The following is a 55,688-nucleotide window of genomic DNA, read 5'->3' as shown; positions in this document are numbered from 1 at the left end:
GCAACCTCGACAACTACCGCGCCTACCCGCGCGTCGTCGGCGAGACCGGCGGCAAGGACTTCGTGCTGGCACACCCTTCCGCCGATCCACGCGCCCTCGTCACCGGACTGGTGCGCGGTGCTTTCGAGTACCAGGGCCAGAAGTGCTCCGCGGCCTCACGTGCGTACATCGCGCGTTCGCTGTGGGACGGCGGTGTACGCGAACAGCTGCTCGACGTCACGAAGTCGTTGTCCTACGGCGATGTCACGGACCTGTCGGTGTTCGGCGGCGCCGTGATCGACCACCGCGCGTTCGCCAAGCACAAGGAGGCGCTGCTGATGGCCTCCGCGTCCACTTCGGTCGAGGTGCTGGCCGGCGGCTCGTGCGACGACTCGGTGGGCTACTTCGTCGACCCCGCGGTGCTGCTGGGCACCGATCCGCACCACGACATCTTCACGACGGAGTACTTCGGCCCGATCCTCGCCGTGCACGTCTACGAGGACGCGGACTTCCCTAAGATGATGGAGATCATCGACACCTCCACTCCGTACGCGCTGACCGGCGCCATCTTCGCGCGTGACCGCGTGGCCGTCGACCAGGCACATCGCGCCCTGCGGTTCGCCGCGGGCAACTTCTACGTCAACGACAAGCCGACCGGTGCCGTCGTCGGGCAGCAGCCGTTCGGCGGGTCGCGCGGCTCCGGCACCAACGACAAGGCGGGCTCGATCTACAACCTGCAGCGCTGGACGAGCCCGCGCGCCATCAAGGAGACCCTGGTGCCGCCGACGGATCACCGCTATCCGCACATGGGTTAGTTCTGCGGTTTCCAGCCGGTGGCCTCGGTGAGCTTCGTGCTCACCACCCGCTGCGAGCGTCCGAACACCTCGAACGCCGCGGCGAACCTGCCGAAGAACTTCGGCAGGCGGGTGATTCCCATGTCCCGCTTGAGAACCGGCGTCCCGACGTTGTAGATCCCCGCGGGAGCGTCGAGTGCGGCGACGGCCGCGGCCGCAGCGTCACCGGGGTGCACGACCGACATCCAGCCGTCGCCGACGAGCACCGGCGGTGACATGGCGTCGCCGCCGATCAGCATCCCGAAGCGCAGGAACACACCGCCGGGGTGCGCGAGGACGTTGTGCTGCGCCTGCGCCGAGCTCGCGATGTGCCCGACGGGCTTGATCGGCGCGCTCTCGTCGAGCTCCCGGTCACCGCCGTCCGCGTAGACGAACGAGATGCCCTCCTGCACGATCCGCCCGACTCCGGCCGCCCTCGCGGCCTCGACCAGGGCGGCGGTGCCCTCGGTGCGGATGCGGTCGTTGTCCGCCCAGGCACTCGCCAGCACGGCCTTCGCGCTGAGCGGGATGCGGGTGGCGAGGTTGACGACGGCGTCGTAGCCCGTCAGCGCCACCGCCAGCTGATCCGCGTCGAACAGCGAGGTCGTGTGCCGGTCCAGCACCCCGACCTCGTGTCCTGCCGCCCGCAGCCGCGGCACCGCTTCCCGTCCCAGAACGCCCGTCGCACCGATCACGAATACCTTCATGACCAGTGGACGAGACAGCGCGTCAGGATGTGACGAGCCGCCGGAAGGCCTGCTGCGCCTTGCCCAGTGCGATCTGCGAGACCTGCGACGAGTTGGCCTTCGGCAGGTCGACGATGACCGAGTAGGACTCGGTCGCGTTGACGGCGACGGTGTAGATGGACTGCATGACGCCGGGCTGGACGACGAACGAGATCGCCGTCGAGTGACCCTGGATGAGCATCTTGCCCGACGCGTTCGCCGGCTCCTCGAAGGCGCCCAGAAACGTCACCACCACGAACATGTCCGAGTCGGTGCCGGTGTTGCCCTCCTGGTAGACGCAGGACCGCGGAATGGCGGGATCCGGTGCCGGTGTGCCCGCCAGTGGGGTGTCGAAGTCCGCCGCGACCAGCAACTGGCACGGGTCGGCAGGCAGCTTGCGCGCCGTGTCGATGCGCGGCGACGTGGTGACGACCGTCGTCTCGGTGGTGGTCGTGGTGGTCGTGGTCTTGCTCGGCGGTGCCGCCACGGGGACCGCACCGCAGCCCGCCACCAGGAGCAGCAATGGCAACAAACGCTTCATCTCGGCAGCCTTCCCATGGCCTTCGCCGCCAGCCCCTGCGTGACCTGTCCGACCACGTTGAGATCGTGGCTGCGCTGCAGGACCTTCAGCCCGACGAGCTGCCCGTCCCGCACCTCGACGACGGCGTCGCACGTCACCTCGCCCGAGGCGTCCACGCACTTGCTGGTCAGCGGACGGTCGTCGCTCTCGCCGGGCTGGCCGCCGTCGATCACGGCGCCGTGGCCGCCGTCGGACAACAGCTTCTGCGACTCGTCCGCGAACTTCGCGCTCAGCAGCGTCAGCCGCACGGTCAGCGAGTCGAACGGATAGTCGCACGACCGGTCGGTCCTGGTGGGGGAGCCGTTCATCTGGCCGGCGTCGCCGGACTGCAGCAGCGAGCAGGGGTCGGTGTCCTCGAACTCGTGGGCGGGCGGCTGCGCGGTCGAGCAGGCCGTCAGGGCGAGGAGCAGCACCGGAAGCAGTCGGATCATGAGAACAACCTTTGCACCACCGCGACGGACCGGGTGCGGGCGACCGACCCCACGTCGTAGTTGCCCGGGATCTTCTCGGCCGTCATCACCAGCACGCGGTCCGCCGCGAGCTCGGTCACGGTGACACCGATGCTGTTCGACGGCTCGCTGGCGAAGTCGGTCTCCACGCCCCACCACGCCCTGCGGCCTTCGACCGTGAGGTCCGAGCCTTCGTTCACGCGGATCTTCGCCTGCTCCAGCGACTCGTTCTCGACGCTCATCCACACTGTCTGGCCCTCGATCGACCACCGGCAGCTGAGCGGCTCGTTGAGCGGTTCCGGTGCCTTCGTGAACGGCTTCGCGAAGTCCGGCTCGGCGAGCAACGTGCAGGCGTCGACCGTGGCCAGGTCGCGTAGTTTCGGTGTGGGTGCGGGAGTAGGTGGAGGCGCGGGCGTCGAGCACGCGGTCAGCACGGCCAGCAGCGCCACAGCCCCCAGGCGTGTGTTCATGCGGGAAGTGTGACTCATGACGTCACCGGCAGGCGGTCGAGCGCGAACTTGATCAAAGTGACGCGCTGGAACAGCAGCCATCCCTCGTCCGCGCCGGGCATCCGCGTCTTGACGGTCAACGACCGCGCGTAGCCCACGGCAGCCCACACGCCGCAGTCCAGTTCGGCTGCGTCCGTGTCGCAGCCGAACCACATCGTGTGCCCGTCGATCTCGCCCTGGTGGCCGCTCGGGTGGGCCTTCTTCACCTCGTCGTACTCGATCTCCTCCAGGCCGACGAGGACGGTCAGGTCGCCGGAGGGGAAGGTGAAGGTGTACCGGCAGAAGCCCGGGTTCGCCGGGTCGGGCGCGGGCACGGCCGTGGTCGCTTTCATGAGCGGGCTGCTGCCGTCCACCGGTATCGCCCTGCACGTGTCGAACGCGGCCAGGTTCCGCGGCTTGTCGATGCGCGGTGACGTGGTCGGTACCGGCTTCGGCGGTGGTCCGGGGATCTCGGCCGTGCACGCGGTGAGGGCAGCGCACAGCACGGCGACCCCCAGAAGTCTCCTCATGGGGAGAGTGTGAACGACCGGCGCAACCTCAATCCGTGTAGTCGTCCATTCCGGCCCGGGACGCGAGCAGCCGCCGCAGCGACGTGAGGCGGCCCGGCGCGTCCGGCACGAGTTCGTCGAGCATGCAGCCGGGATCCTCGGGCGCGCCCAGGTGACCGCAGCCGGGCGGGCACTCCTCGGCGGCCTCGGCGAAGTCCGGGAAGGCCTTCACGATGTCGTCCGGCGTGATGTGCGCGAGGCCGAACGAGCGGATGCCCGGCGTGTCCACGACCCAGCCGCCCTCCGGCAGGCGCAGTGCCACGGCCTGGGTGGAGGTGTGGCGGCCCTTGCCGACGCCGGACACCACGCCCACCGCGCGGTTCGCGTCCGGCACGAGCTTGTTGACCAAAGTGGACTTGCCGACGCCGGAGTGGCCGATCAGGCACGACACCGTGTCCGTGAGCCTCGCGCGCAACGCGGCCGGTTCCTCGTCTGAGCGCGTCACGATCACCGGCACGTCGAGTTCGGTGTAGAGCGCCAGCAGCGAGTCAGGGGAGGCGAGGTCCGACTTCGTCAGGCACAGCACCGGTTCCAGGCCGCCGGCGTACGAGGCGACCAGGCACCGGTCGATGAAACCCGTGCGGGGCGGGGGATCCGCCAGCGCGACGACCATGATGAGCTGGGAGGCGTTCGCGACGACTACGCGTTCGAACGGGTCCGTGTCGTCCGCGGTCCTGCGCAGCACCGAGGTCCGTTCCTCGACGCGCACGATGCGGGCCAGCGTGTCCGGCTGGCCCGACGTGTCACCGACGATGCCGACCTGGTCGCCGACCACCACGGGCGTGCGGCCCAGTTCGCGCGCACGCATCGCCGTGACGATCGCGCCCGACTCCATCGTGCACGTCCAGCGGCCGCGGTCCACTCCGATCACCATCGCGGTCTCGGCGTCGGCGTGTTCCGGCCGCTTCTTGCTGCGCGGCCGCGTCCCCTTGCCGGGGCGCACGCGCACGTCGGACTCGTCGAGCTTGCGCCAGTCCTGCTTGCTCACTTCTACGCGCCCCCGGTGAGCATGGCGTTCCACATCCCTGGGAAGTCGGGAATCGTCTTGGTCGTGCTGCCGATGTCGTCGACCGACATGCCCGGCACCACCAGGCCGATGATCGCACCCGCGGTGGCCATCCGGTGGTCGGCGTAGGCCTTCCACACACCACCGTGCAACGGCCGCGGGTCGATGATCAGGCCGTCCTCGGTCTCGGTCGCGTCGCCGCCCACCGCGTTGATCTCGTTGACGAGTGCCGCGATCCGGTCGGTCTCGTGGCCGCGGATGTGCGCCACGCCCCGGATGATCGTGCGTCCCTCGGCCAGCGCGGCCAGTGCGGCGACGGTCGGCGTCAGCTCGCTCTCGTCGCGCAGGTCGATGTCCACCCCGGTCAGCTTCGCCGGTCCGCGCACGGTCAGGCCCTGGTCCGACACCTCGACCGCACAGCCCATGCGCTCCAGGATGCCGCGCACCGCGTCACCGGGCTGGGTCGTGACGGAAGGCCAGTGCGGGATCGTCACCTCGCCGCCGGTCACCGCGGCCGCCGCCAGGAACACCGTCGCGTTCGACAGGTCCGGCTCCACGTGCCACGTCCGCGCGCTGATCACGCCGGGCTCGACGTGCCACACGTTCGCAACGCCGGTGTCGACCTGAACGCCGACCGAACGCAGCGTCTGGACCGTCATCTCGATGTGCGGCAACGAAGGCACGGGCTTGCCGTCGTGCCGGATCGTCACGCCCTTGTCGAAGCGGGCACCGGACAGCAGCAGCCCGGACACGAACTGCGACGAACCCGACGCGTCGATCGTCACCTCGCCGCCGGGCACCGACCCCGTGCCGTGCAACGTGAACGGCAGCGCGTCGCCCTCGATCTCCACGCCCAGCGACCGCAGCGCACCCAGCACGGTGCTCATCGGTCGCGTGCGGGCGTGCGGGTCGCCGTCGAACCGGATGCCGCCCTCGGCCAGCGCGGCGGCGGGCGGCAGGAAGCGCATGACCGTGCCCGCGAGACCGCAGTCGACGTCGGCGGGCCCGCGCAGCAGGCCGGGCATGACGTCCCAGCCGCCGTCCTCGCGATCGGTGATCCCGACGCCGAGGGACGACAGCGCGGCGGCCATCAGCACCGTGTCGCGGCTGCGCAACGGCGCGTGGACCGTGGACGGCCCGTCGGCCAGCGCCGCGAGCACCAGAACGCGGTTCGTGATCGACTTCGAGCCGGGCACCGGCACCGTCGAGTGGACTGGGCCGGACGCGCTGGGGGCTGACCAGTGCTGAGTCATGCACAGATGATCCCGCATCTGTCCTGGGACAGTTCGCACTGGTGTGCGGGACGTGGGATTATCGCAACTTCGGAGGTGATCGGTTTTGTGTGGTAGGTACGCCTCCACCAAGGACCCGGCGCTGCTGGCGGCCGAGTTCGACGCGGTGGACGGGACCGGCGACGAGGCACCGGGGGCCGACTACAACATCGCTCCCACCAAGCACGTCATGGCCGTGGTCGAGCGCAAGCCCGAGGACGAGGAGCTGGAACGCAGCGTCCGCGTCATGCGCTGGGGCCTCGTCCCGCACTGGGCCAAGGACCTCTCCGGCGCGGCCAAGATGATCAACGCGCGAGCCGAGACCGTGCTGAGCAAGCCCGCGTTCAAGCAGTCGGCGATCAAGCGGCGCTGCATCATCCCCGCCGCCGGTTGGTACGAATGGCAGCCGACCGAGGGGCGCAAGCAGCCGTACTTCATGACGCTCGGGGACGACACGTCCCTGGCGATGGCGGGCCTGTGGTCCGTGTGGTGGAAGGACGACGTTCCGACCGTCACGTGCGCTGTGCTCACCACGGAATCCCTCGGCGCGTTGACCGAAGTGCACAACCGCATGCCGTTGCTGCTGCCCCAGGACCGATGGTCGGCGTGGCTCGACCCGACGTCGCTGGACCCGTCCGAACTGCTGACCCCGGACCTGTCGATCGTCGAGGCACTGGAGTTGCGCCCGGTCTCGACCGATGTGAACAGCGTGAAGAACAACAACGCCTCCCTGATCGAACGCGCAGAGCTGTCGTGACCACGCTGTTGGTGGACACGCCGCACGGCCCCGCGAGGGCCTCACTGCACTGTGCCCACGAACCGCGTGCGGCTCTGCTCCTGGGCCACGGCGCCGGTGGCGGCGTGGAGGCTCCGGATCTGGTCGCCGCGTGCCGCGCCGCGAACTCCGTCGGCGTGCACGTGGCGTTGATCGAACAGCCCTACCGCGTCGCGGGCCGTCGTGCCCCGGCGCCGGCGGGCCAGCTCGACACGGCCTGGATGGCCGTGGTCGAGGACCTGGGCGAACGCTGGTTCGACGGCCTGCCCCTGGTGTTCGGGGGCCGGTCGTCGGGCGCGCGCGTGGCCTGCCGCACGTCGGTCGAGGGCCAGGCCGTGGCGGTGCTGTGCCTGGCGTTCCCGGTGCACCCGCCCGGCAAGCCGGAGAAGTCCCGGATGGCCGAGCTCGACGGCGTCGAGGTCGCCACGCTGGTCGTGCAGGGCGAGAACGATCCGTTCGGCCAGCCCGAGGTCGCCCATCACCGCGAAGTCGTGTTGCTCAAGGGCGACCACTCGTTGAAGGCGTCCGTCGCGGACGTGGGCCGCTACGTCGGTGAGTGGATGGACCGGGTGCTGCGCCCGCTGGACTAGCGTTCGGCGTATGACGGTCATCGATGAGCAGGGCAGGCCAGAACCACCGATGGGTGGTAACGAGCTCGACACCCTCAAGGGCTTCCTCGAGTTCCACCGCGCCACTCTCATGTGGAAGATCGAGGGCCTCACGGCGGAGCAGCTCAACGCGACCACCGCGAAGTCCACGATGACCCTGGGCGGGATGGTCAAACATCTTGCCTACGTGGGGGAGCAGTGGTTCCGCGTTGTCCTGCACGACCGTGAGCCGCTGGAACCGTGGGCGAGCGTCGACTGGAAGGCCGACAACGACTGGGACTGGCGCTCGGCTGCCAACGACACCCCGGAGCAGTTGCGCGAGTTGTGGCGGCGCGCTGTCGACGGCGCCAGGAAGGACCTCGTCGAGGCGCTCAGGCGCGGCGACCTGAGCCAACCGGCGAAGCGGGCACCGTGGCGTGACGGGCGCGTCCCCAGCCTGCGGTGGATCCTCACCCACATGATCGAGGAGTACTCACGGCACAACGGCCACGCCGATCTCATCAGGGAAGCGATCGACGGCCAGACTGGCGAGTAGGGCGAGCTCTTCCGAATGGAGGAATGGGTCGGCCGAAAGTACGAAATCCGCTCTTCGTGACAACCGGGTGTATCTCCGAATCGTCGATCAGTGTGTAAGGCGAATGCCTATCGAGATGAATTCGGGAGAACACGTGAGCCGTTTCCGCACGATCGCGACCGCAGCCGCATTGGCCGGCACTGCCGCAGTGGGTGTCGTGGCGGCCTCTGCCGCTCAGGCCTCCGACCCGACAGCGGCGGCCCCATGGTGCACCGCCGACGATCTGGCGATCCGCGTCGACGACATGCGCTCTCCGTCGGTCAAGGACAAGGCGCACGTGATCCGTTTCGTCGCCGCGGAGGGTGTCTCCTGCCGGATCGGTGGCACCGTGAGCAACCTGCGCTTCCTCGACTGGAAGGGCAACGACATCCACGCCGCCCTGACCGGAGGCCAACCTCCGTACAGCGAGACGCTGGTCGGCGGGGACAGCTATGCCGCCAAGTACGTGGCATCGAACAGCGAGGGCCCCCAGCAGTTCCCCGCCTTCGTTCGCTTCAACCTGCCCGGCCAGGGCAAGCTGGGCGCTTTGGTCACCGTCGCGTGGCCGGCGTCCGGTATCGGTGCTGAATACGTCCGGAGCGGCGGCATCACGGCGCCGGTCGGTTAAGCACTGATTCTGGCGACCACTGCATTGGTGAGTCGCACTAGGTCGGTAGGCGTGATCTCGACTTCGAGACCACGCCTACCGGCGCTGCAGAAAACAGTTTCGAATTGCAATGCCGACTCGTCCAGTGCGACCGGAAGGCGCTTTTTCTGGCCGAGAGGGGAAATGCCTCCCGCGACGTAACCCGTCGCGCGCTCGGCGTCGGCCACGAGTGCCATCTTCGCCCTCTTGCCCTTCAACGCGGCCGCCAGACCCTTGAGGTCGAGTTGCCCGGTCACCGGCACGATGCCGACGGCGAGCTTGCCGTCCACCTCGGCCACGAGCGTCTTGAACACCCGGCCGGGGACCAGGCCGAGCGCTTCCGCGGCCTCCAGTCCGTACGACTCGTGCCTGGGGTCGTGCTCGTACGAGTGCAAGGTGTGCGCCACCCGCTGCTTGTCCAGCAGCGCTGTGGCGGGGGTCCCACGTCCGGCCATGCGGAATTACTACCAGCCCCTCCGTTGTTACTCAGAACGTGGCAACGAACATGCTTGAGCGGTCACGCGTAAAGTCAGTCCCGACCCAGAACCTGTGGGAAGGGAGCGCGGTGCCCGCCACCGGCACGACAGAGACGACGGCGGAGCGCGCTGCACGTTTCGAGCGCGACGCGATGCCCATGCTCGACCAGCTGTACTCGGCTGCCCTGCGCATGACGCGCAATCCGGCAGATGCCGAGGACCTGGTGCAGGAGACGTTCCTCAAGGCCTACTCGGCGTTCGCGTCCTTCTCGGAGGGCACGAACCTCAAGGCATGGCTCTACCGGATCCTGACGAACACCTACATCAACGGCTACCGCAAGAAGCAACGCCAGCCGATCCAGCAGCCGACCGAGGAGATCACGGACTGGCAGCTGGCTCGTGCGGAGAGCCACACCTCGTCCGGGCTGCGCAGCGCCGAGGTCGAGGCACTCGACAACCTGCCCGACAGCGACGTCAAGGAAGCATTGCAGCGGTTGCCGGAGGAGTTCCGGATCGCGGTCTACCTCGCCGATGTCGAAGGCTTCGCGTACAAGGAGATCGCAGACATCATGGGCACCCCGATCGGCACGGTGATGTCCCGGTTGCACCGGGGCCGTCGCCAGCTCCGCGACATGCTGGCGGACGTCGCCCGCGACCGCGGTTTCCTCCGTAGCGGCACCGGCAGCAACGGAGACGCGTCATGAACTGCGGCGAACCCCACGACACCGACTGCTCAGAGGTGCTGTCCGAGGTCTGGCTGTTCCTGGACCAGGAATGCGACCAGGGCCGGCGCGCGGCACTGCAGACGCACCTCGACGAGTGCCATCCGTGCCTGGAGCAGTTCGGGCTGGAGGAGCACCTCAAGGCGCTGCTCGCCCGCAAGTGTGGCGGAGACTACGCACCCGCCGACCTGAAGGCGCGCATCCGGGCGACGATCGTGGAGATTCGCACCGAGGACTGAGATCCTCACCTGAACGACAAAAAGGCCTGGTCACCGTCTCGGTGTCCAGGCCTTTTCGCAGCACTCAGGCGTTGGGGCGCTTGCCTCGGTTGGCGCCGCCCTTTTTGCGGTCGCGGCGCTTGCGAGCACGCTTCGACATGGGAGTCTCCTAGGATCAGAACTGCTTCAACCAGCGTCGGCTGGGCCGACCTGCCGTGCACCTATTCGCGATGGTCGGACCAGCCGACCAATCGAACACAGCTTCCGTAGTTTCTCATGGAGGAGTTCTGTCTACGCTCACGGACCTGCTGGCCGAGCACACCAAGCTCTCCGGCGCTGCCGTCGACCACCTCCAGCTGGTGGTCGCGGAGTGGCAACTCCTCTCTGACCTGTCGTTCGCGGACTTCGTCATGTGGGTCCCGCTCGAAGACGACAAGTTCCTCTGCGTGGCCCAGGCCCGTCCCACCACGGCGCCCACCGCTCACCCGGAGGACGTCGTCGGCAGCGAGGTCGAGTCCGAGGAACATCCGCAGCTGCGCAGGGCCATGGACGAGTCGCGGATCTGCCGCGAGGAGGACCCGCGCTGGCACCTGGGCGTGCCGGTGCGGCGCGAGACCATCCCGGTGCGGCTGGGCACTCAGGTCATCGCGGTGCTGAGCCGCAGCACGAACCTGGCCGTCCCGCGCGTGCCGTCGCCGTTGGAGATCTCGTACCTCGGCAGCGCCGCGGACCTGTGTCAGATGATCGCGGACGGCACGTTCCCCGCGCCCGAACCCTCGCCGGACGTGCACACCAGTCCGCGCGTCGGCGACGGCCTGATCAGGCTCGACCCGTCCGGCGCGGTGGTGTTCGCGTCACCGAACGCGCTGTCGGCGTATCACCGCATGGGGCACGCTTCAGACCTTGTGGGCGTGCACCTCGCACCGCTCACACGCAGCCTGATCGGTGACCCGTTCGACGCCACCGAGGTCGCCCAGCGGATCAGGCAGGCACTGGACGGCCAGCCGTCGATGCGCATGGAGGCCGAGTCACGGCGCGGCGCCGCGGTGCTGTTCCGGTCTTTGCCTCTTAGGCCACGGGGTCAGGCCGCGGGCGCCATCGTGCTGTGCCGCGACGTGACCGAGGTGCGCCGCCGTGACCGTGCGTTGATGTCCAAGGACGCCACGATCCGCGAGATCCACCACCGGGTGAAGAACAACCTGCAGACCGTCGCGGCCCTGTTGAGGCTGCAAAGCCGCAGGCTGAGCAACCCGGAGGCGAAGGAGGCGCTCGCCGAGTCCGTTCGCCGTGTGACTTCCATCGCACTGGTTCACGAGACGTTGTCGATGTCCGTCGACGAGCGAGTCGATCTCGACGACGTGGTCGACAAGGTCATCCCGATGATGAGCGATGTCGCCGTCACGGAGACCCAGGTCAGCGTGCGGCGCGAGGGCGGGTTCGGCATCGTGCCGGCCGAGATCGCCACCCCGTTGGTGATGGTGCTGACCGAACTCGTGCAGAACGCCTTCGAGCACGCTTACGCCCCTGGCCAGCGCGGAGAGGTCGTCGTGCATTCCGAGCGCTCCGCGAAGTGGCTCGACGTGACGATCACCGACGACGGCAAGGGCCTTCCGCAGGGTTTCTCCCTGGAACGCACCGATCGGCTGGGTCTGCAGATCGTTCGGACCCTTGTCGATTCTGAATTGAGAGGCTCTTTGAGCTTGCGGCGGCGGCCCCGAGGCGGTACTGAGGCGGTCCTGCGCGTGCCGCTCAGAGGGCGGCGCTAAACTAACGCCGTGCACACGTGACGACCAGCCTCAGCGGTCTCACGTGGTCATGCGGGAGGGTGTGCAAACAAAAGAAGCCCGACACCTGGCACGGTGTCGGGCTTCTCCTATAAAGATCAAACGCAGTAGTTGCTGTTCGCGGCTAACTGCCTGGTCAGGCGTTGCTGCGGGCCCGCGTACGGGCGTTGCGGCGCTTGAGAGCGCGGCGCTCGTCTTCGCTCATCCCGCCCCAGACGCCGGCGTCCTGGCCGCTCTCGAGAGCCCACGCGAGGCAGTCGGAGACGACGGGGCAGCGGCGACAGACGGTCTTCGCCTCGGCGATCTGAAGCAGCGCGGGACCACTGTTCCCAACGGGGAAGAACAGCTCGGGGTCCTCGTCGCGGCAGATCGCGCGGTGGCGCCAGTCCATTGGAACTACTCCTCAGCGATAGGCGCGCACAAGGGCACGCCGGTTGTCAGCGGTCGTTTTTGGGGTGCTTGTGAATGCTTTCACGAACGGCTGGGATGTCAAGGGGTAAGCACTGACCCGGTGAGTGAACTCACCCAAAAGATCGACAGCGTTCACCTGGGGTTTCACGCTCTGCTGTCACTCGACTGCAGTACATCCCGGGAAGGTACCGAGACGGTCACGAAACGGTCACGGACTGTAAAGGTCCTTACAGGGCAACAGTCAACGCGTCCGGGACCGCTCTGAACTCCACCGCGGTGGTCGTTCCGAGGAAGTCTCCGTCCACCTGAAGGTTCGCGGGGTCCTCGCACTTCACCCTGACATAACCCACGTCATCACGCCGAACGAGATTTCCGCCCTTCGGATTCCCCGTCGAGAGGATCTGCGCGATGTAACGCCCCACGGTGGGCACCCGCATCGTCTTCAAAGCACTCAAACCAAGGCCGCCGTCGAACGACGTGCTGGGGTTGAGCTGGATAGCCCTGTCCCCGAAGTACGTCCAGGGATCGGTGTTCGACACGAACACCATGCCGACGTCGTCGAACGGCGCCTCGTCCGGCACCTCGACGATGAAGTGCTGCGGCTTGCGCACGATCTGCGCGTACGCCTTGAGCGCGACGCTCAGATAAAGGGCGGGACTCGCGTTGCGGCCCTTGGCGCGCTCGCGTTCCACACCGGCGACGACATCGGCGTCGAGACCCATGCCCGCGTTGAACGTGAACCAGCGGCCGCCTTCGATGACGTCCGCGAAGACCTGGCCGAGCCCGATGCGGCGCCTGGTGCCGTGCTCGATGGCCTGGAGAAGGACGTGCGTGGCCTCGACGGGGTCGCGCGGAATACCGAGCGCGCCCGCGAAGACGTTGGCCGAACCGCCGGGCACGACGCCCAGCATCGGCTTCTCGGGACGGGGGCCGCCGCGCAGGATGCCGTTGACGACCTCGTTTACCGTGCCGTCGCCGCCGTGGGCGATGACCAGGTCGAACCCGTCCGCCGCCGCCTGGTGGGCGGCGTCCGCCGCGTGGCCGCGATAGGAGGTCTCGATGACCTCCAGCTTCACGTCACTGGCGAGTGCGTGTGCCAGCACGTCACGGCCCGCGGGCGTCGTTGTAGTCGCCTGCGGGTTCACCACGAGAAGAGCGCGCACTACTTGAGAGTAAGACAGTGCGTGACCGTCCGCGGCTCGCATGTCCTCCCTCAGGGTGGCTACAGCCTCACGAAAGTGGCGTAAATCTCCCTTCCGTCAGCACCGCGTTCACCTCGCAGCCGAGTGCACCCCGGACGACCGCCGGCTCGCTGAAGGCCCCTTGATCTTCCCGCGTGGGACGTGCCGGGAGAGCCCTCCAACCGGGTGGCCTACGATCCGTGACCAGTACAGAACGTGATGAAAGGTCTCCCGTGACCACTCGGATCCAGGCGCCGCCGCGCGCGGTGCGCATCGCGTCCGCGCTCACCTTCGTGCAGGGTCTGGGCGGCATCGCGCTGGCCGTCGCTCTCGTCATCCGGGTGATCGGGGGCGCGACGCCCGCGGGCCCGATCCTCGGCGCCGCCGGCGTGCTCGTGCTCTGGTTCGGCGGGGCGCTCTTCGCGACGATCATGTTGTTCCGCGGTCACCACGGCGCCCGCACGCCCGTGATCGTCACGCAACTGCTGTTGCTCGGCTGCGCCTGGTACGCGTACGGGCCGTCTGAGCAGCAGCTGCTCGGCTCGCTGGGCGGCATCTACTGCGTCGTCGTGCTCGTGTTCCTGTTCACGAACGACGGGCGCAAGTGGGCGATGGGCCTCGACGAGGTATCGGAAGGCGACAAAGCCGACTAACGGAGGGTGGTCACGGTCACACGGCCGGGTGAAGCTGTGCGTGGTTGCTTAACCACTCCCTGCACTCACGAGGTGACCAACCATGCGTTTCACCATTGCGATCGCGGGCGCCGTCCTTGCAGCGCTCTCCCTCGCCCCTGCCACCGCCACGGCCGCTCCGGAGAACCCGGACATGTCGCCGATGATCATCGGCGGCGGTTACGCGTCCAACTTCCCGTACGCCGCCCGCCTGTTCTTCAACGGGCGGGAGAACTGCTCCGCCACGAAGATCGCACCTCAGTGGATCCTGACCGCTGAGCACTGCGTCGCCGGCAGCGGCACGTACACGTTCCGCGCGGGCAGCCTGGACCAGCAGTCCGGCGGCCAGCTCGTCACGGGTACGCGGATCATCAAGCACCCGTCGGCGGACCTGGCGCTGGTGCAGGTCGGCACGGCGATGTCGGCCCCGTTCTCGCCGCTGGCCTCCAGCAGCGACGGCGTGGTTACCGGCCAGACCGTGCAGCTCTACGGCTGGGGCGCCACCTGCACCAACCAGCCTGAGATCAACTGCCAGTCGCGCTACCTGAAGGTCGCGAACACGCGGGTCACGAACCCCAACGGTTCCGACTACCGCGGTGGTCGTGCGATCGCCGTCCAGCGCGTCGACGGCATCGCCGCCGGTGGTGACTCGGGCGGCCCGATGTTCGGGGCCGGTCGCCAGGTCGGCGTCGCGTCCACCTCGGACCGCGCGACGCGGTCCAACTACACCCGCATCGCCACCTACCGCTCCTGGATCACCCAGAACGCGGGCGTCTGACACACAGCTTGACCAGCGGTAACCCTGCGATGGCCCTCGGCTCCGGCCGGGGGCCATCACCCTGCGTGTTCACTAATGGTGGATGGACACGAACGGAGTAGCCAGCTACCGTGCCTCCAGCGTTCGCGCCGCTTGGGAGCAGGGTGAGGTGCGCAGTGCAGGACGGCCCGAAGCGGGTGACGACAAACGGCGATTCCGAACGCCCGAATCTGGCCCGCCTGTTCGACTACTACCTCGGCGGAGCGCACAACTTCGCGGTTGACCGCGCGCTGGCCGAGGAGAGCATCAAGAAGTTCCCCGTCGCCGAGATCGCGCGCACGATCAGGTCCTTCTCCCGCCGCGTGGTGCGTCTGTGCGTCGAGGAGTACGGCATCCGCCAGTTCCTCGACCTGGGCAGCGGCATCCCGACCGCCGGCAACGTCCACGAGGCCGCCCAGTCCCTCGACCCGTCGTGCAACGTGGTCTACGTCGACAACGACCCGGTGACCGTGGCCCACGCGCGCACGATGCTGCGCGACAACCTCAGCGCCGCCATCGTGCAGTCCGACATCTCCGACGTGGGCGCCGTGCTGCGCCACCCGGAGACACGTCGTCTCATCGACTTCACCCAGCCGACCGCCGTGCTGATGGTCGGCATCCTCCCGTACGTCGTCGACGAGCCCGCCGGTGTCGTCGCGCGCTACCGGGCCGCGTTGGCAGAGGGCAGCATCCTCGCTTTGACACACCTCACGAAGGACGTCGAGCCGGAACTGGTCGACCGGCTGGTCGACCTCTCCGACCACATGGACGCCAAGCTCGTGCCGCGGTCCAAACAGGACGTGGAGGAGTTCCTCTGCGGCCTGAAGCTGCTGGAACCCGGCTTGGTGCTCGCCGCCCACTGGCGGGCGGACGGCGAGCTTCCCGGTACTTCCGCCACGGCCGACGCGTCGACGTACGGCGCCGTGGGGATGGTCTAGCCGGTCTTCACTCGCAGCGCCTGACCGTTCGTGGTCGTGCTGTCCGTGACCGACGTTCCGCTGCTCTTGCGCCATTGCAGGTCGTTCGCGCCGGTGCTGCGCTCCACCTTCACGCCGTTCAGCGAGATGTTCTGCACGCTGTCTGTGGTGATGGCCGGGCGCCCGTCGTTCTTCTCGAACTCGACCGTGCTGTTGAGGAACTTCACGTCGGTCGCGTTGCGGATCCAGAACCCGAACGCCGGCCGCACGCCGAAGATCCGCGGCGGGTACTCGCCGGACACCTCGGGCGGGTTCTTCGCGGCGTCGGACTCCTTGTGGTTGCCCGGAACCGTCAGCTTCACGTTGTCGAACGTCAGCCCGGTGATCTTCGAGTCGGACCGGCCGGAGACGGTCGACGCGTACTCGGGGTCGCCGGGGATGTCGCGCGGCGCGGTCAGGTTGGTGCCGGTGATGTCGCGGTAGGTGATGTTGCGGATTTTGCCGGTGGGCGGGCTGTTCGGGCAGCGGCCGCGCTTGCCGATGTGGACGTAGATCGGTGAGGCGGTCCTGGTGAGCTGGATGTTCTCGTAGAGGACGTCCTCGATCACCGCGCCGTCCATCGACACCATGCCGAGGCCGGCCTTCGAGGCGCCGGTGACCTTGAGGTTGCGGAACTGGATGTTCCTGAAGCTGCCGCAGGTCTCGGAGCCGAACTGGATCGCGTTGTTCTCCGTCGACTGGATGGTGGAGTCGCGGACGACGTTGTTCTCGCTCAGGAACGTCTTTCCGGTGGCGTAGTCGCTCTTGAACGCCACCGCGTCGTCGCTGGCGATGACGGTGGAGTTCGACAGCTCGACGTTGGAGCTGTTGATGAAGTTGATGCCGTCGCGGTCGTCCGGGGTGTCGACGGTGACGCGGTCGAGCTTCATCCCGTTGCAGCCGTTGGTGATGATGGCGAAGTGACCGGCTTCCCTGAAGGTCACGTCGGTGATGGTGACGTTCTTGCAGAACTTGAGCGACAGCATCTTGTCGCCCTTGCCCGCGGGGATGTTCTCGCCGGTCTCCAGCTTGTTCGCGCCGTCGATCACGCCCTTGCCGGTGAAGCTGACGTTCTCGACGTTCTCGCCCCACAGCAGGGCGTTGCGGAAGTGGCTGTGCCCGAAGTCCTGGTACTTGCCGTAGGTGGGGTTGGGCTCCGGCGCGTCGATCCCGCTGCCGGACGCCACGATGCGCGCGCCCTGCTGGATGTTGATCGTGACGTTGCTCTTGAGGTGGATCGAGCGCGAGAGGTACGTGCCCGGCGGAATTTCGACGGTGCCGTTGCCGGCCGCGCTGGCCGCCGTGATGGCCTTGTCGATGGCGACCGAGTCGATCGCCTTGCCGTCGCCCTTCGCGCCGTAGTCCTTGACGTTGAAGCTCGCCGCCTTCGCCACGCCTACCGGTGCCACGACCACCGCCAGTGCGACGAACGCGCCGGTCAGTCGACGCTTCATCGTTGGTCCTTCCTCTTGTGTCGAGGGCGGCGGCTGCTCGGCGTCTGAGAAGTTCTGCAAACGTTTTCAGAAGAAATCGTAGTGAAGGCCGGCCCGCGAAGTCCAGGGTGACTTCGCGAACCGGCCTTCGTGGTCCTGCTCAGCCCTTGTAGGCGGCCTGCTGGCCCGCGAGCGCGGCCGGGCCGCGGTACTGCGCGTCACCGAACGCGAGGATCGCGTAACCGATGATGCTGAACAGCCACAGGCCGACGACACCGAAGAGGGTGTCCTTGCCGAAGGACTTCGCGACATCGATCGAGACGATCGCCAGGATGACGATGTTGACGATCGGGATCAGCAGCAGGATCAGCCACCAGCCGGGACGGCCCGCGACCTTCAACAGGACGTAGATGTTGTAGATCGGGATGATCGCGGCCCAGCCCGGCTGACCGGCCTTGGTGAAGGTCTTCCAGAAGACGACGACGCCGAAGACGGCGAGCGCCAGGTAGATGATCGTTCCGAAGACGCCGATGCCGGTCGAGACGGCGGGGTCGATCGTAGTCGGGTCAGTACCCACGGTCTTTCCTTCTTTCCACGCTTACTTTGTGCCGGGGGATCGGCGAGCGGGGACGCTGCCAGCACCGTGGACCCGTCCTCAGTGGAATCCCCTTTTCGTGAGCGTTTCGAGACCTTCCGTCAACCTTCAGAGTGACGAGCCGAGCTCGGCCAGGGCCTCGCCCGCGACACGCATCGTCGTCCACTCGTCCATCGGGACGGCGCCCAGCGACTTGTAGAAGCCGATGCTGGGCTCGTTCCAGTTGAGCACCCACCACTGCAAACGCGTGTACCCCTTGGCGACACACTCCTGGGCAAGCGCTTTCAGGAGCTGCTTGCCCAGGCCGCTGCCGCGCTGGTCCGGCGTGACGTAGAGGTCTTCGAGGTAGATGCCGTGGACGCCGTCCCACGTCGAGAAGTTGAGGAACCACAACGCGATCCCGACGACCCGGCCGTCCACTTCGGCCACATGGCCGAACAGCGCCGGGCTCTCGCCGAACAGCGCGGTGCGCAGCTGCTCCGCGGTGAGGTGGCACTGCTCGGGCGCCTTCTCGTACAGCGCCAGCTCGTGCACCAGCCCCACGACCGCGTCGACGTCACGCGGTTCCACCCGTCGGATCATCACACCTCCCAGGCAGGCACGTTGAGCCTGCGCACCTGCGGGTCGCCCCGCTCGTCGCCCAGCTGGCAGATGCCGGCCGGGTCCAGTCCGAAGTGGACGCCCTGGTCGGACGCGAGACCCAGCCACGCCGCGATCAGCACCCGGCTGAAGTGCCCGTGGCCCACCAGCACCACGTCGCCGCCGGGCAGGATCTTGCGCACCTCCCCGAGCACCTTGCGGGCCCGCTCCTGCACCTCCGCGTGCGTCTCGCCGCCCGGCATGGGGTGCGACCACACCGTCCAGCCGGGCACGCGCTCGCGAATCTGCGGCGTGGTGATGCCCTCGTAGTCGCCGTAGTCCCACTCGGCCAGGTCCTCGGTCATCGCGTTGACCTCCAGCCCGGCCAGCGCGGCCGTCCTGGTGGCGCGCTGCCGAGGGCTGGTCAGCACCAGCGCGGGTGCCTGGTCCGTGCCCCTCAGCCGGGCGAGCGTGGCGCCCGCGCGGCGTGCCTGCTGCTCGCCCTCAGGCGTCAGCTCGATGTCAGTGCGTCCCGTGTGCCTGCCGCTCTCGGACCACTCGGTCTGGCCGTGACGCAGCAGGTAGAGGTGGGTGCTCACCTGGTTGATCCTAAGGAGTGACGGGGACCACGTTTGGAGTAGTACACCGTCGAGGTACCCCGCCCGCCATGAGCGGCGAGCATCACGACCACGGCGCCCCCGACGAGGTCGACGCCCGGGAGATCCGCGAGGCCTTCGGGGTTCGCGTCGCGCGCATCCGGGCGGAACTGACCTCGACGTGGAACAAGCTGAGCCAGAACGAGCGCGACAACGACCCCAGAGACCGGTGATGGTCCGTCATCGGGGGCGGTCGAACGGCTGAACGTCCATGCGGTGCTGTTCTCAGCGGTCGGGCTTGATCAGCACCACGAAGTCCAGCGCTTCGCCCAGCGCCTCGGCGTCGATCAGGTGTGTGGTCACGCTCCACCGGCCGGGAGGCAGTGAGACGGCGAAACCTTCGTCCTCCGTGAGCGCGGGGTCCTCGCCTCACCGCACGATGAACTCCCATGCGTCATCCATGACATTTCGGCTCTCCCCGAAATGCGGGCGCGTTGACGGTGCCGACTGCTTTTCTGGGGTGTTCTGATCGCGGTTTCTGAGGGGGAATGACGTGGGATACGTGCTGGATTGGCAGGAACTGGAGCCGTCGGACGAGATCGGCCAAGGTCCTCAGGCGGCGAACACCGTCGCGGGCAGTGTGGTGAGCGTTGTCACCTGGCCCTGGACCACGATCGGCAACTTCTGTTCCGATGAGGGAAATCACCCGGCGTTGGGCTGAATGGCGTAATACTCCCGTCGGGTTGTCGTTTTGATTGGCAGATTCCGGGCGGAATCACGAGCCTTGTGCTGCACGGCGTGGATAGAACGGAGTGAATAGTCCTTTTTGAGGGGGACCCGCTCATGCGCCGTGCAGTCGCGCTTTTACTTCCTGTTCTGCTGGCCGCGGTACTACCGGCGCTGCCCGCGTCGGCCGCGCCGGAACCACCTTCCGCACCTGGCTGGACCGTCTCCGGTGACGAGATCCGGTGGACCACCGCCACGTCGATGCCGTTGCTCGACGCGGGTGTCGAGTTCTGGGAGGGCGACCGGTTCCTCGGGCGCGCCCAGGAGTCGGCGAACCTGCGGACCTACACGCTGAAGGCCGCTCTGAAGGACCCCGCCGCGCTTCAGGTGCGGTCGGCTGGGAAGCGGCTGGACGTGCCGGAGCCTCCGGCGGCTGGTCTGTCCGTGCCCGAACTGCCGGCGTTGCAGCCAGAGGCCGGCGTGGATCCGGGCACACCGGGGCCGTACGCCACCAGCACCGGTGAGTACGCGCTCGACTCGATCAAGCTGCCCGAGTACGCGGCGCCGATCGAGATGGAGGCCGTCGTCGTCGCGCCCAAGGGCGCGCCCGGCAAGCGGCCGCTCGTGCTCTTCCTCCACGGCAGGCACTACACCTGCTACAGCAAGTCGGATCCGAACCGGATCGCGATGAACTGGCCGTGCCCCAGCGGTTTGACCGCGGTGCCGAGCCACAAGGGCTACCTGAAGGCGCAGCAGTTGCTGGCGTCGCAGGGATATCTGACGGTGTCGATCTCCGCCAACGGGATCAACGCCCAGGACGCGATGACCGCCGACGCGGGCGCGCAGGGCCGTTCGTCGCTGGTGCGCCACCACCTGGCCAAGTGGGCGGACTGGGCCTCCGGCAAGGGTTCCGCGCCCGGCGCCGTGAAGTCCGCGCCGGCCGCGGACATGTCGAAGGTGCTGCTGGTGGGCCACTCCCGCGGTGGCGAGGGCGTCAACCGCGCCGCCACCGACAGCCTCACGCCGCCGCCCGGTGACACGGGATTCTCCGGTCCGGTGCGCTGGAACATCCGCGGCGACGTGCTGATCGGCCCCACGATCTTCGGCCACAACCCGGCGCCGGACGTGCCCTCGGTGACGTTCCTGCCCGGTTGCGACGGTGACGTGTCCGACCTGCAGGGCCAGATGTTCGTGGACCAGACGCGCGGCCTGAGCCGTGGCGACGCGATGCACAGCGCCCTGTACATGATCGGCGCGAACCACAACTACTTCAACAGCGAGTGGACGCCCGGCCAGGCAGAGGCACCGGCGTCCGACGACTTCTGGCCCGGCCAGCAGCCGGACCCGCTGTGCACGCCCGGCACCGCCACCCGGCTGACCGCGGACCAGCAGCAGACCATGGGCGCCACCTACATCGCGGCGTCCACGCGCCTGTTCCTCGGCCGCGACCAGTCCGTGCTGCCGCTGCTCGACGGTTCCGGCGTCCGCGCCCCGTCCGCAGACCCCGCCCGCGTTCTCTCGCACGCGATCGGCGCGGACCGCAGGTCGCTCGTCGTGCCGGACGGGTCCACCGGTGTGTCCGGCAGCGCTCGCGTCTGCCAGCAGACGTCCCGCGATGCCGCCGTCGGGTGCAGCACCGTGCGTTCACCGCACTTCGTCGGTTTCCGCGGTGCGGTGGCGCAGCCCGAACGTCTTTCGGTCGCGTTCAAGTGGTCGGCAGCGGGCCAGGCCGGCGTGGTCACGCCTTCCGCACCGGTGTCGTTGAACGGCTCCAGCGACCTGGCGTTGCGTCTGGCCGTTCCGCCGAACTCCACGGCGTCCCGGTTCGGCGTCTCGGTGACCGACCACAACGGACGGAAGCACTCGCTCGGCGCCGTATCGGTGACCGGACTGCCCGGCTCGGATCGCACGAGTTCGTTGTGGGCTCAGGAAGTCCGCGTGCCGCTGCCCTCGGGTGTCGGCAGGGTCGCTTCGCTGGAGCTGGTCCCCGAGTCCGCGTCCGGCGAGGCGTGGCTGATCGACGCCTACGGCTGGGACAAGGGCCTTGTTCCCGTGGTTCCCACGCGGCTGGCCCGGGTCGACGCCGCGGTCACGACCGTCGACGAGGGCGACTCCGGCGCGCAGACCCACAACATCGTCGTCACCGCGACCGGCAACGGCACCCGCGTGATCCGGGTCTTCTACACCGACCCGGCGACCAAGCAGCCCACGACCCAACTCGTGACGCTGAAGCCGGGCGAGAACCGCGCCGAGGTGCCGGTGACCTACACCGGCAACACCAGGTGGAGCGCCGACGTCCGCTACCCGGTGTCGGTTCTCGCGATCTCCAACGCGGTCGTCGGTTCCGCGATCGGCGGACTGCTGGTGCGCAACGACGACCCCGCGCCCGAGGTGACGGTCACCCCCGTCGCCGGCAGCGTCGTGGAGGGCGGCACCCTGAAGTGGAGGCTGACCCTGTCCGAGGCGGTCGACTCCCCGGTGACGCTCTTCGGGGTGCCGGTGGCACCCGCCTCCGGCACCGAACTGTCCACAACGGACGTCAACGCCGAGTGGCTGCTCCAGAACGCGGGCGAGGAAGCGCTGCCCTCGCGGCCGTTGTCGTCCACGCAGCTCGGGGTCTACGCCTTCGTCCAGACGGGCGCCACCACGTTCGAGTTCGAGGTGCCGACCGTGGCCGACACCGAGACCGAAGGGGAGGAGCAGGTCCGGCTGAAGTTCGAGGGGATCTCGCCCACCGGCACCGACTTCGAGGTGATCGGCAAGGTCACGGACGCGGCGTGAGAGTTCGTGAGTGGTCGTGGCCCACGACCACTCACGACATGCCGGTGAGCCGGCACAACGCCGCGAACCCGTCATCGCTTCCCGGCCAGTGCCGCCGGACCGCGGGCAGACCGGCACGTCGCACGACCCCGCGCAGCACCCAGGTGACGATGATCGCGTCGTCGGCGTACCCGAGAACGGGGATGAAGTCGGGGATCAGGTCGATGGGCAGCGCCAGGTAGGCGAGCAACAGGCCCAGTCTGATCCGCACGCCGCGCGGCAGGGTGCGGTCGACGGCCAGCCGGTGCACCAGGCGCACCACGTCGGGGAGCAGCCGGAGTGCTTCGCGAAGCAGCCCTCCGCGCGGCCTCGCCGTGATCAACACGACGACCAGCACGACCCACGTCAGCAGTAGCGCGCCGACGACGCCGATCAGAAGGTCCAACCACCAGGTGCCCGTCACGGCCGCATGCTTCCACGCGTGAGCACGTCGTCGGACGAAAAACGACGCTGACCTGCGAAAGCGATCTTCGCGGGTCAGCGTCGTCCTGCAAGGCAGTGGGCTCAGCCCTGCTTGGTCTCCCAGAAGATCTTGTCGATCTGCGCGATCAGGTCGAGAAGCGCCTGACCCGAGGCCGGGTCCATCGACGCCTTCGTGCCGCCCGCGCCCGCGGCCTTGGTGGCGCGGTTGAACAGGTCGTGCAGCTCGGGGTACTTCTCGAAGTGCGGCGGCTTGAAGTAGTCCGTCCACAGCACCCAGAGGTGGTGCTTGACGAGCTCGCTGCGCTGCTCCTTGATCAGGATGGCGCGCTCCCGGAACTCCGGGTCCTCGTTCGCCTGGTACTTCTCCTGGACCGCCTTGACCGACTCGGCCTCGATCCGGGCCTGGGCCGGGTCGTACACGCCGCAGGGGAGATCGCAGTGCGCGGTCGCCTCAACGCGTGGGCGGAGAATGCGCGACACGAGTCGCATCGTTCCTCCCAGAATGAAAAACAGTGGATGCTCCGACTGGGAGAACCTTACTCCGGCTGATCGAAGGGTGATCGTTGAGACCGCGTCTTTCCACCGTGCTCGTGCGGGGTCCGTCGATGGCGCCAGCCCTCAGGGATGAGGACATCGTGCTGGTCAGGTGGGGTGTGCGGCCCAAGCCCGGGCAGGTGGTGCTCGTCTCGTGGGCGAGCAGGCCAGGGCAGTTGTCGGTGAAGCGCGCCTCCCACGAAGTGGACGGCGGGTGGCACGTGGTGGGCGACAACCCGTTCGCGAGCACGGACTCCGAGCACCTCGGACCTGCGCAGGTGCTCGGAGTCGTCAAAGCTCGACTATGGCCGAGGCCCGCTTTCAGGCTTTGAGCGACGCGTACAGGGCCAGGCAGTCCTCGTAGCGCGGCAGCACGCCGGCTTCGTAGGCCTCGGCGAGGGTGGGGGCCGAGGTGTCCTTCTCCGACAACAGGAACTCGAGTTCGCGCGGCCACGGGAGGTCGAGAGCGGGGTCGAGCGGCGTCAGGCCGTGCTCGCCGGACGGGGTGTAGACGGTGGAGCAGAGGTAGTTCATCGTCGTGTCGTCCTCCAGCGCGATCATGGCGTGGCCGAGGCCCTCCGCCAGGTAGACCGCGTTGCACTTCTCGGCGTTCACCAGCACGGCGTCCCACTGGCCGAACGTGGGGGAGCCGACGCGGATGTCCACGATCACGTCGATGAACGAGCCGCGCGGGCAGAAGACGTACTTCGCCTGCGACGGCGGCACGTCCGCGTAGTGGATGCCGCGGATCGTCCCCGCGCGGGAGACGCTGTGGTTGGTCTGGGCGACCCGGAGGGGGTGGCCGACCGCCTCGGTGAAGGCGGCCTCCTGGTACGGCGAGACGAACACGCCTCGGTCGTCGGGAAATGTCCGAGGGGTGAACTCGAACGCGCCGTCAATTTTCAGCGAACTCGCCTGCATGCCGTCACTCTAAGGCGTCAATCTTTCTTGACCGATCGGGTGCTTCCTGCCTGCAGAAACTGACCGGTCGGTGCAGAAAACCGGACGGACGTCTTGCTACATGCCCTCTGACCTGCGGAAAAAGTGTGATCCCCGCCGCAGACAGCGACGCGCGACCCTGCCACACTTCCCGTCACCCGCAACACTCGGACACTTCTCCGACGCAACTCGTCGGAGGTCGTCGACCGAGTTTCCAGGCCCCGTGTACCCGGCGTGACAACGCTGGGCCGGTGCGCCGTTTGGTGATTGAGCCCAGTTGGGCCACTACGCCGCCCGCACCGCAGGAGGGACGCCGTGACAGCAGTGAACGAAGCCCGTACCGAGAACTCCGATCCGACGCAGTTGACGGACGAGGAGATCTTCACCGCGCACCTGGGCGGGAAGCTCGAGGTCGGCGCGACCGCCTCGCTCGCTGACCCGAAGGCGCTGTCGATCGCGTACACCCCTGGTGTCGCACGAGTGAGCAAGGCCATCGCGGAGGACGCGAGCCTCGCCGCGAAGTACACGTGGGCGCACCGCCTCGTCGTCGTCGTCAGCGACGGCACCGCGGTGCTCGGTCTCGGTGACATCGGCCCGAGCGCGTCCCTGCCCGTCATGGAGGGCAAGTCCGCGCTGTTCAAGACGTTCGGCGGCCTCGACTCCATTCCGCTCGTGCTCAACACGACGGACGTGGACGAGATCGTCGAGACGCTCGTCCGGCTGCGCCCGTCGTTCGGCGCGGTCAACCTGGAGGACGTCTCCGCGCCGCGCTGCTTCGAACTGGAGCAGAAGCTGATCGAGGCGCTCGACTGCCCGGTCATGCACGACGACCAGCACGGCACCGCCGTCGTGTCGCTCGCCGCGCTCAACGGCGCGAACACCGTGCTCAGCAAGAACATCGGCGACCAGCGGGTGGTCATCTCCGGTGCGGGCGCCGCGGGCATCGCGATCGCCAAGATCCTCATCGCGGCCGGCGCCGGTGACATCACGCTGCTGGACTCGCGCGGCATCGTCCGCACGGGCCGGGCCGGGCTCAACCCGGTCAAGGAGCAGATCGCGGCGGTCACGAACAAGAGCAACCTCGACGGCGGCATCGACGTGGCGCTGCGCGGCGCCGACGTCTTCATCGGCGTCTCGTCCTCCAAGGTGTCCGAGGACCTCATCGCGAGCATGGCGAACGACTCGATCGTCTTCGCGCTGTCGAACCCGGACCCCGAGGTGCACCCGGAGGTCGCCGCCAGGCACGCCGCGATCGTGGCGACCGGCCGCAGCGACTTCCCGAACCAGATCAACAACGTGCTCGCGTTCCCCGGCATTTTCCGCGGGGCTCTCGACTCGGGTGCGCGACGGATCACGGAAGGCATGAAACTCGCGGCCGCGGATGCCATTCTCGCCGTCGCGAAGGATGATTTGGGCCCAGACCGAATTGTTCCCTCGGCATTGGACCCGCGCGTCGGACCCGAGGTCGCAGCGGCTGTGGCCCTGGCTGCCAAGGCCGACGGAGTCGCCTGATCCGGCGCTTGTATTCGCCACTCATTTGCATCTTCACGGGTACCGGAACCACGACCGTGGCTTTTCGTTAACCCGTGCAGGGGTGGGCGATGACGCTCTGAAGCGCTACCGTCCCTCTCCTCGGGTGTTCACTCGAGGAGAGGGTTCGTGTTTGCCGCCGTTCGGGTGCCGTTGTCGTGCCCACCCGAATTGCCGCGGGCGGTGGATGCGGGAGAGGGTGGGCCGGTGCCCAAGTGGGTGGGACGCGCGACGGTGGTGAACGGCCGTGCACGGACGGCTGTCCCGACGTCCGGGAAACCTCCGATGACGCTGGACGGGCTGACCTTGCCCGACGCGCCGTCGTTGCTCGTGGACGCCAAGGGTGTCGTCATGCAGGCGAACCCCGCCGCCGTGGAGCTCGCGTCCGCGCAGGGAGCCGACGACCTCGTCGGGCACCCGCTCGGTGAGTTGCTTCTCGGCAACACCTCCGACCTGCGGTTGCTGCGCGCGGACGGCACCGAACTGCCGGTGCGCGTCGCGCGCCACGCCGTTCCGGGAACGGGCCTGCAGGCAGTCCTGCTGATCGACGTCTCCGACCTCGCCTCCGCCGCGGAGGAGTTGCGCGACGAACAGCGCCGGCTGCGCAAGGTGCAGCGGGTCGCGGAGCTCGGCTCCTGGGAGTTCGATCCCGGAACCGGCCTGACCGTCTGGTCGGACACGCACTACGAACTGCTCGGCCTCGAACGCGGCGCCGTCGTGCCTGGTGCGCAGGCCGTTCTGGACGTCGTGCACCCGGACGACTACCACATGGTCGAGACGTACTGGCACGGTCGCGAGATCACCGGCGACCCGATCGACATCGAGTACCGGATCGTCCGCCCGGACGGGCAGCTGCGGTGGATCCGCGGCGTCGCCGAGGCGAGGCTGGACGACGCCGGCAGCCTGGACAAGATCACCGGCTACATCCGCGACATGACCGAGTCCAAGCGCGCGGCCACCGAGCTCGCCCAGGAACGGGCGCGGCTGCTGGAAGCGCAGCGCATCGCCCGCATCGGCAGCTGGGCGTACGAGACGGGCACCCGCGCCGTGCACCGCAGCGAAGTGCTGATGGAGATGTTCGCCGAGCTCGGCATGACGCCGGACGAGGACCTGCTCAGCGGCGTGCACCCGGACGACCGCGAGGCCGTCAAGGCGTTGCGGCACCAGCTGCTGCACACCCAGGACAACGCGCCGGTCGAGGTGGAGGTCCGCAGCGAGGTCGGCGAACGCGTCTACATGTGCCGGGCCCGCGCCGAGATCGCGCCGTCCGGCCGCATCGAGCGCTACCACGGCACGATCCAGGACGTCACCGAAGCACGTGCCCTGGAACGTCAGATGCGCGAGGACCGCAGACGGCTGGCGGACGCGCAGCAGGCCGCCCGCCTCGGCATGTGGGAGTGGAACCCCGGCACCGGCGAGGTCGTGTGGTCGGACATGCTGCGCGAACTCTTCGGCCTGCCCGCGGAACTTCCCGGCAGCTACCAGGCCTACCTGGACCTCGTGCACCCCGAGGACCGCGCGTGGGTCGACGACCTGTGCCGCCAGCTGGTGGTGGACGAGGTCGCCTCGCAGTTCGAGCACCGCGTGGTGCGCCCGGACGGTTCACCGCGCATCTTCCGCTGCCACGGCATGATCGTCCACGACGCGCGCGGCAAGCAGCTCGCCGTCGGCACCGCCCAGGACGTCACCGAGCAGCGGGCCGCCGAGGCGCGCATGAAGCGTTCCTCGCAGCGCTTCACCGACCTCGTGTCCGTGACGCCGGTCGGCATCGGCCTGTTCGACGAGGGCGAGCGCCTGGTCGACGCCAACGACGCGTTGTGCGACCTGCTCGGCATGGAACTGGAACAGCTGCGCGGCATGACCGCCGAACAGCTCACCCACCCCGAGGACACCTCGCCCGGCCTGCAGTGGGCCGCCGAACGCACGCAGAAGATCCCGCAGCGCATCCTCGTCCGCCCGGACGGCGAGAAGGTCTACTGCGAACTCCACATCGCTCTGTCCGTGCAGGACGACGGCCGTCGCTTCTGGCTGATCGTGTTCCTGGACATCACCGAACGCCGCCGCGCCGCCGAGGCGTTGCGCCACCAGGCGACCCACGACGAGCTGACCGGCCTGCCGAACCGCGCGCTGGTCAAGGAGATCCTCGGCAAGCTGCTGGAGGGCCCCGGCCGTTCCAAGGTCGCCGTCTTCTTCTGCGACATCGACAACTTCAAGCGCGTCAACGACTCTCTCGGCCACGACGCCGGCGACGAACTGCTCGTGGCTCTGGCGCGACGGCTGGAAGGCGGCCTGCCCGACGGCTGCACCGCCGCCCGCCTGTCCGGTGACGAGTACGTGATCATCTGCGAGGACATCGACTCGGTCGGCGGCGTCGACGCCCTGGCCACCCGCGTCGCCTCGTTGCTGCGCACGGCCGTTCCGGTGCACGGCCAGCTCGTCCGCGTCTCGGCCTCGATCGGCGCCGCCGTCCCGAACGGCTCGCGCGCCAACGGTGCCGACCTGCTGCGGTTCGCCGACGCCGCGATGTTCGAGGCGAAGCGCGCCGGTGCCGGCCGCGTGTCCCTGGCTTCGGCCGCGTTGATCGCGTCCGCCGACCGCCAGGTGCACCTCGAAGGCCAGTTGCGTGACGCGTTGCAGCACGACGGCCTGGTGTTGCACTACCAGCCCGTCGTCGGCGTCGACGGCGCCGTCCTGACCGCCGAGGCCTTGGTGCGCTGGCCGCATCCCGACCGCGGAATGCTGCCGCCGGACGTGTTCCTGCCCGTCGCCGAACAGGGCGACCTGATGCGCGAGCTCGACCGCTGGGTCCTGCGCACCGCCCTGCGCGAGGCCGCGACCTGGCCCGCACCCGACGGCCGCCCGGTGTCGGTGGCCGTGAACCTCGCCGGCCTGGTGCCGGGCGATCCCGAGTTCGTCGACATCGTGTCGACCGCGATCATGGAGTCCGGCGTCCCGTGGGAACGCGTGGTGCTCGAACTGGTCGAGACGGCGTTCGTCGACCTGCCCTCCCGAGTCCGCCAGTCGATGGACGAACTGGTGAAGCGCGGCGTGCAGTTCGCCGTGGACGACTTCGGCACCGGCTACTCGTCGCTGGCCCGCCTGAAGGACCTGCCCGCGCAGATCATCAAGGTGGACCGGCGCTTCGTTTCCGGCGTGGGCAACGACTCCTCGGACTTCGCCGTCGCGCGCGCCGTCGTCGACATGGCCCGCGCGATGGGACGCAAGTGCGTGGCGGAGGGCGTGGAGACCGCCACCCAGTTCCACGTTCTGCGTGGCGTCGGGGTGGACGCCTACCAGGGCTGGTTGTTCTCGCGTCCGGTGCCGCCCAAGGAGTTCCGCGCGGTGCTAGCCCTCGGACCGCTCCACATACCCCGCGCTGGCTGAGATCTCCGGCAGCAGCGCCGCGATCCGGTGCTTCGGCAGGTCGATCAACCGCAGTTCGAGATCGTCGGACGCCGCCGAGGCGTTGTCGACGATCTCTGCGGCCTGCCGCTTGGTCAGCACGCCCTGCGACGCGGTGATCAACGCTTCGCGCCAGACGTTGCGCAGCTTGCCGTGCGCCTTCATCAGGACCTCGCGCACCGTGCGTTCGCCCAGCGACAACGTTCCGGTGAGAACCTGATCGGCGACGACGATCGTGGTCTTGCCATCTGGGTTGTTGCGCAGGAACTTCAACTTGAACCGGCTCCGCACCAGTTCCTGGAGTTCCTTCTGCCCGGCCTCTGAGGACACCGCCGGGTGGTTGTTCGGCACCAGGCAGGCCAGGCGGGCGGGCGAGGAGGCCAGCAACGTGCGCAGCAGCCACGGCCCGGGATCCGCGGACAGGTCGACGGCCAGCGACGCCGCGCCCTTCCCCACGGGCTCGGCCCACCCCGCGGAACGGGGCTTCGGCGGCGGCGAGGACTCCGGGCGCGGAGCCAGTTCCGACAGGGCGGCCAGCGCCTCGGACGACGGCCCTGACGACTCGACGGACTGCGCGCCGTGCGTGTAGATCCGCGTGCCACCGGACACCGCGCGCCGCCCGGTGGGCCGGCACACGTACAGATCGGCGGCGGACCCGATCGCCTGCGCGCCGTCGAAGCGGTGGAACGCGGGCAGGATGGCCTCGAACACCAGCCCGAGCTTCTGCAGTTCCTGCTGCACCTTCAAGCCCAGAGCGGGAGTCCGGTCGGAGAAGCCGTAGGCCAGCAGCAGGCGGCCGGACGCGATGTCCGCCAACGCCTCGATGCCGCGGCCGGCGAACAGGCCCATGCCCTCCGGCGTGTAGGGCGGGTCGCTGAAGACCAGGTCGAACGATTCGAGCGCGCCCGCGGGCAGGCCGAAACGCATGTCGCAGTGCAACGTCCGGATGTCGTGCCCGCGGGCCAGCGCCCGTGAGTCGATGAACTCCAGCAGGCGCTCGTCGAGGTCCACGACCGTGATCGACACGTTCGGATTGACGGCGGCGACGGCCAGCGACGTCAGGTCGTGGTCGCCCAGGCACAGCAGACGCTTGCCCGCCAGGTCGTAGTGGGAGTTCAGCCACACCGCGCGGTTCAGCGCGGTCTCGGCCGTCGCCTGCACGTGGTCCAACGAGGACAAGGGCGACGGCACGTCGGCGATGTCCACGAGGATCTGGCGCAGCACGTCGGTGTGGTCGCGGACGCCGGAAACGCCGAACTCCGAACGGTACGAGGCCACCAGTCCGGGGGCGATGCGGTAACGATCGTCTGAAGATTCCGCGTCGTCGCCCAGGGCCTTGAGCAGGTCCTGAACGGTGCGGCGGGGAACCGCGGGCAGGCGCACGAGTTCGGCCAGCGGGTGCCAGTCCTCGCTGAGCAGGGACAACACTTCGCGGAGCTTGCGGGCGTGCACGCCGCGCTCCGCCACCAACTGCCGAACCTGGTCGATCGTCACAAGACGTAAACCATACGGGCCGTCACATCGTGGAACGCTGTGCCGGGGTACGCCGAACGAGTTAAGGTCTTTGGGATCTACATCCAGGGCGGCCCAATCGGGGTGGTCGTCACGACCGGAGGGATCCGAAGGGTGATCGAGTTCCGGGCCGTAACCAAGCGGTTCGAGGACGGGACCATCGCTGTCGACGAGCTCGACCTCGCGGTCGAGGCGGGCACCATCACGGTGTTCGTCGGTCCTTCCGGCTGTGGCAAGACGACGTCGCTGCGCATGGTCAACCGCATGATCGACCCGACGTCGGGCACGATCCTGGTGGACGGCAAGGACGTCCTCACCGTGGATCCGCCCACGCTGCGGCGTGGCATCGGCTACGTCATCCAGCAGGCGGGGTTGTTCCCGCATCGGACCGTGCTCGACAACATCGCGACCGTCCCTCTTCTGTCCGGTTGGGACAAACGCAAGGCGCGCACGCGTGCGGCCGAGCTGCTGGAGATCGTCGGGCTCGACGCGAACTTCGGCAAGCGCTACCCGGCTCAGCTCTCCGGCGGCCAGCAGCAACGCGTGGGTGTCGCCCGCGCGCTCGCAGCGGACCCGCCGGTGCTGTTGATGGACGAGCCGTTCAGCGCCGTCGACCCGGTCGTGCGCGAGGACCTGCAGAACGAACTCCTTCGTCTGCAAGCGGAACTCGACAAGACGATCGTGTTCGTCACGCACGACATCGACGAGGCGCTGAAGCTCGGTGAGCGCGTCGCGGTGTTCCAGACGGGCGGGCACCTCGCGCAGTACGCGCGGCCGACCGAGCTGCTGGCCGCGCCCGCCAACGACTTCGTGGCCTCCTTCGTGGGACGTGACCGCGGCTACCGCACGCTCACGTTCCTGCACGCGGACGTGCCCGTGCATCCCGTCACCACGGCCAAGCTCGGCGAGCGCATCACGGTCACCGACTGGACGCTCGTCGTGGACGAGGCGAACCGGCCGAAGGGCTGGCTGTCCGGTGTGGACGGTGAGGTCGAGGTCGTGGAGAAGGACCTGATCTCCGGTGGTTCGCTGTACGACGGCTCGACGTTGCGCGGCGCGCTCGACGCGGCGCTCAGCTCGCCGTCCGCGCTCGGTGTGGTCGTCGACGACGCAGGCGCCGTCACCGGTGTGGTCAAGGCCGACGACGTCATCAAGGCTCTCGCGAAGGCCCGCGCGGCGGGTGAGGTCCCGAAGTGACCTGGATTTTCGAGAACTGGGAAAGGTTCTGGGAAGTCACCGAGGTGCACCTGCGGCTCTCCGTCGTGCCGGTGCTGATCGGTTTCGTGCTCGCCATCCCGCTCGGGTGGTGGGCGAGCCGGTCGAACACGGCGCGCGCGATCCTCTTCCCGTTCGCCAACATCCTGTTCACGATCCCGTCCATCGCGCTGATCGTGATCACGCCGGTGCTGCTCGGTGTGAAGATCCTCGACGAGATCAACGTCATCGTGCCGCTGGCGGTCTACACGCTCGCGCTGATGATCAGGTCGGTCGCGGACGCGCTGTCCGCGGTGCCGGGCAACGTCGTCGCCGCGGCGAACGCGATGGGGTTCCGGCCGTTGCGCCGTTTCCTCACCGTCGACTTCCCGCTGGCGTTGCCGGTGACGATCGCGGGCCTGCGGGTCGCGACCATGTCGAACATCAGCATGGTGAGCGTCGGCGCGCTCGTCGGACTCGGCGGCTACGGCCAGCTCTTCACCGAGGGATACCAGACCGACCACACCGAGAAGGTCCTCGCGGGTCTCATCGGGACGGTCGTGCTGGCGGTGCTCGCGGACGCCCTGCTGTTGCTGATCGGACGGCTGCTCACGCCGTGGGCACGGGCGGGGAGGTGAGCTGAATGGGTGGCTGGCTCTTCGATCCCGCGCACTGGTCCGGCACGACCGGGATTCCGGTGCGGTTGGCCGAACATCTCGGCTACACGCTGCTGACGTTGCTGATCGCCGCGGTCATCGCGATCCCGCTGGGCGCGTTCGTCGGTCACACCGGCAAGGGCGGCTTCGTGATCGTCGGACTCTCCAACGCTCTGCGGGCGTTGCCGACCACGGCGGTGCTGATCCTCGTCGTGCTGTGGGCGGGTCTCGGTGACTTCCCGGTGTACGTCGCGCTGGTGCTGCTCGCGATCCCGCCGATCATGGCGGGCACGTACGCGGGCGTCCGCGCGGTCGACCCGGTGACCGTCGACGCCGCACGGGGCGTCGGCATGCGCGAGTCGGGTGTGCTGCTCCAGGTGGAGATCCCGAACGCGCTTCCGTTGATCTACGGCGGTTTCCGCGGCGCCGCGCTGCAAGTGGTCGCGACCGCCACCATCGCCGCCTACACAGGCGCCGGTGGACTGGGCAGGCTCGTCTTCGACGGCCTCGCCCTGCAGGAGTTCGGACAGATGCTCGCCGGCGCGGTGCTCGTGGCACTGCTCGCCGTTCTCGTCGACCTGGGGTTCGCCGGCCTGCAACGGCTGACGGTCTCGCCAGGGCTGCGTCCAGTGGGAACCGGAGGAAAGAGATGAAGCGCATCGCGACAGCCGTCGCTGCGGTCATGCTTCTGTCTGCGTGCGGTGGCGATCCGCTGACCGGAGACGGGAAGACCGACCCGGCCCCGACGGACACCATCGTCGTGGGCTCCGCGAACTTCCCGGAGTCGCGACTGCTCTCGGAGATCTACGCGGAAGCGTTGTCCGCCAAGGGCATCAAGGTCTCGAAGAAGCCGAACATCGGTAACCGGGAGCTGTACTTCAAGGGCGTGCAGGACGGCTCGATCGACCTGATCCCCGAGTACACCGGCGTGCTTCTCAAGCACGTCAACAAGGAAGCGCCCGAAGTCGGCTCGGACGAGGTCTACGCGGCGCTGAAGAAGTCGCTGCCGGCGGGCCTCACCGTGCTCGACAAGTCCTCCGCCGAGGACAAGGACGCGGTCGTCGTCACCAAGCAGATCGCCGCCCAGTACAGCCTCAAGTCGCTCGACGACCTCGTGCCGTACTGCAAGGACCTGGTCTTCGGCGGCCCGCCGGAGTTCCAGAACCGCCCGGACGGTCTGCCGGGCCTCAAGGCCAAGTACGCGTGTGAGTTCAAGGAGTTCAAGGCCCTCGACGTCGGCGGCCCGCTGACCGTCGCCGGCCTGAAGGACAACACGGTGCAGGCGGCCGACCTGTTCACGACGGACGCGGCCATCAAGGCCAACGAGTTCGTGGTGCTGGAAGACCCGAAGAACGTCTTCGCCGCGCAGAACGTGTTGCCGCTCATCAACGAGAAGAAGGCGTCGCAGCAGGTCCGCGACACCCTCAACGCCATCTCGAAGAAGCTCGACACGAAGACGCTGCTGGAGCTGAACCAGAAGCTGTCGTCGCCGGACAAGCCGGAGCCGGAGAAGGTCGCCAAGGAGTGGCTCGCCTCGGCGGGCATCTGACCTGACGAACCAGCGGGGCGGGCACCTTCGGGTGTCCGCCCCGCTGTCGTTCCTGGAGCTTCAGTTCCCCTGCGCTCTAGGCGATCAGGCTGTGGCGCTCCGCCCAGGCCGCGATCGCCGCCGCGATCTCCTTGGGTCGGTCCTCCTGCGCGTGGTGCCCGGCCTCACCGCAGGCGACCACGTCCAGTGCGGCGATGTTCTCCTGACACCAGGCAGTCAGCGCCGGCCCGATGGCCAGCGTCGGAGAGTTCTCGAAGGTCAGCAACAGCTTCGGAACCGGTGACGCACCCAGCCACTCGCCGTAGGCCTCCATGCGGGTGATCAGGGCGGGAGGCTCGCCGTCGACCGGGAGTTGCCGCACCCACGCCAGCAGCGGGCGGCGGCTCTCCCGGTCGGGGTAGGGCGCCAGGTACACCGTCATGTCCTCGTCCGGGACCGGATTCAGCACCCCGCCGGTGAACGCCTGGCGCACGAGGGTGTCCTGGTCCAGCACCAGTTCCTCGCCCAGGCCGGGGGTGCGGAGCCTGCGCGTGCGTTCGCGGGCGGCCGGTTGCAGTTCGTCGCTGCGCAACGGCTTCAGCATCGGCTCGAAGAAGGCGATGCCCGCGACGCGGTCCGGGTGCCTGGCTGCCCAGTCGAACGCGAGCGTGCCGCCCCAGTCGTGGCCGACGAGGACCACGCGGTCCAGGCCGAGCGCGTCGAACCACGCGTCGAGGTAGCGGGCGTGGTCGGCGAACGAGTACTCGATGGGCGGCTTGCCGGATCTGCCCATGCCGATGAGGTCCGGGGCGAGCCCTCCCAACTCCGGTAAGACGTTCCGCCAGATGTGCGACGAGGCGGGATTGCCGTGCAGGAACACGAACGGCGCGTTGCTGGACCGCTCGTAGTGCATGGTCGAGTCGAGGACGGGAACGACGGGCATCTGAGGCTCCTCAGTCGAGTGGGACGTCGAGCAGTGCCGTCAGCTCGTGGGAGAGCGCCTCGGTGCGGTCGCCGGAGCGGCCGCCCAGAGGCTCCAGCAGGCGGTCCAGCAGGGTGCCGACGACGGCGATGGCGGGCACGACGACCTCGTGGCCGCGGTCGGTCAGCGTCAGCCGGACGGTCCGGGTGTCGACGGTGTCGCGGGTGCGCGCGATGAAGCCCGAAGCCTCCAACGCGCGCGCCAGCTTCGAGACGTACAGCGGTTCGAGGCCGGTGTGGTCGGCCAGTTCGCGTTGTGACGGCCGGTCCAGTGAGACCAACGACGACAGCACCACGTACTGGGCGTGCGTCAGGCCGTGCGACGTCAACGCGCGGTCAACGGCCGTCCGCCACTTCATCGCCAAACGCCACACGAGGTGTCCAGGTGTCGCTCCCGCACTGCTCATGGCAGATACGGTACATGGCTACTATGTACATGGCTATGAAGTTGCGGCGTGCCCGCCGATCCGCACGGTCAGCTCCTCCGCTGCCCTGCGGACCTCCTTGGCCAGATCAGGCCAGGTAGCACCGCACGGCGTGTCGCACAGATGCCGGAACGTCAGCGTGATGGCCGCGATCGGCCGCTCGCCGTGGTCGAACACCGGCGCGGCCACCGAGGCGAACCCGGCGGTCACGAACCCGTCCTCGACCGACCAGCCCTGGCGGCGTTCGAGCGTCAGCAACCGGCGCAGCGCCGGCAGGTTGTGCGGGCCCCGGCCGGTCCGGTCGACGAACGCGGCCACGGACGGCAGCAGTGCCCTGACCTGTGCTGGAGGCAGGTGGGCCAGCATCGCGCGGCCCGAGGCGGTCAGGTGGGCGGGCAGCCGGACGCCGACGTCGGACACGATCGACTGCGGCTGCCGGGGCTGCTCGCGCACCAGGTAGAGAGCCTCGGCACCGTGCAGGACGCCCAGATGCGCGACCTTCTCCATCCGGTCGGCGAGCTTGCGCAGCAACGGGCGGGCCAGGCGTTCCAGCGGGTCGTGGCGCAGGTACGCGGAGCCGAGTTCGAACGCCGCGACGCCCAGGCCGTAGCGCTTCTCCTCGGGGAAGTGCGTCGCGAAGCCGGCCTCGGTCAGCTCTGACAGCAGGTGATAGGTCGTTGACCTGGGCAGATTGAGCTCACGCGCCACCGATGCCGCGGAGACGGGCCCCGGTCTGCCCGCCAGCAGCCGGAGGACCGCCAACCCTCGCCGGAGCGCGGGAACGTCACTGCTGCTGCCCACGAAGTGATTTTCCCACGTGATGCAGCCCATACCGTTACGACATCAGGGCACACTCAACAGAACACGCCCGGGGAGCGTTGGAGGGGCGTGACGGTTTTGAAGGGGGTCGGGATTGACACCGAGTTTCGATGACTTCGTGGCAGAACAGGTGACCCCGTTGCTGCGCTATGCCACCGTGCTCACGTGCGACCCGCACCTGGCCCAGGACGTGGTCCAGGAAGTCCTGCTGCGTGCGCAGCAGAAATGGGATCGCATCGGTTCAGTCGACCTCCCCAACGCCTACGTCAAGCGCATGGTGACCAACGAGTACCTCTCGTGGCGCAGGCGCAGGGCCGCCAAGGACGTCGCTCTCTGCATGACGACGCTGGAGTCCGTCACCCCGCCCGTCGCGGACAAGACGCACCACTACGACGAGCGGGAAGCAATGTTGCAGCGGATCGCGAAGCTGCCCCGCAAACAGCGGGCCGCAGTGGTGCTCCGCTACTACGAGAACTACGAGGACTCGGAGATCGCACAGATGCTCGGTTGTGCCGAGGGAACCGTGCGCAGCCACATCTCGCGTGCGCTGGCCACACTCCGCCTGGACCACACGCCGGAGCCCGCAGGAGTCGGGTTGCGGCTAGGGGAGGGCCTGTCGTGAACGACACCGAACAGCTGATCAAGGATGCGCTCGGCCAGCTCGCCGAACGCACCCCGCATCCAGGGCCGACGCTGAACGCCCTGAGGCGCAAGCGGAAGCGGCAGCGGAACAACATCTTCCTGATCGCCACGGCCGGCATGGCCGCGGTCGTCGTCCTGATCTTCGCGGGCGTCATCGCCAGCGACAGGTACACGCCGCCGAACGCGAACGACGCCGCCGCCGCGCTCGTGCAGGACAACGGCAAGAGTGTCGCGTTCAAGTACGCACCGCACTGGTTGCCGTCCGGGTTCGTCGAGAGCCTTCGCGCCACGAACGTGGCGCCCACCAGGGTGTGGGGTCCCGCGGGCGCTACGCCCTACAGCAATCCGAGCCTCGTGATCAGAGCGCTCGGAGGGATGCCGGACACCCACGGGTGGGAGTCGGCCAAAGTCCGCGGCCTGCAGGCGTGGGTGCAGGTCAGGGGGGACGCCGCAACCGTCGCCTGGAAGGCGCAGGATGTCCTGGAGGTGACCATGAGCGGGGTGAGCGGCGCACGTGAGGTCGCTCTGCAGGTGGCCGAGTCGGTGCGAGCCGACGCCAAGATCACCCACGAGCCGCCGTTCAAGCTCGAAGGCAGGTACGCCGAGGTCGTGCGCGGCACCGCGCCGGACAAGTGGCACTCGTCGCTGGGCAGGAACTCGATCTCCGTGCAGGTGGCGACGGACAGGCCGGAGCTGCCCGCCCCGAACGAGGCGCTGACCGTGCGCGGCAAGCAGGGCGTGCGCAACGGCAACACCGTGGCGGTCCAGGACGGCGGCCTGTGGATCTCGGCGACCTCCAGCGCCTGGTCCGACGAGCTGATCGAGCTGGTGAACAAGGTCGAGGTCACTGGCCAGCCGGACACGGGCTGGATCGGCAAGGGGCTCTAACCGAGCTGTCTGGGATCTCAGACACCATCGGGCGCTCCGGGGTCGCTGACTCGGCCCCGGAGCGCTGTGATGTCTGCATGCAGCAACCGGTGGAGCTGGGTCCGAAGCCTCTGACCCTCGAGGACGTTCATGCCGTCGCCCGCGACGGCGCCCCGGTGGAGATCACCGCGGCGGCCCGTGAGGCGGTCACCGCCGCCCGTGGCCACATCGAACAGCTCGCCACGGCCGAACGCCCCACCTACGGCGTCTCGACCGGGTTCGGCGCGCTCGCCGTCCGGCACATCCCGCCGGACCGCCGTGCCCAGCTGCAGCGGTCGCTGATCCGCTCGCACGCCGCCGGGTCCGGGCCCGAGGTCGAGCGGGAGGTCGTGCGGGCGTTGATGCTGCTGCGGCTGCGCACGCTGTCGACCGGTCACACCGGCGTCCGGCTGTCCACTGTGGACGCCATGGCCGGGATGCTGAACGCCGGCATCACCCCGATCGTGCACGAGTACGGCTCGCTGGGCTGCTCCGGCGACCTCGCGCCGTTGTCGGCGAGCGCGCTGGCGTTGATGGGCGAGGGCATGGTCCGCAACTCCCGCGACGAGCTCGTGCCCGCCGCCGAGGCGCTCAAGGAAGCCGGCATCGAACCGGTCCAGCTGGCCGAGAAGGAAGGCCTCGCGCTGATCAACGGCACCGACGGCATGCTCGGCATGCTGTCGCTGGCGATCGCCGACTTCACCAGGCTGCTGGACATCGCGGACCTCACCGCCGCGATGAGCGTCGAGGCCCTGCTGGGCACGGACCGGGTCTTCGAGCCCGAACTGCACGCGCTGCGCCCGCACCCCGGCCAGAACGTCAGCGCCGCGCGGATGCTCGCGTTCCTCAAGAACTCCGAGATCGTCGCCTCGCACCGCGGCCCGGACTGCACCCGCGTGCAGGACGCGTACTCGCTGCGCTGCTCGCCGCAGGTGCACGGCGCGGCCCGCGACACCGTGGCCTACGCGGCGACGGTGGCCGACCGCGAGCTGTCGTCCGTGATCGACAACCCCGTGGTGCTGGCGGACGGCCGTGTCGAGTCCAACGGCAACTTCCACGGCGCCCCGGTCGCGTACGTGCTGGACTTCCTGGCCATCCCGCTCGCGGACGTCGCCTCCATCGCCGAGCGCCGCACCGACCGCATGCTCGACGTCTCGCGGTCGCACGGCCTGCCGCCGTTCCTCGCCGACGACCCCGGCGTCGACTCCGGCCACATGATCGCCCAGTACACCCAGGCGGCGATCGTGTCCGAGCTCAAGCGCCTGGCCGTGCCGGCGTCCGTCGACTCGATCCCGTCCTCCGCGATGCAGGAGGACCACGTGTCGATGGGCTGGTCCGCCGCCCGCAAGCTGCGCAAGGCCGTGGACGGTCTCACAACCGTGCTGGCCATCGAACTGCTCACCGCCGCACGGGCTCTCGACCTGCGCGCGCCCCTCAAGCCCGCCCCCGCGACGGCCGCCGCCGTGGCGAAGTTGCGCGAGACCGTCCTGGGCCCCGGCCCGGACCGCCACCTCGCCCCCGAGATCGCCGCCGCCGAGGCCCTGATTCGAAGTGGAGCCCTGTAATGGCTGTTCGCGCTGACCGCGGCACCGAGCTGACCGCGAAGAACTGGTCCACCGAGGCCGCTCTGCGGATGTTCCACAACAACCTCGACCCGGACGTCGCCGAACGCCCCGAGGACCTCGTCGTCTACGGCGGCACCGGCAAGGCCGCACGCGACTGGCCGTCGTTCGACGCCATCACCCGCGAACTCAAGAACCTCGAAGCCGACGAGACCCTGCTCGTGCAGTCCGGCCGTCCGGTCGGTGTCATGCGCACGAACGAGTGGGCGCCGCGCGTGCTCATCGCGAACTCGAACCTCGTGCCGGACTGGGCGAACTGGCCCGAGTTCCGCCGCCTGGAGGCCGAGGGCCTCACGATGTACGGGCAGATGACCGCCGGGTCGTGGATCTACATCGGTACCCAGGGCATCCTCCAGGGCACCTTCGAGACGTTCGCCGCCGTCGCCACCAAGCGCTTCAACGGCACGCTGCGTGGAACCCTCACGGTGACCGCGGGCCTCGGCGGCATGGGGGGCGCGCAGCCGCTCGCCGTGACGATGAACGAGGGTGTCGCGCTGTGCATCGAGGTCGACCCGCACCGCGCGCAGCGTCGCCTGGAGACCCGCTACCTCGACGAGGTGGCCGCGGACCTGGACTCGGCGATCGAGCGCGTGCTGGCCGCGAAGGCCGCCGGTGAGGCCGTTTCCGTTGGTGTGGTGGGCAATGCGGCGGAGATCCTGCCCGAGCTGCTGCGCCGCGAGGTCGCGATCGACATCGTGACCGACCAGACGTCGGCGCATGACCCGTTGGCGTACCTGCCCGTCGGTGTCTCGCTGGAGGAGTGGCAGGACTACGCCGCCGCGAAGCCCGAGGAGTTCACCGAGCGGGCCCGCAAGTCGATGGCCGCGCACGTCGAGGCCATGGTCGGGTTCATGGACCGCGGCGCGGAGGTGTTCGACTACGGCAACTCGATCCGCGGTGAGGCACAGCTCGGCGGCTACGAGCGCGCGTTCGCGTTCCCCGGCTTCGTGCCCGCGTACATCCGCCCGCTGTTCTGCGAGGGCAAGGGCCCGTTCCGCTGGGCCGCGCTGTCCGGCGACCCGGCCGACATCGCCAAGACCGACGCCGCGATCCTGGAGCTGTTCCCGGAGAACGAGCAGCTGCACCGGTGGATCAAGATGGCCGGTGAGCGCGTCGAGTTCCAGGGCCTGCCCGCCCGCATCTGCTGGCTCGGCTACGGCGAACGGCACCTCGCCGGCCTCAAGTTCAACGAGATGGTGGCGTCCGGCGAGCTGTCCGCGCCGATCGTCATCGGCCGCGACCACCTCGACTGCGGCTCGGTGGCGTCCCCGTACCGCGAGACCGAGGCGATGGCCGACGGTTCCGACGCGATCGCGGACTGGCCGCTGCTCAACGCCCTGGTCAACACGGCTTCCGGCGCCACCTGGGTGTCTATCCACCACGGCGGCGGCGTCGGCATCGGCCGCTCGATCCACGCCGGCCAGGTGACGGTCGCGGACGGCACCGAGTTGGCCGCGCAGAAGATCGAGCGCGTGCTGACCAACGACCCCGGCATGGGCGTCATCCGGCACGTGGACGCCGGGTACGACGAGGCCAAGACCGTGGCAGCGGACAAGGGTGTTCGCATTCCGATGGAGGGCTGATGCTCGACCAGATCGCGGACGTCGGCAAGGACCTGAAGCGCGGCGGCTACTCACGCCACGGTTACGACAAGCCCGAACTCGAACTGCGGCACTGGTTCGTCGAGCAGGCCGTCAAGCGCGGCCTCAGCGTCGAGACGGACCAGAACGGCAACCTCTGGGCGTGGTGGGGCGAGCGCGGCGACAACGCGCTCATCACCGGCAGCCACCTGGACTCGGTGCCCGGCGGCGGCGCGTTCGACGGCCCGCTGGGGGTGACGTCGGCTCTGGAGGCCGTGGACCTCCTGCAGGCCAAGGGGTTCAAGCCCGCGCGGCCGTTCGCGATCACGGTCTTCGCCGAGGAGGAGGGCGGCCGGTTCGGCGTCGCGTGCCTCGGCTCGCGGTTGCTGACCGGCGCCATCTCCCCGGAGAAGGCGTTGGCGCTCAAGGACCCGGACGGCATCACGCTCGCCGAGGCGATGAAGGCCGCCGGGTACGACCCTGATCTGGCCGGCCGCGACGAACGGGCGCTCAAGCGCATCGGGCAGTTCGTCGAGCTGCACGTCGAACAGGGCCGCGGCCTCACGGTTCCGGTCGGCGTGGCGAGCAGCATCCTCGCGCACGGCCGTTGGCGCTTCACGTTCGCCGGCGAGGGCAACCACGCCGGTGCGACGTTGATCGAAGACCGCCGCGACCCGATGCTTCCGGCATCCCAACTCGTCCTCGCCGCCAGGAAGGCGGCCAGGGGTGGCGGGCGTGCCACCGTGGGGAGGCTCGTCCCCAACCCCGGTGGCACCAACGTCATCGCGTCCACTGTGGACGTCTGGCTGGACGCGCGGGACAGCGACGACGCGCGCACCCGTGCGATGGTCGCGGAGATCTCGGAGGCGGCTCACCAGGCAGCCAAGGAGGAAGGCTGCGAGCTGAGGATCACCGAGGAGTCGTACGGCGACACGGTGTACTTCGACAGCGGGCTGCGGGACGACATCGCGGGTGCGCTCGGTGGTGTTCCGGCGCTGCCGACCGGTGCCGGTCACGACGCGGGCATCCTCGCCGCGCACGTGCCGACCGCGATGTTGTTCGTGCGCAACCCCACCGGCGTCAGCCACGCGCCGGAGGAGTTCGCCGAGCAGGCCGACGTCGACGAGGGCGTCAGGGCGCTGGCCGCGACCATCGAACACCTCGGCTCATGAACTTCTGGTGCGAGCGAGCCTGGTTGCCCGCCGGGCTCGCCGACCGCGTGCTGATCAGGGTCGAGAACGGCGTGATCGCGAATGTGTCCACAGTGGACACGATTCCGCTGGGCGTTCGCCGCCTGCACGGCGTTGTCGTGCCGGGCTTCGCGAACGCCCATTCGCACGCGTTCCACCGGGCGTTGAGGGGCCGCACGCACGACGGCGGCGGCACGTTCTGGACGTGGCGCGAAGGCATGTACGCGCTGGCGTCGAAACTGACCCCGCAGTCGTACTACCGCCTGGCCCGCGCGGTCTACGGCGAGATGGCGCTCGCGGGTGTGTCGGCCGTGGGGGAGTTCCACTACGTCCACGACAGGTCGAACGAGTTCGGGTACGCGTTGCGTGAAGCGGCCAAGGACGCGGGCATCCGCCTCACGTTGCTCGACACCTGCTACCTCGCGGGCGGCATCGACCAGCTCGTCAACGAGGTGCAGCAACGCTTCTCAGACGGCACCGCTGAAGCGTGGGCGTCCAGGGTCGGCGAGCTGAAGTCCGACGACGTGATGCGTGTCGGTGCCGCGATCCACTCGGTCCGCGCCGTGCCGCGAGCCGAGCTTTCCGTGGTGGCACAGGCGTTCCCGGACGCCCCGCTGCACGTCCACCTCTCCGAGCAACCTGCCGAGAACGAGGCCTGCCTCGCCGCCTACGGCCTCACGCCGACCGGACTCCTGCACGAGGCCGGTGCGTTGTCACCCCGCGCCACGGCCGTGCACGCCACGCACCTGACGGCCGAGGACATCGCGTTGCTGGGCGGTTCCGGCACCGGCGCGTGCTTCTGCCCGACGACCGAGGCGGACCTGGCCGACGGCATCGGCCCCGCCCGCGAACTGGCCGACGCGGGCAGCCCGTTGTCGCTGGGCAGCGACCAGCACGCGGTGATCGACCCGCTGCTGGAAACCCGCGCGTTGGAGCACAACGAACGTCTCCGCACCGGGCAGCGCGGCCGTTTCTCGCCGGCCGAACTGCTCGACGCCGCCACCCGCCACTCCGCACTCGGCTGGGACGGCGGACGCATCGAACCGGGTGCGCCCTGCGACCTCGTGGCGATCAGCTGCTCGACGCCGCGCACCGCGGGTTCGTTGCCGCAGCAGGTTCTCCTGTCGGCGACGGCGTCCGATGTGGACACCGTGGTCGTCGGTGGCCGGGTGGTCGCGAGCGGGGGCGTGCACGAGACTCTGGGAGACGTCGGCAGGCTGCTGGCGGACGCGATCGAGGAGCTGTGGGCATGAGCGTGCTGATCACCGGCATCGGTGAGCTGACCACGAACAGCGAGGCCAACGGTGACGCGCTGGTGATCGACGGCGAACAGATCGCCTGGGTCGGCAACGCGAACAACGCTCCAGCGGCTGACGAACGGGTCGACGTCGAGGGCCGCGCGGTGCTGCCCGGCTGGGTCGACAGCCACACCCACCTGGTCTTCGCGGGTGACCGGACCGCCGAGTTCGGCGCGCGCATGGCGGGCAAGCCCTACACCGCGGGCGGCATCGCCGTCACCGTCAACGCGACCCGTGCCGCGACGGACGAGGAACTGGCCGCGGTCGTGCGCAAGCACATCGCCGAAGCTCTCCGCCAGGGAACGACGTTCGTCGAGACCAAGACCGGCTACGGCCTGAACGTTCAGGACGAGGTGCGGTCGGCGCGCATCGCGGCCGAGCACGCCGACGAGGTCACGTTCCTCGGCGCCCACCTCGTCCCGCCCGGCGCGGACGCGGACACCTACGTCGAACTGGTCCGCGGCGAGATGCTCGACGCCGTCGCACCCCTCGTGCGCTGGGCGGACGTGTTCTGCGAGAAGGGCGCCTTCGACTACGACCAGTCGAAGGCGGTGCTCGTCGCGGCCAAGGAGAAAGGCCTGGGCCTGCGGGTCCACGGCAACCAGCTCGGCGAGGGTCCCGGCGTGCGGCTGGCCGTGGAACTCGGGGCCGCCTCGGTGGACCACTGCACGTACTTGTCGCCCGCCGACATCGACGCGCTCGCGTCGTCGGACACCGTCGCCACGCTGCTCCCTGCGTGCGATCTGTCGACCCGCCAGTCGATGCCGCCCGCCCGCGCCCTGCTGGACGCCGGTGCGACGGTCGCGCTCGCCAGCAACTGCAACCCCGGCTCGTCGTACACCTCGTCGATGGCGTTCTGCGTGACGACAGCGGTCCTGCAGATGCGGATGAGCGTCGAGGAGGCGGTCTGGGCGGCCACGGCGGGAGGCGCGCAGGCGTTGCGCCGCTCCGACATCGGGGTCATCAGGCCTGGTGCGCGGGCTGATCTCCACGTGCTGGACGCACCCTCGATCACGCATCTGGCGTACCGGCCGGGCGTCCCGTTGACGCACTCGGTGTGGCGTCGGGGCGAACGGGTCAATTGAGACAGCTGTCTCATTGCCCTCCGTGTGGGCCTACTGGCGGAAGGTGCGGGGCCGTACGGTGTCCCCGTGGTGGATTTCGCGGAGGCCCTGACGAAAGCCGTCGACAACAGCGGCCTCAGTCTCGAACGCATCCAGCACCACCTGGCCGCGCGCGGCATGCAGGTGAGCATCTCGACGCTCAGCTACTGGCGCCGCGGCCGCAGCCGGCCGGAACGCCCCGAGTCGCTGAAGGTCGTCGCCGCGCTGGAGGAACTGCTCGACCTCGGTGAAGGCTTCCTGACAGATCGGCTGGGCGACAAGCGGCCGCGTGGGCGCTGGGTGGACCAATCACTGTCCCTTGAGGACATGTGGGACTCGCGGGCCACCGACCTCGGTGAGGTCATGTCGCGGATCGACCGGCTGCAGCCGACGGCGACGACGTACCTGAGCGTGCAGGACCGGCAGGTGATCGGGCCGGACCGCCGTGAGGTCTCGAACCACTGCACCGGCGTGATCCAGGCGCTGGAGGACGGCGTCGACAGGTTCCTCGCGATCCAGCTGGCCGATGCCACGGACCTCGGCGTGCCGTCGATCGAGGCGGGACCGCCGTGCCGGCTGGGGAGGGTGCGCAGCGAGGACTCCACCGGGTTCCTCGTCGCGGAGATCCTCTTCGACCGGATGCTCAGAGCGGGCGAGACGGCTCTCGTCGACTACGTGGTCCGGATGAGACCCGGTGCCGACAGCGAGGTCTGCGACCGGCGGTTCCTGCGTCCGGTGAACGACTACACGCTGCAGATCGACTTCCACCCGGACGCGGTGCCGGCGCGCTGTTTCCAGTTCGCGCGGCCGTCGTTGCACGAGCCGGAGACTGCTCTGAACGACCTGTGGATCGGGACGACGGCGTCGACGCACATCCATGTGCGTAACTCGAAGCCCGGAATCTATGGAGTGCGGTGGGAGTGGGAGTAGCCGCTACTCCCACTCCCACCGCAAGCGCCCCCAGTCGAAACGATGCGCTCGGCCGAGCCGCATTCGGCCTGCTCATCAAGGGCGCCCAGGATGGCCGTCGCCGCTGCAGGGTGGCGGCGACAGCAGGTTCCTAGACCTTCAGCAACAGGTTCGGTGAACCCGTTTTGATGTCGGTCAGCTTGTTCGGCGTGGCCGCGCCGACCAGGGCGTTGCGCACCTGGGCGGGTGTCGCGGACGGGTTCGCGCTCAGGTAGAGCGCGGCCGCTCCGGCGACGTGCGGGGAGGCCATCGACGTGCCGCCCATGGACCGCGTGCCGGTGTCGTTGCTGTGCGAGGCGCTCACGATGTCGCTGCCCGGTGCCCAGATGTCGAGGCACTGGCCGTAGTTCGACGAGCCCGCCGACCAGATCGAACGCTTGTCCGCGCGGTCCGACGCACCGACCGTGATCGCCTCCGGCGTGCGGGCCGGGGTGAAGTTGCACGCGTCCTGGCCGCTGTTGCCGCCCGCCAGCACGTAGGTGAAGCCCGCGCTGATCGAGCGCTTGACGGCGTTCTCCAGCGAGGCGTTCGTGCCGCTGCCACCGAGGCTCATGTTGACGACGGCGGGCTTCTTGCCGTTGGCCGTCACCCAGTCGATGCCGCGGATGATGCCGTCCCACGCGCCGCTGCCGTTGCAGTCGAGGACACGCACGCCGACGAGCTTGGCCTTCTTCGCGACGCCGTAGGTCTTGCCCGCCACCGTGCCGGCGACGTGCGTGCCGTGGCCCTGGCAGTCCTGCGCGACCGCGTCGTTGTCGATGAAGTCGTAACCGTCGGAAGCACGGCCCTCGAATTCGGAATGCGTTTTCCTGATTCCGGTGTCGAGAACGTACGCCGTCACGTTCGACGCGGTGTTCGGGTACGTGTACTTCTGGTCGAGCGGCAGGTTCGCCTGGTCGATCCGGTCGAGACCCCAGACCGGGTTCGACTGTGTGGCCTGGATCGTGGCGACCGTGTTGCGCTCGACGAATTGCACGTCCGGGTCGGCGGCGAGCCTGCGCGCCTGTCGTTCGGACATTCCGGTGACCGAGAACCCGTTCAGCGCGGCGCTGTAGGTGTGCTTGACATCGCCCTGGTAGCGGGACGCCAACGCGCTGGCAGGGGTGCGCGCTCCGTCCTTCAGCACCACGATGTAACTGCCCTCGACCGCCTGTGCGCCCGCACCGGGGAGCACCGCTTCCTCGGCGATCGCGGTGGGCGTCCACATCGCTGTGGAAGCGATGCCCAATGCCGCCGCGATGGCGACATGACGCCGAAGTGCCATGGGTTCCTCCTGGCAGGGAATGAACTGGGGAACACCAAGAAACTAACGCCAGTTGTGCTTCGGATAACAGGTTCGAAACTTCAGTTCTCAATACTGTCAAAACTGTTTTGACACCGTTTTCGGGCACTCGCCGTGCCTGGACGAGCCGGATTTGATCACTGGCCGTAGCATTCGGGCGTGCAGGAATTCGCCGAGGCGTTGACGAAGGCCGTGGAGGCCAGCGGTCTCAGTCTGGAGCGGATCCAGCACCACCTGGAGTTGCGCGGCGTGCAGGTGAGCCTGTCGACGCTGAGCTACTGGCGACGCGGGCGCAGCCGTCCGGAACGGCCTGAGTCGCTCGCCGCGGTGGCCGCGCTGGAGGAGATCCTGAAGCTGGCGCCGGGAACGTTGACCGGCAGCCTCGGCGACAAGCGGCCGCGCGGGCGATGGGTCGAGCGTGCCGCCGCGCTGGAGGGGATCTGGCAGGAGGCCGCGGTCGACCTCGGTCGTGCCATCAACCGCGTGGACAGGCTGCTGGCCTCCCCGGCGAAGTACATCAGTCTGCGGGACGTCGTGGTGATCGGTCCCGACCGGCGTGAGATCGAGATGCGGACCAGTTCGGTGATCGAGGCCTTCGAGGACGGGGTCGACCGGCTCCTCGTCGCGAAGGTCGCGGAGGACACCGACCTCTCCACCGGTGACATCGTCGCCGAGAAGTCGTGCCGGGTGGGCAGGGTGCGCAGGGACGACGAGCACAACCTGCTCGTCGCCGAGGTCATCCTCGACCGCGTGCTGCGGGCGGGGGACACCGCGCTCGTCGACCTCAGGATGATCGCCGACCCCGGCGCGGACAGCGTGTCGGCGGACCGCACGTTCATCCGCAACCTGCGCGACTACGTGCTGGAGGTCGAGTTCCACCCCGACGCGGTGCCCGTGCGCTGTCACAGCTTCACCCGGTCCGAGAAGGGCGCACCCGACGTGGACACGGGCGATCTCTGGATCGGCACCACCGCCTCCGCGCACCTGGTCGTGCACGAAGCCCAGGCGGGCTCCGTGCACGGCATCAAGTGGGAGTGGGAGTAGCGGCCCTCGCTCGCTACTCCCACGACTGCGCACCGGGTTCCTGTTCCCTACTGCCCGATGCGCAGCAGCCTGTTGGGCGAGCCGATCTGCAGCCCGCGCAGGAGGTTCGTGCTCGCGTCGTTCACGAGCGCGTCCCGCACCTGCCGGTTCGTCGCGCCGGGGTGCGTGCTCAGGTAGACCGCCGCCGCTCCGGCCACGGCGGGCGTCGCCATCGACGTGCCGCTGTCGAGCCGGAGACCGAAGTTGTCGGCGTGCGAGGCCGACCTGATGTCCGTGCCGGGTGCCCAGACGTCGACGCACCGGCCCCAGTTCGACGCCGTGCCCCACTGCGGCCAGACGGACCGGTTGTCGTTGGCGTCCGTGGCGCCGACCGTGATCGCGTCCGGCAGCCGGGCCGGCGTGTAGCCGCAGGCGTCGCGGCCGTCGTTGCCCGCCGCGATCACGTAGGTGAAGCCGGCCGCGATCGACCGGGTGACCGCGCGTTCGAGAGCGTCGTCCTGACCCCGCCCGCCGAGACTCATGTTGACCACGGCGGGGCGCACGCCGTTGGCGGTGACCCAGTCGACGCCGGCGACCACGCTGTCCTGGTCGGCCCTGTTGTCACACCCGAGCACCCGCACGCTGACGACCTGTGCCCGCTTCGCGACCCCGGACGTCCTGCCCGCGATCGTGCCGGCGACATGGGTGCCGTGGCCCGCGCAGTCACTGGCGTCCGCGTCGTTGTCGACGAAGTCGAAACCGTGCGACGCGCGTCCTTCGAATTCGTTGTGCGTAATTCGAACGCCGCTGTCGACAACGTACGCGCGCACGTTCGCCGCGTTGTTCGGATAGGTGTACTGGCGGTCCAGCGGCAAAGCGCGCTGGTCGACCCTGTCCAGATTCCACGGCGCGTTCGGCTGGGTGTCGTTGCCGGAGATGATCAGGTTGCGCTGCACGTAGTCGACCGCGGGGTCGGCAGCCAGTCGCCTGGCCTGCTGCTCGGTCATGTCCCGCACGGAGAAGCCGTGCAGAGCGGCGCGATAGGTCCGCTTGAGCCTGCCCTCGTACTTGCTCGCCAACGCCTGCGGGGACGCGCTGACGCCGTCCTTGAGAACGACGATGTAGCTGCCGGGGACGGCCTCGCCAACGCCGCGCAGAGCTTGTTGCGCGGTGGCCGTCGGGGTGCAGAGAACGGTCGCGAACAATGCCGCCGCAATGCAGGTGTTGATTCTCATCGAGTTCCTCCTGGCAGGGTCGAACGCGATGAACGTAACTTCACAGGTGGGTGAAATGGCAGTGGAGAAAATTTGGCCCTCAACACTGTCAAATCTGTGGCGAGCTGGAGCAGCTCCACGTGGCACAATGCCGCGCCGCGAGGCAGGGTGGAGACCATGGAGTACACCAACCTCGGTCGCAGCGGCCTGTCCGTCTCCCGCCTGTGCCTCGGCACGATGAACTTCGGTCCCGAGACCTCCGAGGCCGACAGCCACGCGATCATGGATCGCGCCCACGAGCACGGCCTCAACTTCTTCGACACGGCCAACGTCTACGGCTGGAAGAAGGGCGAGGGCGTCACCGAGAACATCATCGGCAACTGGTTCGCCAAGGGCGGCACCCGGCGCGAACGGACCGTCGTCGCCACCAAGCTCTACGGCAGCATGGGTGACTGGCCGAACGAGACCAAGCTGTCGGCGCTGAACATCCGCCGCGCCGCCGACGCGTCGTTGAAGCGCCTGCAGACCGACTACATCGACCTCTACCAGATGCACCACGTCGACCGCGAAACCCCGTGGGACGAGATCTGGGAAGCCTTCTCCGTGCTGCGCCAGCAGGGCAAGGTCATCTACTTCGGCTCGTCCAACTTCGCCGGCTGGCACATCGCCCAGGCCGCCGAGGCCGCGCGCACCCGCGGATTCCTCGGCCTGGTGTCCGAGCAGTCGATCTACAACCTGATGACGCGCTGGGTCGAGCTGGAGGTCCTGCCCGCGGCTCGTCACTACGGGCTCGGCGTGATCCCGTGGTCGCCTCTGCACGGCGGGCTTCTGGGCGGCGTGTTGCGCAAGCAGCGCGAGGGCGGGGCTTCTCGTTCGGCGTCTGGGCGGTCCGCGGACGCGTTGGAGAAGTACCGCGACACGATCGACGCCTACGAGAAGCTGTGCGCGGAGATCGGGGAGGACCCGGCGAACGTGGGCCTCGCGTGGCTGCTGCACCAGGAAGGCGTGACCGCGCCGATCATCGGGCCGCGCACCATCGAGCAGCTCGACAACTCGTTGCGTGCCGCGGAGTTGAAGCTCGACGCGGACGTGCTGGGCAAGCTCGACGAGCTGTTCCCGGCGCCGGCGCCGAACGGGTCGAAGCCGGCCCCGGAGGCCTACGCCTGGTAGCTCGCCCGGATCAGCCGAGGCCGGGGAGCAACTGCTCAGTCCTCGAAGTCGTCGTCATCGCGCGCCAGGAACGTGGCGAAGCGCTCGATGGGCGTCTCGAAGTCCGGGTTGGCGTCGACGAACTCCCGGAGCTTGTCGGCGAGCCACGCGAAGGTGACCTCCTCCTCGCCGCGCCGCTTCTCCAGCTCTTCGATGCCGCGATCGGTGTGGTACATGGCAGAACTCCTGTGAGGGCTCAGAAAACGAGCCGCCGGACTCCAAGGGAATCCGGCGGCTCGTTCGTTCAGGACTGGCTTACTCGAACGCGCGGGTGATGATCTCGCGCTGCTCGACCTCGTGCACCTTGCTCGAACCGGCCGACGGGGCTGCCATCGGGCGGCGCGACACGCGGCGAACCACGCCGAGGTGCTCGGGCAGCAGCTCCGGCAGAGCCAGGCCGTAGAACGGCCAGGCACCCTGGTTCGCCGGCTCCTCCTGCACCCAGCGGACGTCCTTCGCGTTCGGGTAGCGCTCCAGGGTCTCGGTCAGCTTGCGGGCCGGGACCGGGTAGAGCTGCTCGACGCGCACGATCGCCACGTCGCCGCCGCCGCGCTTCTCGCGCTCGGCGTGCAGCTCGTAGGAGATCTTGCCGCTGCACAGCAGGACCTTCGTGACGGCGTTCGGGTCCTTGATCGTCGGGTCGTCCATCACCGAGTGGAAGCGGTCGTCGATGAACTCGTCCGTGCCGGACACCGCGGCCTTGAGACGCAGCATCGACTTCGGCGTGAACACGATCAGCGGCCGGTCGACGCCGTCGAGGGCGTGGCGACGCAGCAGGTGGAAGTAGTTCGCCGGCGTCGACGGCACCGCGACGGTCATGGAGCCCTCGGCGCACAGCTGCAGCCAGCGCTCGATGCGGCCCGACGTGTGGTCGGGGCCCTGGCCCTCGTGGCCGTGCGGCAGCAGGATCACGACGTCGGAACGCTGACCCCACTTCGCCTCACCGGACGAGATGAACTCGTCGATGATCGGCTGCGCGCCGTTGACGAAGTCGCCGAACTGCGCCTCCCACAGCACCAGCGCCTGCGGGTTCGCCACCGAGTAGCCGTACTCGAAGCCGACCGCCGCGAACTCCGACAGCACCGAGTCGTAGACCATGAACTTGCCCTGGTCGTCCGACAGGTGCTGCAGCGGCGTGTACTCGCCGCCGGTCTTGCGGTCGATCAGGGTCGCGTGGCGCTGCACGAACGTGCCGCGGCGCGAGTCCTGGCCGGCCAGGCGGATGTTGCGGCCCTCGATCGCGAGTGAGCCGAACGCGAGCAGCTCGGCGAACGCCCAGTCGATGCCGCCTTCGCGCGCCATCTTCGCCCGGCGCTCGAGCACCGGCTTGACGCGGGCGTGCGGCGTGAAGCCTTCAGGCAGGTTCACGTGCGAGTCGGCGATGTGCTCCAGCGTCTCGCGGGAGATGCCCGTGGGCAGCTTCGCCGGGATCTGCTGCTCGGCCTCCACGGACGGGCTGACCGTCACGGGGTGCTTCTCGAGCTCGCGGACCTCGTTGAAGACGTGCTCCAGCTGGCTGGAGAAGTCCTGCAGCGCCTTCTCGGCCTCTTCGACCGTGATGTCGCCGCGGCCGATCAGGGACTCGGTGTAGGTCTTGCGCACCGAGCGCTTCTGGTCGATCACGTCGTACATCGCCGGCTGCGTCATCGAGGGGTCGTCGCCCTCGTTGTGGCCGCGGCGGCGGTAGCAGACCATGTCGATCACGACGTCCTTGGCGAACGCCTGGCGGTACTCGACGGCCAGCTTCGCGACCCAGTAGCAGGCCTCGGGGTCGTCGCCGTTCACGTGGAAGACCGGCGAGCCGATCATCTTCGCGACGTCGGTCGAGTACTTCGAGGACCGCGAGTTCTCCGGCGCGGTCGTGAAGCCGACCTGGTTGTTCACGACGATGTGGACCGTGCCACCGGTGCGGTAACCGCGGACCAGCGCCAGGTTCAGCGTCTCGGCCACGACACCCTGACCGGCGAACGCCGCGTCACCGTGCATGGCGACCGGCAGCACCGGGAAGAAGTCGCCGCCCTTGTCGAGCAGGTCCTGCTTGGCGCGCACGATGCCCTCGAGCACCGGGTCGACCGCTTCGAGGTGCGACGGGTTCGCCGTCAGCGACACCTTGGTCTCGCCGTCGCCGAACATGCGGAAGTACTTGCCCTCGGCACCGAGGTGGTACTTCACGTCGCCGGAGCCGTGCGCCTGACCGGGGTCGAGGTTGCCCTCGAACTCGCGGAAGATCTGCGAGATCGGCTTGCCGACGATGTTCGCGAGCACGTTCAGGCGGCCGCGGTGCGGCATGCCGATGACGACCTCGTCGAGCTCGTGCTCGGCGGCCTTGTCGAGCACCGCGTCGAGCAGCGGGATGACGGTCTCGCCACCCTCCAGCGAGAAGCGCTTCTGGCCGACGTACTTCGTCTGCAGGAACGTCTCGAACGCCTCGGCGGCGTTCAGCTTGCTGAGGATGTACTTCTGCACGGTGGCCGGCGGCTTCTCGTGCGGAACCTCGACGCGCTCCTGGATCCAGCGGCGCTCTTCGGGCTCGAGGATGTGCATGTACTCGACGCCGACGGTGCGGCAGTACGAGTTGCGCAGCACACCGAGGATGTCGCGGAGCTTCATCCGCTCCTTGCCGGCGAAGCCGCCGACCGGGAACTCGCGGTCGAGGTCCCACAGCGTCAGGCCGTGGCTGAGCACGTCCAGGTCGGCGTGGGAGCGCTGGCGGTAGTTCAGCGGGTCCGTGTCGGCCATCAGGTGACCGCGCGTGCGGAACGCGTCGATCAGCTCGATGACGCGCGCGGTCTTGTCGACAGCGCCCTCGGGGATGTCGGCGACCCAGCGGATCGGCTCGTAGGGCAGCCGCAGCGACGCGAAGATGTCGTCGTAGAAGCCGTCCTCGCCGAGCAGCAGCTGGTGCACGCGCTTGAGGAACTCGCCCGACTCCGCACCCTGGATGATGCGGTGGTCGTACGTGGAGGTCAGCGTGATGATCTTGCTGACGCCCATGTCGGTGAGGGCCTGCTCGCTGGTGCCCTGGAAGTGCGCGGGGTACTCCATGGCGCCGACGCCGATGATCGCGCCCTGACCGGCCTGCAGTCGCGGCACCGAGTGGTTGGTGCCGATCGTGCCGGGGTTGGTCAGCGAGATCGTGGTGCCGGAGAAGTCGTCCGCCGTCAGCGAGCCACCGCGGGCCTTGCGGATCAGGTCCTCGTAGGCCTGCCAGAACTGCGTGAACGTCATGTTCTCGCAGCCCTTGACCGACGCGACGACCAGCGTGCGGCTGCCGTCCTTGGCCGGCAGGTCGATCGCCAGGCCGAAGTTGACGTGCTCCGGCGTGACGACGAACGGCTTGCCGTCGACCTCGGCGTAGTGCCGGTTCATGTTCGGGAACGCCTGCAGCGCCCGGACCACCGCGTAGCCGATGACGTGCGTGAAGGAGACCTTCCCGCCGCGCGTCCGCTTCAGGTGGTTGTTGATGACGATGCGGTTGTCGGCCAGCAGCTTCGCGGGCACGGCACGCACGCTGGTCGCGGTCGGAACGGTGAGCGACAGCTCCATGTTCTTCGCGATCGCGGCGGAGGCACCGCGCAACTGCTTCTGCTCGGGCTGCGCGCTCGGCTTGACCGGGGCGGCCTTCGCGGCCTGCTGCGGCGCGGGCTTGCCGGTCGACGGCAACGAGGCCGCCGGCTTCGGCTGCGACTGCGCGGCAGGCTTGGGTGCGGCGGCGGGCGCTGGCTTGCCGTTGTCCGCGGCCGGCGGCGTCACGGTCGCGGTCGTGGTGGCCGTGGAGCCACCCGCGCTTGCCGTGGCGGTACTACCGTTGCCGCCCGCCCGCTTGTAGTCGGCAAAGAAGTCGTGCCATGCCGGGTCTACGGATGACGGGTCCGCGAGGAACTGCTCGTACATCTCCTCGACGAGCCATTCGTTCGGCCCGAATTGTGACGCAGGACTGCTGCTGGACACGGCTGGCGCTCGCCTCTATCCATCTCGCTCTTGGTGTTGACTCATGCGGTAGTCAGGTTAGTCCCCCTGGCACGGGCCTTCACACGCTGGAGGCACATGGCAAGGAGTGCTCTGTCACAGGATCGATCAGGACGGCCCTGGCGTCACCCGCAGTTGAGCAGTTCTTGATGTGCGTCTCACTACGTCTCCTCACTACGTCTCCTCACTTTCGGGTAAAGCTCACGGAGCTGTTGGACGGGCATACGCACCGAGCGCGGTGATCAGTTCACCTGAATGCCGGGCCGTGCACGGCTGAGTCGGAGCCGATGCCGTGAAAGTGCCGAACACGTGTTCGGTGGGGTCGTTTGGGTGAAGCTGGCTGTGCAGGTGAGGCTACTGCCAACGCAGGCGCATGCGTCGGCTTTGGCAGCGACCCTGCGCGCCTGCAACGAGGCTGCCGACGTCGTCTCGCGGGTGGCGTTCGAACAGGACACGAAGTCTCGCAACGAGTTGCAGAAGCAGTGCTACCACGAGATCAAGGATCGGTTCGGCCTGTCGGCACAGCCGGCGGTGCGGGTGGTGAAGAAGGTCGTCGACGCCTACGCCACACTCCAGGCGAACATTCGCGCGGGCAACCTCGGCGGCGCGAAATCCACGCGCCGGATCAAGGCCTGCTCGAAGCCGATCGCGTTCCGCGCACACGCGGCGCAGCCGTTCGACGATCGGTGCTTGTCGTGGCAACTCGACGCGCGAACGGTCAGCATCTGGACCACGGCTGGTCGGCTGAGGGACATTCCGTTCGCGGGTTCGTCCGAGCAGCTGAGGACCTTGCGCGAGCATCGTCGGGGTGAGTCGGACCTGGTGGTGCGGGATGGCATGTGGTTCCTGATCGCTACCTGCGAGATTCCGGAGAAACCGCTGTTCGAGCCGATCGATTGGATCGGTGTCGATCGGGGCATCTCCAACTTGGCCACCACCAGCGATCTGGAGAACTTCCAAGGCCGCAGGTTGCAGCGCTATCGGCGTTGGTACGCGCGTAAACGTGCTGAATTGCAGGCCAAGCGCACCAAGTCGGCGACGCGCCGGGTCAAGCGGCGGGCTCGTCGAGAACAGCGCCACGCCACGCACATCAACCACCGCATCGCCAAGGACATCGTGGCTGTTGCCGAACGCACCGGCCGTGGCATCGCCCTGGAGGAACTCCGCGGCATCCGCGACCGGGTACGGCTACACCGGCGCCAGCGAGCCACGCTGTCCTCCTGGCCGTTCCACCAGCTCGAGCGACACATCACCTACAAGTCCCGCCGGGCCGGGGTGCCCGTGCTGCTGGT

The 55,688-nt window shown here is 68.6% G+C and carries 58 protein-coding genes (2 of these 58 only partly in view); 32 read left to right on the top strand and 26 right to left on the bottom strand.

All coding sequences use genetic code 11. The annotated features are described in order from the left end of the window. A protein-coding gene (gene pruA / locus ACIRG5_RS32330; RefSeq protein WP_402911709.1) for an L-glutamate gamma-semialdehyde dehydrogenase crosses the window boundary here: on the top strand, nt 1-794 show its 3' end. It extends 835 nt beyond the left edge of the window; 794 of the gene's 1,629 nt are visible here — the last part of the coding sequence; its start codon lies beyond the left edge, outside the window; its stop codon occupies nt 792-794. Here the strand turns inward: pruA and ACIRG5_RS32325 are convergent. The 7 genes from ACIRG5_RS32325 to aroA are packed head-to-tail and all read right to left on the bottom strand — an operon-like array spanning nt 791 to nt 5,882. Next, entirely contained in the window at nt 791-1,519 is a 729-nt protein-coding gene (locus tag ACIRG5_RS32325; RefSeq protein ID WP_402911706.1) for an NAD-dependent epimerase/dehydratase family protein, read from the bottom strand. The genes pruA and ACIRG5_RS32325 overlap by 4 nt on opposite strands. 22 nt (nt 1,520-1,541) lie before the next feature. Further along, nucleotides 1,542-2,078, bottom strand: a complete 537-nt coding sequence (locus ACIRG5_RS32320) for a hypothetical protein (RefSeq protein ID WP_402911704.1) — start codon at nt 2,076-2,078, stop codon at nt 1,542-1,544. Further along, entirely contained in the window at nt 2,075-2,548 is a 474-nt protein-coding gene (locus ACIRG5_RS32315; RefSeq protein ID WP_402911701.1) for a hypothetical protein, read from the bottom strand. The genes ACIRG5_RS32320 and ACIRG5_RS32315 overlap by 4 nt, the downstream gene beginning before the upstream one ends. Next, on the bottom strand, nt 2,545-3,036 hold the full coding sequence (locus tag ACIRG5_RS32310; RefSeq protein ID WP_402911698.1) for a hypothetical protein: 492 nt from the start codon (nt 3,034-3,036) through the stop codon (nt 2,545-2,547). The genes ACIRG5_RS32315 and ACIRG5_RS32310 overlap by 4 nt, the downstream gene beginning before the upstream one ends. A gap of 14 nt (nt 3,037-3,050) precedes the next feature. Continuing rightward, the gene (locus ACIRG5_RS32305) at nt 3,051-3,584 is read right to left on the bottom strand and encodes a hypothetical protein (protein ID WP_402911695.1); all 534 of its coding nucleotides are present in this window, start codon (nt 3,582-3,584) and stop codon (nt 3,051-3,053) included. A 28-nt stretch (nt 3,585-3,612) separates the two neighbouring features. Further along, nucleotides 3,613-4,611, bottom strand: coding sequence for a ribosome small subunit-dependent GTPase A (gene rsgA / locus ACIRG5_RS32300; protein WP_402911693.1), 999 nt, complete (start codon nt 4,609-4,611; stop codon nt 3,613-3,615). A gap of 2 nt (nt 4,612-4,613) precedes the next feature. Beyond that, on the bottom strand, nt 4,614-5,882 hold the full coding sequence (aroA, locus tag ACIRG5_RS32295; protein ID WP_402911690.1) for a 3-phosphoshikimate 1-carboxyvinyltransferase: 1,269 nt from the start codon (nt 5,880-5,882) through the stop codon (nt 4,614-4,616). 85 nt (nt 5,883-5,967) lie between these two features. Between aroA and ACIRG5_RS32290 the strand changes: the two genes are divergently transcribed. From ACIRG5_RS32290 to ACIRG5_RS32275, 4 genes are all read left to right on the top strand, one after another. After that, entirely contained in the window at nt 5,968-6,657 is a 690-nt protein-coding gene (locus ACIRG5_RS32290) for an SOS response-associated peptidase (RefSeq protein ID WP_402911688.1), read from the top strand. Beyond that, the gene (locus tag ACIRG5_RS32285; protein ID WP_330272617.1) at nt 6,654-7,265 is read left to right on the top strand and encodes an alpha/beta family hydrolase; all 612 of its coding nucleotides are present in this window, start codon (nt 6,654-6,656) and stop codon (nt 7,263-7,265) included. The genes ACIRG5_RS32290 and ACIRG5_RS32285 overlap by 4 nt, the downstream gene beginning before the upstream one ends. 10 nt (nt 7,266-7,275) lie before the next feature. Next, the gene (locus ACIRG5_RS32280) at nt 7,276-7,818 is read left to right on the top strand and encodes a DinB family protein (RefSeq protein ID WP_402911685.1); all 543 of its coding nucleotides are present in this window, start codon (nt 7,276-7,278) and stop codon (nt 7,816-7,818) included. 133 nt (nt 7,819-7,951) lie between these two features. Then, nucleotides 7,952-8,464, top strand: coding sequence for a hypothetical protein (locus tag ACIRG5_RS32275; protein ID WP_402911683.1), 513 nt, complete (start codon nt 7,952-7,954; stop codon nt 8,462-8,464). Here the strand turns inward: ACIRG5_RS32275 and ybaK are convergent. Further along, nucleotides 8,461-8,937: a Cys-tRNA(Pro) deacylase gene (gene ybaK, locus ACIRG5_RS32270; RefSeq protein ID WP_402911681.1), complete on the bottom strand. Its 477-nt coding sequence runs from the start codon at nt 8,935-8,937 to the stop codon at nt 8,461-8,463. The genes ACIRG5_RS32275 and ybaK overlap by 4 nt on opposite strands. A gap of 50 nt (nt 8,938-8,987) precedes the next feature. On the opposite strand from ybaK, the gene ACIRG5_RS32265 reads away from it, so the two are divergent. Together ACIRG5_RS32265 and rsrA are read left to right on the top strand one after the other, a co-directional pair. Then, nucleotides 8,988-9,662: a sigma-70 family RNA polymerase sigma factor gene (locus ACIRG5_RS32265; protein WP_402911679.1), complete on the top strand. Its 675-nt coding sequence runs from the start codon at nt 8,988-8,990 to the stop codon at nt 9,660-9,662. After that, nucleotides 9,659-9,919 (top strand): mycothiol system anti-sigma-R factor, encoded by a 261-nt coding sequence (gene rsrA, locus ACIRG5_RS32260; RefSeq protein ID WP_189154252.1) that lies wholly within the window; start codon nt 9,659-9,661, stop codon nt 9,917-9,919. Before ACIRG5_RS32265 ends, rsrA begins: the two co-directional genes overlap by 4 nt. Nucleotides 9,920-9,983: 64 nt before the next feature. On the opposite strand, the gene ACIRG5_RS32255 is transcribed toward rsrA, so the two are convergent. Next, complete coding sequence (locus tag ACIRG5_RS32255) at nt 9,984-10,058, bottom strand: 50S ribosomal protein bL37 (protein WP_369809028.1); 75 nt, start codon at nt 10,056-10,058, stop codon at nt 9,984-9,986. Between the two features lie 127 nt (nt 10,059-10,185). Here ACIRG5_RS32255 and ACIRG5_RS32250 point away from each other — a divergent pair, with 127 nt between their 5' ends. After that, complete coding sequence (locus tag ACIRG5_RS32250) at nt 10,186-11,664, top strand: histidine kinase N-terminal domain-containing protein (protein ID WP_402911739.1); 1,479 nt, start codon at nt 10,186-10,188, stop codon at nt 11,662-11,664. 154 nt (nt 11,665-11,818) lie between these two features. Here the strand turns inward: ACIRG5_RS32250 and ACIRG5_RS32245 are convergent, their stop codons facing one another. Together ACIRG5_RS32245 and ACIRG5_RS32240 are read right to left on the bottom strand one after the other, a co-directional pair. Then, on the bottom strand, nt 11,819-12,073 hold the full coding sequence (locus tag ACIRG5_RS32245) for a WhiB family transcriptional regulator (RefSeq protein WP_015104912.1): 255 nt from the start codon (nt 12,071-12,073) through the stop codon (nt 11,819-11,821). A 247-nt stretch (nt 12,074-12,320) separates the two neighbouring features. Continuing rightward, nucleotides 12,321-13,256 carry a diacylglycerol/lipid kinase family protein gene (locus ACIRG5_RS32240; RefSeq protein WP_402911677.1) on the bottom strand — a complete coding sequence of 312 codons (936 nt, stop codon included), beginning with the start codon at nt 13,254-13,256 and terminating at the stop codon, nt 12,321-12,323. Nucleotides 13,257-13,507: 251 nt separating this feature from the next. Between ACIRG5_RS32240 and ACIRG5_RS32235 the strand changes: the two genes are divergently transcribed. The 3 genes from ACIRG5_RS32235 (at nt 13,508) to ACIRG5_RS32225 (ending at nt 15,679) form a co-directional block, all read left to right on the top strand. Further along, nucleotides 13,508-13,927 carry a hypothetical protein gene (locus ACIRG5_RS32235; protein ID WP_402911675.1) on the top strand — a complete coding sequence of 140 codons (420 nt, stop codon included), beginning with the start codon at nt 13,508-13,510 and terminating at the stop codon, nt 13,925-13,927. A gap of 82 nt (nt 13,928-14,009) precedes the next feature. After that, complete coding sequence (locus ACIRG5_RS32230) at nt 14,010-14,723, top strand: S1 family peptidase (protein WP_402911673.1); 714 nt, start codon at nt 14,010-14,012, stop codon at nt 14,721-14,723. 143 nt (nt 14,724-14,866) lie between these two features. Next, complete coding sequence (locus ACIRG5_RS32225; RefSeq protein ID WP_402911670.1) at nt 14,867-15,679, top strand: SAM-dependent methyltransferase; 813 nt, start codon at nt 14,867-14,869, stop codon at nt 15,677-15,679. Here ACIRG5_RS32225 and ACIRG5_RS32220 read toward each other — a convergent pair. The 4 genes from ACIRG5_RS32220 to ACIRG5_RS32205 form a co-directional block, all read right to left on the bottom strand. After that, entirely contained in the window at nt 15,676-17,151 is a 1,476-nt protein-coding gene (locus tag ACIRG5_RS32220) for a glycoside hydrolase family 28 protein (protein WP_402911668.1), read from the bottom strand. The genes ACIRG5_RS32225 and ACIRG5_RS32220 overlap by 4 nt on opposite strands. A 139-nt stretch (nt 17,152-17,290) precedes the next feature. Next, nucleotides 17,291-17,707, bottom strand: a complete 417-nt coding sequence (locus ACIRG5_RS32215) for a DUF5684 domain-containing protein (protein WP_402911666.1) — start codon at nt 17,705-17,707, stop codon at nt 17,291-17,293. Between the two features lie 126 nt (nt 17,708-17,833). Further along, complete coding sequence (locus tag ACIRG5_RS32210; RefSeq protein WP_402911665.1) at nt 17,834-18,307, bottom strand: GNAT family N-acetyltransferase; 474 nt, start codon at nt 18,305-18,307, stop codon at nt 17,834-17,836. Then, nucleotides 18,307-18,903 carry a histidine phosphatase family protein gene (locus ACIRG5_RS32205; protein WP_402911663.1) on the bottom strand — a complete coding sequence of 199 codons (597 nt, stop codon included), beginning with the start codon at nt 18,901-18,903 and terminating at the stop codon, nt 18,307-18,309. The genes ACIRG5_RS32210 and ACIRG5_RS32205 overlap by 1 nt, the downstream gene beginning before the upstream one ends. A gap of 68 nt (nt 18,904-18,971) precedes the next feature. Here ACIRG5_RS32205 and ACIRG5_RS32200 point away from each other — a divergent pair, with 68 nt between their 5' ends. From ACIRG5_RS32200 to ACIRG5_RS32190, 3 genes are all read left to right on the top strand, one after another. Then, complete coding sequence (locus tag ACIRG5_RS32200) at nt 18,972-19,133, top strand: hypothetical protein (protein WP_402911661.1); 162 nt, start codon at nt 18,972-18,974, stop codon at nt 19,131-19,133. Nucleotides 19,134-19,453: 320 nt separating this feature from the next. After that, nucleotides 19,454-19,621, top strand: coding sequence for a hypothetical protein (locus ACIRG5_RS32195; RefSeq protein ID WP_402911658.1), 168 nt, complete (start codon nt 19,454-19,456; stop codon nt 19,619-19,621). Nucleotides 19,622-19,743: 122 nt separating this feature from the next. Next, complete coding sequence (locus tag ACIRG5_RS32190; protein ID WP_402911656.1) at nt 19,744-22,407, top strand: alpha/beta hydrolase family protein; 2,664 nt, start codon at nt 19,744-19,746, stop codon at nt 22,405-22,407. Between the two features lie 31 nt (nt 22,408-22,438). On the opposite strand, the gene ACIRG5_RS32185 is transcribed toward ACIRG5_RS32190, so the two are convergent. Next, on the bottom strand, nt 22,439-22,849 hold the full coding sequence (locus tag ACIRG5_RS32185) for a YkvA family protein (protein WP_402911654.1): 411 nt from the start codon (nt 22,847-22,849) through the stop codon (nt 22,439-22,441). A gap of 101 nt (nt 22,850-22,950) precedes the next feature. After that, a complete protein-coding gene (gene sodN / locus ACIRG5_RS32180) occupies nt 22,951-23,358 on the bottom strand; it encodes a superoxide dismutase, Ni (RefSeq protein WP_093592081.1) in 408 nt (135 codons plus the stop codon). A gap of 95 nt (nt 23,359-23,453) precedes the next feature. On the opposite strand from sodN, the gene ACIRG5_RS32175 reads away from it, so the two are divergent. Further along, entirely contained in the window at nt 23,454-23,735 is a 282-nt protein-coding gene (locus tag ACIRG5_RS32175) for a S24 family peptidase (protein ID WP_402911737.1), read from the top strand. Here ACIRG5_RS32175 and ACIRG5_RS32170 read toward each other — a convergent pair. Then, on the bottom strand, nt 23,725-24,324 hold the full coding sequence (locus ACIRG5_RS32170; protein ID WP_402911651.1) for a dTDP-4-dehydrorhamnose 3,5-epimerase family protein: 600 nt from the start codon (nt 24,322-24,324) through the stop codon (nt 23,725-23,727). The two genes, ACIRG5_RS32175 and ACIRG5_RS32170, sit on opposite strands and share 11 nt — an antisense overlap. Nucleotides 24,325-24,657: 333 nt before the next feature. Here ACIRG5_RS32170 and ACIRG5_RS32165 point away from each other — a divergent pair, with 333 nt between their 5' ends. Next, on the top strand, nt 24,658-25,854 hold the full coding sequence (locus ACIRG5_RS32165; RefSeq protein ID WP_402911649.1) for an NADP-dependent malic enzyme: 1,197 nt from the start codon (nt 24,658-24,660) through the stop codon (nt 25,852-25,854). Between the two features lie 225 nt (nt 25,855-26,079). Beyond that, nucleotides 26,080-29,256 (top strand): EAL domain-containing protein, encoded by a 3,177-nt coding sequence (locus tag ACIRG5_RS32160; RefSeq protein ID WP_402911647.1) that lies wholly within the window; start codon nt 26,080-26,082, stop codon nt 29,254-29,256. On the opposite strand, the gene ACIRG5_RS32155 is transcribed toward ACIRG5_RS32160, so the two are convergent. Next, nucleotides 29,218-30,768 (bottom strand): bis-aminopropyl spermidine synthase family protein, encoded by a 1,551-nt coding sequence (locus ACIRG5_RS32155; protein WP_402911645.1) that lies wholly within the window; start codon nt 30,766-30,768, stop codon nt 29,218-29,220. The genes ACIRG5_RS32160 and ACIRG5_RS32155 overlap by 39 nt on opposite strands. Nucleotides 30,769-30,900: 132 nt before the next feature. Between ACIRG5_RS32155 and ACIRG5_RS32150 the strand changes: the two genes are divergently transcribed. From ACIRG5_RS32150 to ACIRG5_RS32135, 4 genes are read left to right on the top strand one after another with little or no spacing between them, the layout of a single operon-like run. Beyond that, nucleotides 30,901-31,983: an ABC transporter ATP-binding protein gene (locus ACIRG5_RS32150; RefSeq protein ID WP_402911642.1), complete on the top strand. Its 1,083-nt coding sequence runs from the start codon at nt 30,901-30,903 to the stop codon at nt 31,981-31,983. Then, a complete protein-coding gene (locus ACIRG5_RS32145) occupies nt 31,980-32,618 on the top strand; it encodes an ABC transporter permease (protein WP_402911640.1) in 639 nt (212 codons plus the stop codon). The genes ACIRG5_RS32150 and ACIRG5_RS32145 overlap by 4 nt, the downstream gene beginning before the upstream one ends. A gap of 5 nt (nt 32,619-32,623) precedes the next feature. Next, nucleotides 32,624-33,289 (top strand): ABC transporter permease, encoded by a 666-nt coding sequence (locus ACIRG5_RS32140; protein WP_093592096.1) that lies wholly within the window; start codon nt 32,624-32,626, stop codon nt 33,287-33,289. Then, a complete protein-coding gene (locus ACIRG5_RS32135) occupies nt 33,286-34,185 on the top strand; it encodes a glycine betaine ABC transporter substrate-binding protein (protein WP_402911637.1) in 900 nt (299 codons plus the stop codon). Before ACIRG5_RS32140 ends, ACIRG5_RS32135 begins: the two co-directional genes overlap by 4 nt. A 76-nt stretch (nt 34,186-34,261) precedes the next feature. Here ACIRG5_RS32135 and ACIRG5_RS32130 read toward each other — a convergent pair whose 3' ends face one another. The 3 genes from ACIRG5_RS32130 to ACIRG5_RS32120 are packed head-to-tail and all read right to left on the bottom strand — an operon-like array spanning nt 34,262 to nt 36,371. Next, on the bottom strand, nt 34,262-35,107 hold the full coding sequence (locus tag ACIRG5_RS32130; protein ID WP_402911634.1) for a haloalkane dehalogenase: 846 nt from the start codon (nt 35,105-35,107) through the stop codon (nt 34,262-34,264). A gap of 10 nt (nt 35,108-35,117) precedes the next feature. Continuing rightward, nucleotides 35,118-35,552 carry a MarR family winged helix-turn-helix transcriptional regulator gene (locus ACIRG5_RS32125; protein ID WP_402911631.1) on the bottom strand — a complete coding sequence of 145 codons (435 nt, stop codon included), beginning with the start codon at nt 35,550-35,552 and terminating at the stop codon, nt 35,118-35,120. A gap of 33 nt (nt 35,553-35,585) precedes the next feature. Continuing rightward, the gene (locus tag ACIRG5_RS32120; protein ID WP_402911629.1) at nt 35,586-36,371 is read right to left on the bottom strand and encodes an IclR family transcriptional regulator; all 786 of its coding nucleotides are present in this window, start codon (nt 36,369-36,371) and stop codon (nt 35,586-35,588) included. A gap of 112 nt (nt 36,372-36,483) precedes the next feature. Here ACIRG5_RS32120 and ACIRG5_RS32115 point away from each other — a divergent pair, with 112 nt between their 5' ends. The 8 genes from ACIRG5_RS32115 to ACIRG5_RS32080 all read left to right on the top strand — a co-directional run bounded on the left by ACIRG5_RS32115 (nt 36,484) and on the right by ACIRG5_RS32080 (nt 45,660). Then, on the top strand, nt 36,484-37,011 hold the full coding sequence (locus tag ACIRG5_RS32115; RefSeq protein WP_093592114.1) for a SigE family RNA polymerase sigma factor: 528 nt from the start codon (nt 36,484-36,486) through the stop codon (nt 37,009-37,011). Beyond that, nucleotides 37,008-37,919 (top strand): hypothetical protein, encoded by a 912-nt coding sequence (locus ACIRG5_RS32110; RefSeq protein ID WP_402911626.1) that lies wholly within the window; start codon nt 37,008-37,010, stop codon nt 37,917-37,919. The genes ACIRG5_RS32115 and ACIRG5_RS32110 overlap by 4 nt, the downstream gene beginning before the upstream one ends. Before the next feature lie 77 nt (nt 37,920-37,996). Beyond that, complete coding sequence (hutH, locus tag ACIRG5_RS32105; protein ID WP_402911624.1) at nt 37,997-39,502, top strand: histidine ammonia-lyase; 1,506 nt, start codon at nt 37,997-37,999, stop codon at nt 39,500-39,502. Beyond that, on the top strand, nt 39,502-41,142 hold the full coding sequence (hutU, locus tag ACIRG5_RS32100) for a urocanate hydratase (protein ID WP_402911621.1): 1,641 nt from the start codon (nt 39,502-39,504) through the stop codon (nt 41,140-41,142). Before hutH ends, hutU begins: the two co-directional genes overlap by 1 nt. After that, nucleotides 41,142-42,311 carry an allantoate amidohydrolase gene (locus tag ACIRG5_RS32095; protein WP_402911619.1) on the top strand — a complete coding sequence of 390 codons (1,170 nt, stop codon included), beginning with the start codon at nt 41,142-41,144 and terminating at the stop codon, nt 42,309-42,311. The genes hutU and ACIRG5_RS32095 overlap by 1 nt, the downstream gene beginning before the upstream one ends. Continuing rightward, nucleotides 42,308-43,582, top strand: a complete 1,275-nt coding sequence (locus ACIRG5_RS32090; RefSeq protein ID WP_402911616.1) for a formimidoylglutamate deiminase — start codon at nt 42,308-42,310, stop codon at nt 43,580-43,582. The genes ACIRG5_RS32095 and ACIRG5_RS32090 overlap by 4 nt, the downstream gene beginning before the upstream one ends. Beyond that, nucleotides 43,579-44,712 carry an imidazolonepropionase gene (hutI, locus tag ACIRG5_RS32085; RefSeq protein WP_402911613.1) on the top strand — a complete coding sequence of 378 codons (1,134 nt, stop codon included), beginning with the start codon at nt 43,579-43,581 and terminating at the stop codon, nt 44,710-44,712. The genes ACIRG5_RS32090 and hutI overlap by 4 nt, the downstream gene beginning before the upstream one ends. A gap of 66 nt (nt 44,713-44,778) precedes the next feature. After that, complete coding sequence (locus ACIRG5_RS32080) at nt 44,779-45,660, top strand: hypothetical protein (RefSeq protein ID WP_319975263.1); 882 nt, start codon at nt 44,779-44,781, stop codon at nt 45,658-45,660. 130 nt (nt 45,661-45,790) lie between these two features. On the opposite strand, the gene ACIRG5_RS32075 is transcribed toward ACIRG5_RS32080, so the two are convergent. Then, nucleotides 45,791-46,963: a S8 family peptidase gene (locus ACIRG5_RS32075; protein ID WP_402911610.1), complete on the bottom strand. Its 1,173-nt coding sequence runs from the start codon at nt 46,961-46,963 to the stop codon at nt 45,791-45,793. A 177-nt stretch (nt 46,964-47,140) separates the two neighbouring features. Between ACIRG5_RS32075 and ACIRG5_RS32070 the strand changes: the two genes are divergently transcribed. Further along, a complete protein-coding gene (locus ACIRG5_RS32070) occupies nt 47,141-48,025 on the top strand; it encodes a hypothetical protein (RefSeq protein ID WP_402911608.1) in 885 nt (294 codons plus the stop codon). A 47-nt stretch (nt 48,026-48,072) separates the two neighbouring features. Here ACIRG5_RS32070 and ACIRG5_RS32065 read toward each other — a convergent pair whose 3' ends face one another. Continuing rightward, nucleotides 48,073-49,239: a S8 family peptidase gene (locus ACIRG5_RS32065; RefSeq protein WP_402911607.1), complete on the bottom strand. Its 1,167-nt coding sequence runs from the start codon at nt 49,237-49,239 to the stop codon at nt 48,073-48,075. Nucleotides 49,240-49,395: 156 nt separating this feature from the next. On the opposite strand from ACIRG5_RS32065, the gene ACIRG5_RS32060 reads away from it, so the two are divergent. Further along, nucleotides 49,396-50,388 (top strand): aldo/keto reductase, encoded by a 993-nt coding sequence (locus tag ACIRG5_RS32060; RefSeq protein WP_319975267.1) that lies wholly within the window; start codon nt 49,396-49,398, stop codon nt 50,386-50,388. Between the two features lie 35 nt (nt 50,389-50,423). Here ACIRG5_RS32060 and ACIRG5_RS32055 read toward each other — a convergent pair whose 3' ends face one another. Next, complete coding sequence (locus ACIRG5_RS32055) at nt 50,424-50,603, bottom strand: DUF6104 family protein (RefSeq protein ID WP_030471325.1); 180 nt, start codon at nt 50,601-50,603, stop codon at nt 50,424-50,426. Between the two features lie 79 nt (nt 50,604-50,682). After that, complete coding sequence (locus tag ACIRG5_RS32050; RefSeq protein WP_402911604.1) at nt 50,683-54,378, bottom strand: multifunctional oxoglutarate decarboxylase/oxoglutarate dehydrogenase thiamine pyrophosphate-binding subunit/dihydrolipoyllysine-residue succinyltransferase subunit; 3,696 nt, start codon at nt 54,376-54,378, stop codon at nt 50,683-50,685. Between the two features lie 348 nt (nt 54,379-54,726). On the opposite strand from ACIRG5_RS32050, the gene ACIRG5_RS32045 reads away from it, so the two are divergent. Next, nucleotides 54,727-55,688, top strand: partial view of an RNA-guided endonuclease InsQ/TnpB family protein gene (locus tag ACIRG5_RS32045; protein WP_402911601.1) — the 5' portion only. It continues 196 nt past the right edge of the window; the window shows 962 of its 1,158 coding nt (coding positions 1-962); its start codon is at nt 54,727-54,729; its stop codon lies off the right edge, out of view.

Source organism: Lentzea sp. NPDC102401 (genome assembly GCF_044765805.1).
Lineage (GTDB): Bacteria > Actinomycetota > Actinomycetes > Mycobacteriales > Pseudonocardiaceae > Lentzea > Lentzea sokolovensis.
This window is presented reverse-complemented; position numbering and strand designations above follow the sequence as displayed.

Bases quoted from the DNA above. Each gene is read 5' to 3' on its own strand.
- ACIRG5_RS32090 (WP_402911616.1), top strand. From the start codon at position 42,308: ATGAACTTCTGGTGCGAGCGAGCCTGGTTGCCCGCCGGGCTCGCCGAC.
- ACIRG5_RS32125 (WP_402911631.1), bottom strand. From the start codon at position 35,552: ATGAGCAGTGCGGGAGCGACACCTGGACACCTCGTGTGGCGTTTGGCG.
- ACIRG5_RS32230 (WP_402911673.1), top strand. From the start codon at position 14,010: ATGCGTTTCACCATTGCGATCGCGGGCGCCGTCCTTGCAGCGCTCTCC.
- ACIRG5_RS32075 (WP_402911610.1), bottom strand. From the start codon at position 46,963: ATGGCACTTCGGCGTCATGTCGCCATCGCGGCGGCATTGGGCATCGCT.
- ACIRG5_RS32065 (WP_402911607.1), bottom strand. From the start codon at position 49,239: ATGAGAATCAACACCTGCATTGCGGCGGCATTGTTCGCGACCGTTCTC.
- ACIRG5_RS32305 (WP_402911695.1), bottom strand. From the start codon at position 3,584: ATGAGGAGACTTCTGGGGGTCGCCGTGCTGTGCGCTGCCCTCACCGCG.
- ACIRG5_RS32210 (WP_402911665.1), bottom strand. From the start codon at position 18,307: ATGATCCGACGGGTGGAACCGCGTGACGTCGACGCGGTCGTGGGGCTG.
- ACIRG5_RS32265 (WP_402911679.1), top strand. From the start codon at position 8,988: ATGCTTGAGCGGTCACGCGTAAAGTCAGTCCCGACCCAGAACCTGTGG.
- ACIRG5_RS32310 (WP_402911698.1), bottom strand. From the start codon at position 3,036: ATGAACACACGCCTGGGGGCTGTGGCGCTGCTGGCCGTGCTGACCGCG.
- ACIRG5_RS32220 (WP_402911668.1), bottom strand. From the start codon at position 17,151: ATGAAGCGTCGACTGACCGGCGCGTTCGTCGCACTGGCGGTGGTCGTG.
- hutU (WP_402911621.1), top strand. From the start codon at position 39,502: ATGGCTGTTCGCGCTGACCGCGGCACCGAGCTGACCGCGAAGAACTGG.
- ybaK (WP_402911681.1), bottom strand. From the start codon at position 8,937: ATGGCCGGACGTGGGACCCCCGCCACAGCGCTGCTGGACAAGCAGCGG.
- ACIRG5_RS32060 (WP_319975267.1), top strand. From the start codon at position 49,396: ATGGAGTACACCAACCTCGGTCGCAGCGGCCTGTCCGTCTCCCGCCTG.
- ACIRG5_RS32245 (WP_015104912.1), bottom strand. From the start codon at position 12,073: ATGGACTGGCGCCACCGCGCGATCTGCCGCGACGAGGACCCCGAGCTG.
- ACIRG5_RS32325 (WP_402911706.1), bottom strand. From the start codon at position 1,519: ATGAAGGTATTCGTGATCGGTGCGACGGGCGTTCTGGGACGGGAAGCG.
- ACIRG5_RS32320 (WP_402911704.1), bottom strand. From the start codon at position 2,078: ATGAAGCGTTTGTTGCCATTGCTGCTCCTGGTGGCGGGCTGCGGTGCG.
- ACIRG5_RS32135 (WP_402911637.1), top strand. From the start codon at position 33,286: ATGAAGCGCATCGCGACAGCCGTCGCTGCGGTCATGCTTCTGTCTGCG.
- sodN (WP_093592081.1), bottom strand. From the start codon at position 23,358: ATGCGACTCGTGTCGCGCATTCTCCGCCCACGCGTTGAGGCGACCGCG.
- ACIRG5_RS32200 (WP_402911661.1), top strand. From the start codon at position 18,972: ATGAGCGGCGAGCATCACGACCACGGCGCCCCCGACGAGGTCGACGCC.
- ACIRG5_RS32315 (WP_402911701.1), bottom strand. From the start codon at position 2,548: ATGATCCGACTGCTTCCGGTGCTGCTCCTCGCCCTGACGGCCTGCTCG.
- ACIRG5_RS32190 (WP_402911656.1), top strand. From the start codon at position 19,744: ATGCGCCGTGCAGTCGCGCTTTTACTTCCTGTTCTGCTGGCCGCGGTA.
- ACIRG5_RS32130 (WP_402911634.1), bottom strand. From the start codon at position 35,107: ATGCCCGTCGTTCCCGTCCTCGACTCGACCATGCACTACGAGCGGTCC.
- ACIRG5_RS32170 (WP_402911651.1), bottom strand. From the start codon at position 24,324: ATGCAGGCGAGTTCGCTGAAAATTGACGGCGCGTTCGAGTTCACCCCT.
- hutI (WP_402911613.1), top strand. From the start codon at position 43,579: ATGAGCGTGCTGATCACCGGCATCGGTGAGCTGACCACGAACAGCGAG.
- ACIRG5_RS32140 (WP_093592096.1), top strand. From the start codon at position 32,624: ATGGGTGGCTGGCTCTTCGATCCCGCGCACTGGTCCGGCACGACCGGG.
- hutH (WP_402911624.1), top strand. From the start codon at position 37,997: ATGCAGCAACCGGTGGAGCTGGGTCCGAAGCCTCTGACCCTCGAGGAC.
- ACIRG5_RS32055 (WP_030471325.1), bottom strand. From the start codon at position 50,603: ATGTACCACACCGATCGCGGCATCGAAGAGCTGGAGAAGCGGCGCGGC.
- aroA (WP_402911690.1), bottom strand. From the start codon at position 5,882: ATGACTCAGCACTGGTCAGCCCCCAGCGCGTCCGGCCCAGTCCACTCG.
- ACIRG5_RS32280 (WP_402911685.1), top strand. From the start codon at position 7,276: ATGACGGTCATCGATGAGCAGGGCAGGCCAGAACCACCGATGGGTGGT.
- ACIRG5_RS32095 (WP_402911619.1), top strand. From the start codon at position 41,142: ATGCTCGACCAGATCGCGGACGTCGGCAAGGACCTGAAGCGCGGCGGC.
- rsrA (WP_189154252.1), top strand. From the start codon at position 9,659: ATGAACTGCGGCGAACCCCACGACACCGACTGCTCAGAGGTGCTGTCC.